The organism is Pseudomonas sp. SMN11, assembly GCF_052041945.1.
GTDB lineage: Bacteria > Pseudomonadota > Gammaproteobacteria > Pseudomonadales > Pseudomonadaceae > Aquipseudomonas.
This window is the reverse complement of sequence record NZ_JBKGGW010000038.1, coordinates 1-55,558: the sequence shown is the minus strand read 5'-3', so window position 1 is coordinate 55,558 and position 55,558 is coordinate 1. Positions and strand designations below refer to the sequence as shown.

The following is a 55,558-nucleotide window of genomic DNA, read 5'->3' as shown; positions in this document are numbered from 1 at the left end:
GTGGGTACGCTGCTCGGTGCCGCCGGGGCGATCTTCTTCGTGCCGCCGCTGGTGCAGTCACCGTTGCTGCTGAGCATCGCCATCGCCCTGTGGACTGGCACCTTGCTGTTCCTCTCGCTGAACCTGCGCACGGCGAACAACTATGTGCTGATGCTGGCGGGCTACACCTTGCCGATGATTGCCCTGGCGGTGGTCGACAACCCGCTGGCGGTGTTCGACGTGGCGTCCTCCCGGGCCCAGGAAATCTGCCTGGGGATCGTCTGTGCGGCAGTGGTCGGTGCGATCTTTTGGCCACGCCGGCTGGCCCCGGTGGTAGTGGGCGCCACCGGGAACTGGTTCACCGAGGCGATCCGCTACAGCGACACCTACCTCGCCCGTGAAGCCAGCGCCGACCAGGTCGGTGGCATGCGCGGGGCGATGGTCACCACCTTCAACTCACTGGAGCTGATGATCGGCCAGCTCGGCCATGAAGGTGCCGGCCCGCATACCTTGAAGAACGCCCGCGAGCTGCGCGGACGAATGATTCATCTGCTACCGGTGATCGACGCCCTCGACGACGCCCTGGTCGCCCTCGAAGGCCGCGCCCCGGCCCATTACGCGCAGATCCAGCCGGTGCTGGATGCCGCCCGCGAATGGCTCAAAGGTACCGCCGACAGTGCCTCCATCGCCCGCTGGACCGCCCTGCACGAGCAGATCGACCGCCTGCAGCCCGGCGCCGCCGCCCTCGACCAGCGTGCCGAGTTGCTGCTGTCCAATGCCCTTTACCGCCTGACCGAGTGGGCCGATCTGTGGCAGGACTGCTGCTCCTTGCAGCACGCCCTGCGCACCGACGACCCCAAGCCCTGGCGCGCGGTATACCGCCACTGGCGCCTGGGCCGGCTGACAGCGTTTTTCGACCGTGGCCTGATGCTCTACTCGGTGGTCTCCACGGTGCTGGCGATCGTCGTCGCCTGCGGCCTGTGGATCGGCCTGGGCTGGAACGACGGCGCCAGTGCGGTGATCCTTGCCGCCGTATCGTGCAGCTTCTTCGCCGCCATGGACGACCCGGCGCCGCAGATCTACCGGTTCTTCTTCTGGACCCTGATGTCGGTGATCTTCTCCAGCCTGTACCTGTTCCTGGTGCTGCCCAACCTGCACGACTTCCCGATGCTGGTGCTGGCCTTTGCGATCCCGTTCATCTGTGTCGGCACCCTGACCGTGCAGCCGCGCTTCTACCTCGGCACTTTGCTGACCATCGTCAACACCTCGACGTTCATCAGTATCCAGGGTGCCTACGACGCTGACTTCTTTACCTTCCTCAACTCCAACCTGGCCGGCCCCGTGGGCCTGCTGTTCGCCTTCATCTGGACCTTGGTGTTGCGCCCGTTCGGCGTGGAACTGGCGGCCAAGCGCATGACCCGCTTCGTCTGGCGCGACATCGTCGAAATGACCGAGCCGGCGACCCTGGCCGAGCATCGCCAGGTCGGTGTGCAGATGCTCGACCGTCTCATGCAGCACCTGCCGCGGCTGTCGCAGACCGGCCAGGACAGCGGCGTGGCGCTGCGCGACCTGCGCGTGGGGTTGAACCTGCTCGACCTGCTGGCCTACATGCCTCGCGCCGGCCAGCAGGCCCGCGAGCGCCTGGGCACGGTAATCGAGGAAGTCGGCGCGCATTACGCCGCCTGCCTGCGTGCTGGCGAGCGCCTGCATGCCCCGGCCGCGCTGCTGCGCAACATGGAGCGTGCGCGCCTGGCGCTGAACCTGGATGAACTGTACGAGCGCGGCGATGCCCGCACTCATCTGCTGCATGCCCTGGCAGGCCTGCGCCTGGCCTTGCTGCCAGGTGTCGAGGTGATGCTCGAGCCTGCCGAACAACCGCAACTGCCCCCCGGCCTCGACGGAGCGCCCCTGTGATCGGTGAACTGGATATCAGCGGGGTGTTCCTGCCCACGCTGCTGGTGATGATGTTTGGCACCTACCTGCTGTTCCTGGGGGTGCACGCGGTGCTGGTGCGCCTGCATTTCTACCGCCTGGTCTGGCACCGGGCGCTGTTCAACGTTGCCCTGTATGCCCTGCTGCTGGGTGCGGTCGACCACTTTTGCCGAAGCCTGATGCTGCCATGAAAAAACCTTTGCTGACCCTGGGCCGTGTGGTCCTGACCTTGCTGGTAGTGACCTTCGCCGCCGTGCTCGTGTGGCAGATGGTGGTGTACTACATGTTCGCCCCCTGGACCCGCGACGGGCACATCCGCGCCGACGTGATCCAGATTGCCCCCGACGTGTCCGGCCTGATCCAGAAGGTCGAGGTGCGCGACAACCAGACCGTCAAACGCGGCGATGTGCTGTTCACCATCGACCAGGACCGCTTTACCCTGGCCCTGCGCCAAGCCAAGGCGACCCTCGGTGAGCGCCAGGAAACCCTGGCCCAGGCGTCCCGCGAAGCGCAGCGTAACCGCAAGCTCGGCAACCTGGTGGCGGCCGAGCAACTGGAAGAGAGCCAGTCTCGCGAGGCCCGCGCCCGGTCGGCGGTCAGCGAGGCCCAGGTGGCGGTCGACACTGCCCAGCTCAACCTCGACCGCTCGGTGGTACGCAGCCCGGTAGATGGCTACCTCAACGACCGCGCTCCGCGAGACCATGAATTCGTCAGCGCTGGCCGCCCGGTGCTGTCGGTGGTCGACAGTGCCTCGTACCACGTCGATGGCTACTTCGAGGAAACCAAGCTCGGTGGCATCCACATCGGCGACGCCGTGGACATCCGCGTGATGGGCGACAACACCCGCCTGCGCGGCCATGTGCAGAGCTTCGCCGCCGGCATCGAAGACCGTGATCGCGTCAGCGGTGCCAACCTGCTGCCCAACGTCAACCCGGCGTTCAGCTGGGTGCGCCTGGCCCAGCGCATTCCGGTGCGCATCGCCTTCGACGAAGTGCCGGAAGACTTCCGCATGATCGCCGGGCGCACGGCCACCGTGTCGATCCTCGAGGGCCAGCGCCCATGAAACAGCTGATGCTGGCAGGGTTCTGCCTGTCGCTGGGGGCCTGCATGATGGTCGGCCCCGATTACCAAGTGCCAAAGGACGCGGCGGTGCAACGCAGCGACCTCAACGGCCCGCTGCGCCAGGATGCCGACAGCGTGGTGTCGGCGCCGGTGCCCGAGGACTGGTGGCAGCTGTATCAGGATCAACGCCTCAACGAGCTGGTGCGCCAGGCGCTGAGTGCCAACACCGAGCTGCGCGTGGCTGCGGCCAACATCGCCAAGGCCCGTGCCCAGGTCGAAGTGGCCGAGTCTCAAGGCGGCTTCAATGGCGGTATCAAGGCCGGCGTCCAGCGCCTGCAGGAGTCTGGCCAGGCTTTCCTGCTGCCGGAGAAGGTACCGGTGGCCAACATCGGCGAGGCGATCATCAGTGCCTCGTACCAGTTCGACCTGTGGGGCACCTTCAAGCGCGGCACCGAGGCCGCCAGGGCCAACGCCGATGCGGTGCAGGCCGCTGCCGACACCGCACGCATCACCCTGGTGGCCGACGTGGTCAAGGCTTACACCCAGGTGTGCTCGGCCAACGAGGAATTCCACATCGCCCGCGAGTCGCTCGACTTGCAGGAGCAGAGCGTAAAGCTCAACCAGCGCCTGCGCGACGCCGGCCGTGGCGACGAAACCCAGGTCACCCGCTCGCAGACCCAGTTCAAGTCGTTGCGCGCCGAACTGCCGCGCTTCAAGGCCGAGCGCGAAACGGGCATGTACACCCTGGCGGCGCTGCTGGCCGTGCCTGTGGATAAGTTACCCGCCGGTACCGCCGATTGCGCCGAGCTGCCGCACCTCAACCAGTTGGTGCCGGTGGGTGATGGCGCGGCCCTGCTCAAGCGCCGCCCTGATGTGCGCCAGGCCGAGCGCCAGCTGGCGGCGGCCACCGCCGAGATTGGCGTGGCTACGGGGGCGCTGTACCCGGATATCAGCATCGGTGCCCAGGTCGGCACCATCGGTATCCTCGAAGACCTCGGCGATCCGTCGACCAACCGCTGGGGCTTTGGTCCGCAGATCAGCTGGAGCATCCCGACCAACGGGACCCGTGCGCGAATTCGCATGGCAGAAGCCTCGACCCAGGCTGCCTTGGCGCATTTCGACGGCGTGGTGCTGAACGCCATCCGCGAGACCCAGACCCGTCTGGCCCAATACAGCGCCCTGTTGGACCGGCGTGATGCGCTGGCTGAGGCGGAGAAGTCGGCGAAGGAAGCGGCGGACCAGACGCACCGGTATTACCAGGCGGGGCGTGAGTCGTTCCTCGCCGACTTGCAGGCGACGCGGACCTATACCGATGTGCGGGCGCAATTGGCGGCGGCCAACAGCCAGGTGGCGTTGGGGCAGATTGGCGTGTTCCTGGCATTGGGTGGGGGGTGGAAGCAGTGAGGTATTGGCTTGAGATTGGGTGATCGCTGACAGGTGCCCGCCTTGACGCATTCAGCGCCTGTGAGACCGAGCGCCGCCCGCGCGGCGCTCGATCTCATAGGCGCTGCAAACCTGTCGGCGGGCCCCTGTCAGCCCTCACCCTATCTCCCGGCAGGCACCTCCTGAATCCAATGAAGTCCCTTGCTGTCAGACATTTCCGAATCTGAAACCAAATGCTTCAGTTCTGATTTCATGTCGAATTATCCTACGGCACCTGTCGGAAGGTCCTGTCTTGGCTGGGAAGTCTCCAAGAAATACTGTCCTCGGGACCCTTTTCCAGGCGCATTGACCCTCCGAAATTCATCCCCCTGTTCACTTCTGGTGCCGTAATTATTGGCCTGGGTGCAGTTCCCTGGCTTGAGTTTATATCGATATCGATATATTTTTGACCTGCAGCTTCCTGCATGTTCAGCCAAGCCTTTCGAGACAGATGGGATGGAGCAACGTGACTCAGTGCCTTGGTCAGGGCGAGTGATGAATTGCGAGCACATCTAGCGTCTGGATAGACGGCAAAGGGGCATTTGACATGCGGGTTGATGAGAAACCCATCGAGTGGGTGGGCAGCAGTAAGGATGACCTACGCAGCTTTCCGCTGGTAGCCAGGCAGCGAGCTGGGTATCAGCTGGATTTGATTCAAGCGGGCGAGGAGCCTGCGGACTGGAAGCCAGTGGAAGCGGTATGACAAGGCGTGCGGGAAATACGCATCAAGTGCAAAGACGGGGCTTTTCGCGTTTTTTTTGTGATTAGCAGTCCTGAAGCCATCTACGTCCTGCATGCATTTCGCAAGACTACTGAGAAGACTGAGAAACGCGACATCGACCTGGCAAGAGCTCGGTTCAGGTCGCTGGGTTAAAACAGAAGGATTCAACGATGGCACATGAGAGATCTACCTCGGTTTGGGACGCGTTGGTTGACTCGCCTGAAGAAGCCGAGAACCTCCGGCTGCGTTCCAAGTTAATGCGCGAATTGACCAGGGCTGTGCGGGCTTGGGATCTACCGCAAAAGGATGCAGCAAAGCGGTTGCGGGTGACTCAACCGCGCTTGAGCGAGCTGCTCAATGGCAAGATTGATAAATTTTCGCTGGATGCCTTGGTGAACCTGCTAGCCAATGCTGACTTGGAAGTAGATTTCACAGTGAAAGGGAAGGCAGCGTAGTTTGGACAAGTGATTCAGCTCGGGCTGGCCTTGCACTGGCCCGAATTTTTAGCGCTGGGCAAAGGCACGTGCGCTGTCAGACATTTCCGAACCTGAAACCAAATGCTTCAGTTCTGATTTCATGTCGAATTATCCTACGGCGCCTGTCGGAAGGTGCTGTCTTGGCTGGGAAGTGCTCCCGGACTACTGTCCCTGGGTCGCCTCGCAAGGTGATCGGGCGTGAGACACCCGTTTGGTACAGGGCGCATCGCTTATGGCGGTCGTGCGCGGGCAGGCTTTTGCCTGGCCGGGTCTCCTGTACCCCGGGTCTCACCCCGTGCACGGCTGCCACCCAAATCCGTGAGACGAGGAGGAAGGCAGGACATTTCCAAGTACAGGAGTTCAGCCATGAAAAAGCTAGTCCCCGACCCACCTCCTACCTCTATCCCCCAACTCGACATCCCCGGCTTCTCGCTCATCACGCCACCCGGCATCGAGCAATGCGATGCGCTGATGCGCGCCTTGACCCTCACCGTGCAGCAAACCTACGGCGTCTTGCTGGACAGCGAGCCAGGCCCGCAGCGTGACGCCATGGCCATGAACAGCCGTCTGCTGTGCCGAGTGGTATCGGCCCTGGCCGAACACTCGGACCTCCCCATCTAAAGCAAGGAGCGACAGGCTGAGCACTTGTCCACAAGACGCAGTAACCGCAGGCGTGCAGACCTTCGACCTTTTCAGCCTCAAGCCCGACGTGCCCTTTGACCATGCCTTCTCGCAGCTATCAGTGTTGCTCGGCTGCATCCGCCACCTCACCACCGAAGCAGAAATGGAGAATGACCGCATGGCCGGCAGTGCGGCGCGGATTCTCAGTGAAATGGCCAAGGCGCTGATCGACGATATGGAGCTGGGCCTGAACAAGGTTCTTCAATAAACCTCGAGAACATGGGACTGCATGGCAGCCCCATTGCTGTGACGACCCACTTCATCTGATTTGTCTCAAGATTTTTCATGAAATCCACTGACAACGCTTGAGCGAAGCAAAGTGGAAGTGAACAATGTTCTCTTTCGCATTCCCTCCGAGATTGGCCATGAAAACCCGTTCCTGTCTGCTCGCCTGGTTACCGGCCGTAGTGCTCGGCCCGGTGCTGGCGCTGTGCATCACCCTGGCGCAGGCCGAAGCGCCTGCCGAGGCCGCCAAGGCCTTGCATCTGCTGGATTACATTGGTGCCGACTACCCGCCTACCGTGGAAAACGGCAAGGTCATCGATGATGGTGAATACCTTGAACAGCGGGAATTCAGTACGGTGCTTGCCGACCTGATCAAAGGCCTGCCGGCGAACGCCGAGCAAGCCGGGCTTGAGCAAGGTGTGCAGGCGCTGCGCCAAGCCATCGACCAGCGCCAGGACGGTGCCTCAGTGGCCAAGCAGGCCCGCCAGCTGGGTGCCCGCCTGGCGGTGGCCTACGAGGTCAGCCAGGCTCCGGTCATTACTCCGGACCCGGCCCGAGGCGCCTCGCTGTATGCGCAGAACTGCTCGATCTGCCACGGTGATACTGGCGCAGGCGACGGCCCGGCAGGTGTGGGCCTGGAGCCAGCACCGGCCAACCTGCGCGATACCGCACGTCTCGATCAATTGAGCCTGTTCGACCTCTACAACACCTTGGCCCTGGGCATCGACGGCACCGAAATGCCGTCCTTCGCCGACCAGCTCGACGAGCGCCAGCGTTGGGACGTGGCCGCCTACATCGCCAGCTTCACTGCCAAGCCTGAAGCGGCCAAGGGCGAGAAGACCTGGAACATCGCCGACCTGGCCCGCCAGACCCCGGCCGAAGTCGCTGCCACTGAAGGCGCTGCCGCGGTCGAGGCGTTCCGTGCCCAGCGCGCCCAGCCGCCGCAGGTCAAGCGCGGCCCGTCGCAATTGCTCGATTACACCGCAAGCACCCTCGACAAGAGCCTGGCGGCTTACCGTGCAGGCGACCACGACCAAGCCTATGACTTGTCGGTGGCGGCTTATCTGGAAGGCTTCGAACTGGTCGAGAGCTCGCTGGACAACATCGATACAGAGGCGCGCAAAAGCACCGAAAAGGCCCTGATGGCCTATCGTCAGTCGCTGCAGGACGGCCTGCCGGTCGCCCAGGCCGAACAACGTCTGAGCGAAGCGAAAACCAAGCTCGATCAGGCCGCCAAGCTGCTGGGCAGCGATGGCCTGAGCTGGTCGCTGAGTTACATCTCCGGCCTGCTCATCCTGCTGCGTGAAGGCCTCGAGGCTATTCTGGTTCTGGCCGCGATCCTGGCCTTCCTTCGCAACACCGGGCAGCAATCGGCCATGCGCAGCGTCAACATCGGCTGGGGCCTGGCGCTGGTTGCAGGCTTTGCCACCTGGGCCGTGGCGGCCTATGTGATCGATGTTGGTGGTGCCCAGCGTGAGCTGCTGGAAGGCAGCACAGCCTTGTTCGCCAGCGTCATGGTGCTGTGGCTGGGCGTATGGATGCACGACCGCCGTCACGCCGCCGCCTGGCAGGATTACATCAAGAGCAGCCTGGTCAGTGGCGGCGGGCGCTTCGGCTTTGCCGTGCTGGCGTTCTTCTCGGTGTACCGCGAGCTGTTCGAAGTGATCCTGTTCTACGAAACCCTGTGGCTGCAGGCTGGCCCCGCTGGCCACCAGGCAGTGCTGGCCGGCGGTGCCACAGCGCTGGTGCTGCTGGTGGGGCTGGCATGGGTAATCTTGCGCGGTTCGGCGAAGCTGCCGCTGTCGCTGTTCTTCAGCATCAACGCCGGGCTGCTGTGCGCCCTGTCGGTGGTGTTCGCCGGGCACGGCGTGAAGGCGCTGCAGGAGGCAGGCGTGCTGGGCACGCGGCCGGTGGCGTTCTTCGAATTCGACTGGCTGGGGATTCACCCCGATGTGTACTCGCTGAGTGCGCAGGCGGTGGCTTTGCTGGCGATTCTGGTGTTGTATGGGCGTAGCCGCCTGGCCGACAAGCGCCGGGCTACAGCTAACTGATTGGGGCCGCTGCGCGGCCCATCGCGACACAAGGCCGCTCCTACAGACGATCGCGTTCCCTGTAGGAGCGGCCTTGTGTCGCGAAAGGAGGGCAAAGTCCTCCCAGCTTTCTCGAGGAAAATGCAATGCGCATCTGGATCGACGCCGACGCCTGCCCCAAGGCAGCCAAGGACCTGATCGTCAAATTCGCCCTCAAGCGCCAGCTCGAAGTGGTGATGGTGGCCGGCCAGGCCGTGGCCAAGCCGGCCTTCGCGATCGTCCGCCTGATCGTGGTGCCCAGCGGCATGGACGCGGCCGACGATTACCTGGTCGAGCACGCCGTGCCCGGCGAGCTGGTGATCTGCAGCGACGTACCGCTGGCCGACCGCCTGATCAAGAAGGGCGTAGCGGCCCTGGACCCGCGTGGCCGCGAGTTCGACGAACGCAACATGGGCGAGCGCCTGGCGGTGCGCAACCTGTTCACCGAGCTGCGTGAGCAGGGCCAGGTCGGAGGCGGGCAGGCGCCCTATGGCGAGCGTGAGAAGCAGGCGTTCGCCAATGCCCTGGATCGGATCCTGACCCGCCTGAGCAAGGGCTGATCACGCCTCTTCGTGGGTCAGCTCCAGCACCCGGTCTACCAGCTTGTAGATGCCGCTGGCGGCTTCACTGATCGACTTGGCCACCATGTAGGCCGGGGTGGTCACCAGCTTGCGCTGGGTGTCTTCGACGATGTCATGCACATCGCACTCTTCATGCTTGCCACCCATTTTCTCCACGGCCGCCGCAGTATCCGCGTCGTTGCCGATGGTGCAGATCACGCCTGGCCCATAGATCTTCGCCGCCAGAGCGGGTGAGATGCAGATCAGCCCGACTGGCTTGCAGGCATCGGCGAACGCTTCGGCTAGTGCGAGTACATCCGGGTTGACCGTGCAGCCGGTACCTTCCACGGCAAAGTTGGACAGGTTCTTCGCCGCGCCGAAACCGCCTGGCACGATCAGGGCATCGAAGTCTTCAGCCTTGGCCTCACGGATGTCCTTCACTTCGCCACGGGCGATGCGCGCCGATTCGGTCAGCACATTGCGCGACTCGGGCATTTCCTCGCCGGTCAGGTGGTTGATGACATGCATCTGCGCGATGTTCGGCGCAAAGCACTGCACCTGTGCGCCGCGCTGGTCGAGGCGCAGCAGGGTGATCACGCTTTCGTGGATTTCCGCGCCATCGTAGACGCCACAGCCGGAAAGAATCACCGCTACTTTCTTGGTCATGCTCATTACTCCATTTTCGAGGCGCTAAATGTCCTCTAGTTTGGCAGATGTGGCCATAGGGATTACGGCAGGCGCATCCTAATCTCTGTGGATAACCTTACCGAGCGTTGCCCATGGACCTGATTCTGCTGGCCGTGCCGTTTTTCTTCGTGCTGATTGCCGTGGAGCTGATTGCCGACCGCTTGCGCGGCCAGCGCAACTTCACCCTGGCCGATTCGATCAACAGCCTCAGCACCGGCGCGTTGTCCACCAGCACTGGTCTGCTGACCAAAGGGGTAGGGCTGCTGACCTATGCGCTGGCCTGGGAACACCTGGCGCTGCTGCGCCTGCCGCAGAACGCCCTGTGGGTCTGGCTGCTGGCCTTCGTGCTGTACGACCTGTGCTACTACTGGCTGCACCGCCTGGGCCATGAGCGCAACGTGTTGTGGGCGGCGCATTCGGTGCATCACCAGAGCGAGGAGTACAACCTCACCACCGCATTGCGTCAGACCAGCAGCGGTTTCATCTTCTCGTGGATCTTCTACTTGCCGCTGGCGCTGGTAGGCGTGCCCCCCGTGGTGTTCATCACCGTGGCCTCGCTGAACCTGCTGTACCAGTTCTGGGTGCACACCCGGCACATCCCCAAGCTCGGCTGGCTTGAATGGGTGCTGATCACGCCGTCGAACCATCGCGTCCACCATGCGCAAAATCCTGCCTACTTGGATCGCAACTACGGCGGCGTGTTCATTCTCTGGGACCGTCTGTTCGGCACGTTCAAGGAGGAGGACCCGGCCGAGCCGGTGGTGTTCGGCGTGACCACGCCCTTGGCCAGCTGGAACCCGCTGTGGGCCAACCTGCAGTTCTACGCCCAGCTGTACAGCGATGCCCGTCGCACCCGCAGCTGGAAGGACAAGCTGCGCATCTGGTTCATGCCTACCGGCTGGCGCCCGGCTGATGTCGCGGCAGCTTATCCACAGGCGAAACAGAACCTGGCGATGTTCTGCAAGTTCGAGATTGCCCTGGGCCGGGGTTGGCAGGTGTACGTGGCAGCGCAATTCGCCGTCTACATCGCGCTGGGCAGTTATCTGATGGACGTGGCCGAGCGCGTGCCAGCCGCAGCACTGGTGCTGGGCTGGTCGCTGATGGCGTTCGGCTTGTTCGTGCTGGGAGCGGCCCTGGAAAAGCGGCCGTGGGCGGTGCACCTGGAGCTGGCGCGCCTGCTGACGCTGGTGCCGGCGCTGTACCTGGCCGGCACGTTGGGCTTAGCGTTGGTCGTGCCCGTGTTCTGGTTGCTTCTCGGCGGATACCTGCTGCTCAGTGCTGGCGGGCTGCTCATCTGCCGCCGCGCGGCGCTCGGCACGGATGGTACGGAAGCGCCGGCGCAGCCAGAGCAGGCCGCCCAGCAGCAACAGGCCGCCGAGCACCCATAGCTCGTACTTCTTGATGCTGCCCAGCATGCCTTCGAGGATGGCACCGAAATGATAGGCCGCCAGGCCCAGTGCCAGGGCCCATACGGCAGCGCCGATGCCGTTGAGCAGGAGGTATCGGCGTGGCGAGTAGCCGGACAGGCCGATGGCTATCGGCATCACCGTGCGCAGGCCGTAGACGAAGCGAAAACTCAGCACCCAGATGTCCGGGTGGCGGCGGATATGCTCTAGTGCCCGGTCGCCCATTGCCTGCCAGCGCGGCTTGCGTGCGAGGATCTTGCGTCCGTGCCGCCGGCCCATGAAGTACCAAAGCTGGTCGCCGGCGTAGCTGCCGCAGAAGGCCACCAGGACCACCAGCTTGATGTCCATGTATTCGCGGAACGCAAGGAATCCCGCAAGTACCAGAATGGTCTCGCCTTCGAAGAAGGTGCCTAGAAAAAGGGCAAAGTAGCCGAAATCCTGCAGGAATTGTTGGAGCATTTTCTGAGGTGCTGGCGAAATGAACGCGCAGCCTACCCCTTCGCGCGCATTCGTGAAAGTGTCCAAATGTGTCTCGACGTGAACAATTCCTACACGGACAATACCGGCAGCCTTAAGTCGCGGCTTGCGCGAAGCTGTAACGCAGCCGTCATAATGGGGGCTTATCTTGCCGCTCAATTGATCATAGGGCGTTAACGTCCTCAGGAACGTCAGATGAATAATGAAGTGCTAACCCCTGTCGCGATCAAGGATGCCCAGGCCGTCCCCGAAGAGATGGTTCAGACCCCGCCAGACCTGCCCGAGGTCGTGGAACCGATGGTCGAGGCCGCCGCCCCGGCCCCGGCCCCTGCGCCGACGCCGGCCATCGCCGTCCCGAGCCTGGACGACAGCAGCCTGTACATTCATCGCGAACTTTCGCAGCTGCAATTCAACATCCGCGTGCTGGAACAGGCGCTGGACGAATCGTACCCGCTGCTCGAACGCCTTAAATTCCTGCTGATCTTCTCCAGCAACCTCGACGAGTTCTTCGAGATCCGCGTTGCCGGCCTGAAGAAACAGATCAACTTCGCCCGCGAGCTGGCCGGGGCCGACGGCCTGCAGCCGCATCAGGCGCTGGCGCGCATCAGCGAGCTGGTGCACTTCGAGGTGGAGCGCCAGTACGCGATCCTCAACGACGTGCTGCTGCCGGAGCTGGAAAAGCACGCCATCCGTTTCATTCGTCGCCGCTACTGGACGCCGAAGCTCAAGACCTGGGTGCGCCGCTTCTTCCGCGACGAGATCGCACCGATCATCACCCCGATCGGCCTCGACCCGACCCACCCGTTCCCGTTGCTGGTGAACAAGAGCCTGAACTTTATCGTCGAGCTCGAAGGTGTCGACGCCTTCGGCCGCGATTCCGGTTTGGCGATCATCCCGGCACCACGCCTGCTGCCACGCGTGATTCGCGTGCCGGAAGACGTCGGTGGCCCAGGCGACAACTACGTCTTCCTGTCGTCGATGATTCATGCCCACGCCGATGACCTGTTCCAGGGCATGAAGGTCAAGGGTTGCTACCAGTTCCGCCTGACCCGTAACGCCGACCTGGCGCTGGATTCCGAAGAAGTCGACGACCTGGCTCGCGCCCTGCGCGGTGAGCTGTTCTCGCGCCGCTACGGCGATGCCGTGCGCCTGGAAGTGGCCGACACCTGCCCGAAACACCTGTCGGACTACCTGCTCAAGCAGTTCAGCCTGAGCGAGAGCGAGCTCTACCAGGTCAACGGCCCGGTCAACCTGACCCGTCTGTTCAGCATCACCGGCCTCGACAGCCACCCGGAGCTGCAGTACACGCCGTTCACCCCGGCCATCCCCAAGCTGCTGCAGAACGCCGACAACATCTTCAGCGTGATCGGCAAGCAGGACATCCTGCTGATGCACCCGTTCGAGTCCTTCACCCCGGTGATCGACCTGCTGCGCCAGGCCGCCAAGGACCCGCACGTGCTCGCCGTGCGCCAGACCCTGTACCGTTCCGGGGCCAACTCGGAGATCGTCGACGCCCTGGTGGATGCGGCGCGTAACGGCAAGGAGGTCACCGCAGTGATCGAACTGCGCGCGCGCTTCGACGAAGAGTCCAACCTGCAGATGGCCAGCCGCCTGCAGGCGGCCGGTGCGGTGGTGATCTACGGCGTGGTCGGCTTCAAGACCCACGCCAAGATGATGCTGATCCTGCGCCGCGAGCAGGGCGAGATCGTGCGCTATGCGCACCTGGGTACCGGTAACTACCACGCCGGCAACGCCCGCCTGTACACCGACTACAGCCTGCTGACCTCTGACGACGCCCTCACCGAGGACGTCGGCAAGCTGTTCAGCCAGCTGATCGGCATGGGCAAGACCCTGCGCATGAAGAAGCTGCTGCACGCGCCGTTCACCCTGAAGAAGGGCATGCTCGACATGATCGCCCGGGAGACCCAGTTCGCCCTGGAAGGCAAGCCCGCGCACATCATCGCCAAGTTCAACTCGCTGACCGACGCCAAGGTCATCAAGGCGCTGTACAAGGCCAGCCAGTCGGGTGTGAAGATCGACCTGGTGGTACGCGGCATGTGCTGCCTGCGCCCAGGCATTCCGGGGGTTTCGCACAACATCCAGGTGCGCTCGATCATCGGCCGCTTCCTTGAGCACACGCGCGTGTTCTACTTCCTCAACGGCGGCGAAGAGCAGATTTACCTGTCCAGCGCCGACTGGATGGAACGCAATCTCGACAAGCGCGTCGAGACTTGCTTCCCGGTAGAGGGCAAGAAGCTGTTGCTGCGGGTGAAGAAAGAGCTGGAAGGCTACCTGACCGACAACACCCACGCCTGGACTTTGCAGCCCGACGGGCGCTACGTGCGCAGCAGCCCGACCGGCAACCAGAACCCGCGCAGTGCCCAGGCGACCCTGCTGGAGCGCCTGAGCAACCCGCTCCTCAACGTACGCTGAGGACGAAGCCGACCCGGGCCAGCCACTCCGCCTCGTTGGCGAAGTCGGCCTGGGTCAGCTGGTTCTGTTCCAGCCAGCCTTCAGGGAACACTACCTCGAGGCTGTTTTCGCCGGCCTGCAGCTCAACCTTGGGCATCTGCTGGGTGCCACGGATGTGGTGGAACAGGATGGCGAAGCGCAGCAGCACGCACAGGCGAATCAGCTGTACGGCTTCGTCGCCGAACTCGGTGAACTTGTCCTTGGGAATGTTGCGGCGATGGCCGCGCACCAGCAGGGCCATCATCAGCTGCTCGTCGCGGGAGAAGCCGGCCAGGTCGGAGTGCTCGATCAGGTAGGCACCATGCTTGTGGTAGTGATAGTGAGCGATATCCAAGCCGATTTCATGAATTTTCGCTGCCCAGCCCAGCAGATCGCGCCAGTTCCCATCTTCAAGCTTCCATGCATTGGCCACTTGGTCGAAGGCGCTCAGTGCCTTGCGCTCGACGCGAGCCGCCTGGCCTTGGTCGACGTGATACCGCTCCATCAGCGAATTCAAGGTGCGCTCACGCACATCCTCGTGGTGATGGCGGCCGAGCAAGTCGAACAGCACGCCTTCGCGCAGGGCACCGTCGCAGTGGTCCATGCGCTGCAATTCAAGGGCGTCGAAGATGGCCTCGAGAATCGCCAGGCCGGCCGGAAAAATGGTGCGCCGGTCGGGTTTGACGCCGTCGAAGTCGATCTTGTCCACCTCGCCCAGTTTGAAAAGCTTGCGCTTGACCCAGGCCAGGCCCTCGGCATTGACCTCGCCGTTGCCCAGGCCGCCGGCTTTGATCGCGGCGCCGATGGCGCGGATGGTGCCGGACGAGCCGATCGCCTCGTCCCAGGTCAGGCGATGCAGGGCGTTTTCGATGCTCATCAGCTCCAGGCGTGCGGCGGTGTAGGCCTGGGCGTAGCGCGCCGGGGTGATCTTGCCGTCGCGGAAGTAGCGCTGGGTGAAGCTCACGCAGCCCATTTGCAGGCTTTCCCGTAGTAGCGGCTCGAAGCGCTGGCCGATGATGAACTCGGTACTGCCGCCGCCGATGTCGGCGACCAGGCGTTTGCCGGGGGTGTCGGCCAGGGTATGGGAGACGCCGAGGTAGATCAGGCGCGCCTCTTCACGGCCGGAGATGACCTCCACCGGATGCCCGAGAATGGCTTCGGCACGCTGGATGAATTCGTTGCGGTTGCGCGCTTCGCGCAGGGCGTTGGTGCCGACGATGCGTACGGAGCCTGCCGGCATGCCGTTGATCAGTTGGGCAAAACGCTTGAGGCATTCCAGGCCTCGCTCCATGGCTTCTTCGCTGAGCTTGCGCTCTTCGTCGATGCCGGCGGCCAGCTGAACCTTTTCGCCGAGCCGCTCGAGAATGCGGATTTCGGTGTGGTGCGCCTTGGCCACGACCATGTGGAAGCTGTTGGAGCCCAGGTCGATGGCGGCGATCAGGGACAGGTTCTTCGCGGAGGTATGCGGCATTCTGTGTGTTCTCGGTCGGTAACCCGGCAATCGTGCCACGATCCTTGGCTGACGCCAACGCGCACCGCACCGGGCCTTGATGCAAGGCAATGTGCCATTCCATGCTATGACACTTGTGTGACAGTTTCGATTCGCGGCGTCTTGCACAACTATAGTTACACTCAATCGTCCGTGACTTCCTGTAGGGCCTGGGTGCCGCTATCATGGGCCACGTTTTTTTGCTTACGACCCTGGAGATATCCATGAGCAGCGATCTGATCAAACACGTCACCGACGCCACCTTCGAAGCCGAAGTCCTGCAGGCTCAAGGCCCGGTGCTGGTCGACTACTGGGCTGAATGGTGCGGTCCATGCAAGATGATCGCTCCGGTTCTGGACGACATCGCCTCTGAATACGAAGGCAAGGTGACCATCGCCAAGCTGAACATCGACAATAACCAGGAAACCCCGGCCAAGCATGGCGTGCGTGGCATCCCGACCCTGATGCTGTTCAAGAACGGCAACGTCGAAGCCACCAAGGTCGGCGCCTTGTCGAAGTCGCAGTTGAAGGCGTTCCTCGACGCCAGCCTGTGATGTGATGTGAAAAAACCCCGCAAATGCGGGGTTTTTTCTTTTTCAGAGCACTAGACGCAGAAAAAAGCAAGTGTTACATTCGGCCTCGCACTGCTTCTCCAGTGCCCTCTGCACGCCGTCGCCGAAGCATCCCTAATTCGAATCAGTACGCGATCCTGTCGCCATCTAGCGGCGCGGCCTCATTAAGCCACAGCTTAATTCTCCCTTCTTACATGATTACGTCACTCCCCTTATGAACCTGACTGAACTCAAGCAAAAGCCGATTACCGATCTTTTGGAAATGGCCGAACAGATGGGCATCGAAAACATGGCCCGTTCGCGCAAACAGGACGTGATTTTCGCCCTGCTGAAGAAGCACGCGAAAAGCGGCGAAGAGATCTCGGGTGACGGCGTGCTGGAGATTCTCCAGGATGGTTTCGGTTTCCTGCGTTCGGCTGATGCGTCCTATTTGGCCGGCCCCGACGACATCTACGTCTCGCCAAGCCAGATCCGCCGTTTCAACCTGCGTACTGGCGACACCATCGTCGGCAAGATCCGCCCACCGAAGGAAGGGGAGCGTTACTTCGCCCTGCTGAAGGTCGACACCATCAACTTCGACCGTCCAGAAAACGCGAAGAACAAGATCCTGTTCGAAAACCTGACGCCGCTGTTCCCGAACAAGCGCCTGAAGATGGAAGCCGGTAACGGCTCCACCGAAGACCTCACCGGTCGCGTCATCGACCTGTGCGCTCCGATTGGCAAAGGCCAGCGTGGCCTGATCGTCGCTCCGCCGAAAGCCGGTAAGACCATCATGCTGCAGAACATCGCGGCGAACATTACCCGTAACAACCCCGAGTGCCACCTGATCGTCCTGCTGATCGACGAGCGCCCGGAAGAAGTGACCGAAATGCAGCGCACCGTGCGCGGCGAAGTCGTCGCCTCGACCTTCGACGAGCCGCCAACCCGCCACGTGCAGGTTGCCGAAATGGTCATCGAGAAGGCCAAGCGCCTGGTCGAGCACAAGAAGGACGTGGTCATCCTGCTGGATTCCATCACCCGTCTGGCACGTGCCTACAACACCGTTATCCCGAGCTCCGGCAAGGTGCTGACCGGTGGTGTCGATGCCCACGCCCTGGAGAAGCCGAAGCGCTTCTTCGGTGCCGCGCGTAACATCGAGGAAGGCGGTTCGCTGACCATCATCGCCACCGCGCTGGTCGAAACCGGCTCGAAGATGGACGAAGTGATCTACGAAGAGTTCAAGGGTACCGGCAACATGGAACTCCCCCTGGACCGTCGCATTGCTGAAAAGCGTGTGTTCCCGGCCATCAACATCAACCGTTCCGGTACTCGCCGCGAAGAGCTGCTGACCGCCGACGACGAACTGCAGCGCATGTGGATCCTGCGCAAGCTGCTGCACCCGATGGACGAGATCGCCGCCATCGAGTTCCTGGTCGACAAGCTCAAGCAGACCAAGACCAACGACGAGTTCTTCCTGTCGATGAAGCGCAAGTAAGATCGTCGTACCACGCGAAAAGCCGGGGAAACCCGGCTTTTTGCTATCTGTACTTTGGCTATTGCGGCCCTATCGGCGCTACACTCTGCACCCCGACCGATACGGCCAACACGAGGCTCATGCATGCAGTATCGCGATTTGCGCGACTTCATCCGTGGCCTGGAGCAGCGCGGTGAACTCAAGCGCATCCAGGTTCCGATTTCCCCTGTCCTGGAAATGACCGAGGTCTGCGACCGCACCCTGCGCGCCAAAGGCCCGGCTTTGTTGTTCGAAAAGCCCACCGGCTTCGACATCCCTGTACTGGGCAACCTGTTCGGCACGCCAGAGCGCGTGGCCATGGGCATGGGTGCCGAGTCGGTCGACGAACTGCGCGAGATCGGCAAGCTGCTGGCTTTCCTCAAGGAGCCGGAGCCGCCGAAAGGCCTGAAGGACGCCTGGTCCAAGCTTCCGATCTTCAAGAAGGTCGTGTCGATGGCGCCGAAGGTGGTCAAGGACGCGGTGTGCCAGGAAGTGGTTATCGAGGGTGACGATGTCGACCTCGGCCAGCTGCCGATCCAGCACTGCTGGCCAGGCGACGTGGCGCCGCTGATCACCTGGGGCCTGACCGTGACCCGTGGGCCGAACAAGGACCGCCAGAACCTGGGCATCTACCGGCAGCAGGTGATCGGCCGCAACAAGGTGATCATGCGCTGGCTGAGCCATCGTGGCGGCGCCCTGGACTATCGCGAGTGGTGCGAGAAGAACCCGGGCCAGCCGTTCCCGGTCGCCGTGGCCCTGGGCGCTGACCCGGCCACCATCCTTGGCGCCGTGACACCTGTGCCGGACACTCTTTCCGAATACGCCTTCGCCGGCCTGCTGCGCGGCAACCGCACCGAGCTGGTCAAGTGCCGTGGCAGCAACCTGCAGGTACCAGCCACCGCCGAGATCATCCTCGAAGGCGTTATTTACCCGGGCGAAATGGCCCCGGAAGGCCCGTATGGCGACCACACCGGCTATTACAACGAAGTGGACAGCTTCCCGGTGTTCACCGTCGAGCGCATCACCCACCGGCAAAAACCGATCTACCACAGCACCTACACTGGCCGGCCGCCGGATGAGCCGGCGATTCTGGGTGTGGCGCTGAACGAAGTATTCGTGCCGATCCTGCAGAAGCAGTTCCCGGAAATCGTCGACTTCTACCTCCCGCCGGAAGGCTGCTCGTACCGCATGGCGGTGGTGACCATGAAAAAGCAGTACCCTGGCCACGCCAAGCGCGTGATGCTGGGTGTGTGGTCGTTCCTGCGACAGTTCATGTACACCAAATTCGTTATTGTCACCGACGACGATATCAACGCCCGCGACTGGAACGATGTGATCTGGGCCATCACCACGCGCATGGACCCCAAGCGTGATACGGTGATGATCGACAATACGCCGATCGACTACCTGGACTTCGCGTCGCCGGTATCGGGGCTGGGGTCGAAGATGGGCCTGGACGCCACGCACAAGTGGCCGGGCGAGACTACACGCGAATGGGGCCGGGTCATCGTCAAGGACGAGGCCGTCACCCGCCGTATCGATGAGCTGTGGGATCAGTTGGGAATAGATTGATGCAGGTAACGTTGCAGCCGTCCGGGGCGGTGCTGGCGCTCGAACCCGGGGAACGGATCCTGGATGGAGCGCGGCGGCTGGGCTATGACTGCCCGAACAGCTGCCGCAATGGCAATTGCCATGTCTGCGCCGCGTTGTTGGTCGAGGGGAGTGTGCGTCAGGACGGGATTGTCCGTGACCATGGCGAGTTGTTTACCTGCATTGCCGAACCGCTGGAGGACTGTGTGTTGCTCTGGGATGGTGTGCTTGCCTTGGGTGAGCTGCCAGTGCGCAAGCTGGCGTGCAGCGTGAGCGAATGCGTCGAAGTCGGTGGCGACGTCTGGCGCGTGCGCCTGCGCGCGCCGGCCGGCAAGCCGCCGCGTTACCATGCCGGGCAGTACTTGATGATCGAGCGTGAAGGTGGCAAGCCGGCGGCCTTCTCGCTGGCCTCTGCGCCGCATTCCGGGCGGGACCTCGAACTGCATGTGCTGGGCCGTGAAGCCAGCGCGCTGCAGTTGCTGGCGCAGCTGCAGCGTGACCGCGTGGCGCGTATCGAAATGCCGTTCGGCGATACCCACCTGGCCGAGTTGCCCGACGGGCCGCTGGTGCTGATTGCTGCTGGCACCGGCATGGGCCAGATGCACAGCCTGGTCGAACATTGCCGCGCCCAGGGCTTCAAGCACCCGGTGCACCTGTACTGGGGTGTCCGTCGCCCGGAGGACTTCTACAGCATCGAGCACTGGGCTGAATGGCAGCGCTTGCCCAATTTGTTCCTGCACAAGGTGGTCAGTGACCTGTGTGGCTGGGAAGGGCGTTGCGGCATGCTGCATGAAGCGGTGTGCGAGGACGTGGAAGACCTCAATACCGTTCATGTGTATGCCAGCGGCTCGCCGAACATGGTCTACGCCACCCTGGACGCTCTGGTCGAGGCCGGCATGGACGCCCACCGCATGCGTGCCGACGTGTTTGCCTACGCACCACGCGGTTAATAACCGAAGTTTGAACTAGTGGGTATAAGGCGGTCATTGTTACCGCCTTGGCCATTAACTTTCGCGGCCATCGAAACAATACTTCCCAGTCGTCGGAACTGTGCATGAAACTCTGTTCATGGGACTTGAGTATTGGCGCATTTCTATCCTATGGTTACAGCAAGCGCCCGTCGCGGCCGCGCAGGCCGCGTCATCAGCGCCTCCCGCTTTATGCGTAGTAAACAGGGAATAATGGCGGCAGCTTATGTCGGCACTTGAAAGTTTGTCCTGGGAAGTTGCATATCCTCCGACGCTCGACTTCGGTCAGCAACTGACCCGTGAGCAATTGCTCAATTCCATGCAAATGACCATGTCTCGCCATGAAGGTGGCCCTGTCTGGTTGTTTGCCTATGGCTCGTTAATCTGGCGCCCGGAATGTAATTCGGTGGAGCGCCAACGGGCGCGAGTTCATGGTTATCACCGCGGGTTGTACCTGTGGTCCCACGAGCACCGGGGTACCCCGGAAACGCCGGGCCTGGTGTTCGGCCTTGATCGCGGCGGCTCCTGCAGTGGTTTTGCCTATCGCCTCGATGAAAGCAACCTCGACGCCTCGCTGATGGCCCTGTGGCAGCGGGAGATGCCTTATCCGGCCTATAGGCCGCACTGGCTCAGCTGCCGGTTGGGTGATGGCAGCAAGGTGCAGGCCTTGGGGTTCGTGCTGGAGCGGCACCTGCCGTGTTATGCAGGCAACCTGTCGGATACGTTGCTGAGCCAGATTCTGGCCAGTGCCAAGGGGCGCTACGGCACCACGCGGGATTATGTCGAGCAGACTTTGAATGCGCTGCGTACCCATCAGATGCCCGATCGTAACCTCGAAGCCCGTTTCAGGCGCTGCCATAACCTGCGCGAGGTTTAATAAAGCTACCGGCCCCTTCGCGGGCACGCCCGCTCCCACAGGGATACCTTGTTCTTCGAACCTGTGGTGAACCTTTGGGAGCGGGCACGCCCGCGAAGAGGCCAGGCATGCTTTACCTGGCCAGCACCACCAACTTACCCACAGCCCGCCGCTGCCCCAGCGCTTCAATGGCAGCCCCAGTTTCAGCCAGTGGATAAGTCTTCGACACCAACGGCTTCAGCTTGCCCTCGGCATGCCAGGCAAACAATTGCCGGAAGTTCGCCGCATTGTCCTCAGGTTGGCGCTGGGCAAATGCCCCCCAGAACACCCCAAGTACCGCCGCACCCTTGAGCAGCACCAGGTTCGCCGCCATCTGCGGAATCGTCCCGCTGGCAAACCCCACCACCAGCAGCCGGCCCCGCCACGCCAACCCGCGCACTGCCTGGTCGAACAGCTCCCCGCCCACCGGGTCGTAGATCACATCCACGCCCTGGCCACCGGTCAGGCGCTTGATCTCTTCCTTGAGGCTCGCCTGGCTGTAGTCGATCAGTTCGTCAGCCCCGGCAGCCTTGGCAACGGCGAGCTTCTCGGAGCTGCTGGCTGCGGCGATCACTCTTGCGCCCATGGCCTTGCCAATTTCCACAGCTGCCAGGCCCACCCCACCGGATGCACCGAGTACCAAAAGGGTTTCGCCAGGTTGCAGTTGGCCGCGCTGCTTGAGTGCATGCATCGAGGTGCCATAGGTCATGCCGAACGCGGCTGCGGTGGCAAAATCCATGTGCTCTGGTATTGGCATCACGTTGTAGAAGGGCACCGCCACCTGCTCGGCGAACGCTCCCCAGCCGGTCAGGGCCATCACCCGGTCGCCCACCTTGAAGGTGCCGGCCCGTTCGCCGACCGCAGCGACCACGCCGGCGGCCTCGCCACCTGGCGAGAATGGTAGCGGGGGCTGGAACTGGTATTTGCCTTCGATGATGAGCGTGTCGGGGAAATTGACCCCGGCAGCCTGCACATCGAGCAGGACCTCGTTCTTCTTCGGCACCGGGCTGGCCACGTCTTCCAGCGCCAGGTCTCGAGCCGGACCCAGGGTTTTGCACAACACAGCTTTCATCGGGACTATTCCTTTGCGTGTAGTGGCCGATAAGTGTAGGAGGGACGCCTGCCGGGTCAACGAGCATGCCCCACCCTGATGTGCTGACATAAGTGCTGGCACAAGCCCGTGCTTGGGTTTGCGAGGCATGCTGGGTAAAGCTGGCGCCAACTGTTTTGAGGAGCGAATTCGTGAAAGCGTGGATCTTGATGGTACTGGCGCTGATGCTGCCAGCGGCGGCCATGGCCGAAGAAGCCAAGGAAGGGGAGCCGAAAGTTTCCTACATCACCCTGAGCCCACCCTTCGTTGGCAACTACGCCCTCGATGGCAGCCCCAAGCTGCGCGTGTACAAGGCCGATGTAGCCCTGCGCGTGACCGGTGATGCCGCGGCGGCTGCGGTCAAGCACCAGGAGCCGCTGATCCGCAACCAACTGGTGGCCCTGTTCACCCAGCAGACGGTGGATAGCATGAGCAACGTCGACGCCAAGGAGAAGCTGCGCCAGGAAGCGTTGAAGCAGGTGCAGCAGGTGATGGAATCGGAAGAGGGCAAGCCGATTGTCGAGGATCTCCTGTTCAATAACCTGATTGTGCAATAACTCAACCTGCCTGAGTTGAACCCTGAGCGGCCTTGTGTCGCGAAAGAGCTGTGCAGCAGCCCTAGGATCTCAGCTTCGCCGCTTAGCATGCCGGGGCTGCTTCGCAGCCCTTTCGCGACACAAGGCCGCTCCTACAGTTGACTGCGATTGCCCGCACTCAGTGCGCCAGTGCGATGATCGCCGCCCACTGCTCTTCAGTCACCGGCATCACCGACAACCGCGTGCCTTTCTGCACCAGCGGCAACTCTGCCAGCGCACTCTGCTGCTTCAGCAGGCCCAGCCCCAGCACTTGGCGGAAGGTCTTCACGTGGGCCACATCTACCGCGCTCCAAGGGTTCTTTTCGGCATTGGCCTTGGCGTCGAAGTAGTGGCTTTCCGGGTCCAGTGCCGTCGGGTCCGGGTACGCCGCAGCAGTGATGCGGGCGATGCCGGCAATGCCCGGTTGCGGGCAGCTGGAGTGGTAGAAGAAGAACTCGTCGCCTACGCTCATGGCCCGCATGAAATTGCGCGCCTGGTAGTTGCGTACGCCATCCCAGCGTGCCTCGCCCAGACGGCCCAAGCCTTCGATCGAGAGCTCATCGGGCTCGGATTTCATCAGCCAATAGGCCATGGATACTGCTCCTGAAAAGGTTTGAAATAACCTGTTGCACGAAACCGACAGCCGGTTGGCGTCAACGTTTGCGTGAAGACTCAGGTTGTCGGAAAATGCGCCGATTTTAAAGCTAGACGCTCCGGCGGCACCTAGAAGGTCGCCGAGCCTGAACGTATGCCTAGGGGGGCATTCTTCGATGAACCAACGCAAACCGGATCTACTGTGGATCCTGGTCTTCATCTTTGGTCTTGGTGTGGTCACTACCGGTTATGCCCAGGGCATCTGGGAGCGCAAGCTGGATACCGCCTACCAGACGCCGGTCGACGCCAACCCGCAGCAACGCTGATATCCCCTCGCTGACGCCGCTTACTTCGGCGCCAGGTACCAGCCACGGTCGCTGACCGTGCCCTGCAGTGGTACATCCCAACTGGCCTGCGCCAGTCGCTCGACCTTCTGGCATTCATGCGCCAGCCCCAGCAGCAGCGGTTTCTTCCAGGTCTTGCGGCGTGCCTGGTAGGCCAGGCTGCGGTCGTAGAAACCCCCGCCCATGCCCAATCGGCCACCGACTTCATCGAAGCCGACCAGCGGCAGCAGAATCAGGTCCAGCGACCAGATCGGGCGCTGGCGCCGACGATCGGTCAATGGCTCGGGAATACGGAAGCGGTTGCGCTTGAGCTTTTCGCCCTGTTCGAAACGCTGGAACACCATACGCGTGCGTGGCCAGGCATGCAGTACCGGCAGGTAGGTGTGCTTGCCCCTGCGCTGAGCTTCGCGCAGCAGCAGGCGCGGGTCGATTTCACCGTCATTGGGCAGGTACAGAGCGATATGCCGGGCACGGCGGAACAAGGGGTGCTGCGCCAATTGCCGGTACAGCCCGCGTGAAGCCTGGTTTTGCTGGGCGGGGGTAAGGGCGCGGCGGGCATTGCGAAGCAGGCGACGAAGCTGGGGGCGGGTGAGCGGCGCAGTTTCAGTCATGGCACTGGCGATCCCAGGTGTCGGATTGCCCAGCTGAGCGCTGGGCAGGAAGAATCAGGCTCCCCGATAAGACCGCTATCGGTGTAGCCCTTGAACCCGAAAGTTCAAGGTGGAGATTGCAGGGGGCGTTAAGGCTTTCCGTCGGGCGGACATGCACACCGGCCCCAGCGTGCAACCCCCGTGGTTGTGCGTATCGGCTCAGGGACATAACCGACTGGCGCATCCCCCAGGGAGTGGCGCCAGTATACCAATCTCAGCCGTTTTTGGTACCCGCATCGTCGGACAAAGCCTGATCGACCCGTTCCAGCAGGTCACGCACCTGTTCACGGCTGGTGCCACTCACTGGCGCGTCACTGCGTTCCTCCTGGCGGTGCAGCATCTCGTGAGTGATGTTCAACGCCGCCATGACCGCAATGCGGTCGGCACCGATCACCTTGCCGCTGCTGCGGATCTCGCGCATCTTGCCATCCAGGTAGCGCGCGGCGCTGACCAGGTTGTTGCGCTCTTCCGGCGGGCAGATGATCGAATACTCCTTGTCGAGGATCTGCACGGTGACGCTATTGCTTGAACTCATGAGTCTTGCTCCAGGGCCTTCAGGCGTAAAATCATCGACTCGACCTTGCGCTTGGCGATCTCGTTCTTTTCGATGAGGTGGGCGCGCTCCTCGCGCCAGGATTTTTCCTGAGTAACTAGGAGTGCATTTTGCCGTTTTAGTTGCTCGACGCGTTCAATCAGCAACTCGAATCGGCTCATCAGCGCTTGCAGGTCGTTCTCTTGCGTGGGTTGCACTCGATTCGCTCCGTCGTTGAATCACCCTGCGATGATGCCTCTCCCTGCGCAGCGGCGGCCAGTGCCGATGGTCTTGGCGCGCCTGCCGGTGCTAGGATACAAGGTCTTCATTCTAGTCAAATGCGCCGTCTGGCGCCTAGCCGACCATGCCTAATACTCAATCGCCTTACGTTGCTTTTGCCATGCTCCTCTCGAGCAATGGCCATCCTGTCACCCCTGCCGAGCTGCACGGCCTGCTGATCGGGCGCAGCTGCGCCGGTGCAGGCTTCGATGCCGAGGCCTGGCTGGCCGACGCCGCCCAACTGCTGGAAACCGAACCCGGCGACACCGTGCGCAATGCCCTGATCGGCCTGCAAGAGATGGTCAAGGGCGAGCTGAACAGCGAAGACATGGCCATTGTTCTGCTGCTGCCGAGCGACGACGCCGCGCTCGCCGACCGCGCCGAGGCGCTCGGCCAGTGGTGCCAGGGGTTCATCACCGGCTTTGGCCTGAACGCCGGTGGCAAGGACCTGTCTACCGAAGCCAAGGAGGTGCTGCAGGACCTCGTGGCCATTTCCCAGGTCCAGGAAGCACTCGAAGAATCCGAAGACGGCGAGAGCGACTACATGGAAGTCATGGAATACCTGCGCGTCGCACCGCTGCTGCTGTACACGGAGCTGGCGGCGCCTGCCGCACCTGCACCAAAACCTTCGCTGCACTGATAAACCGGGGGTAGTTCTGCCCATGAGCCATATACCCAAGGCCGAGTATGCCCGTCGGCGCAAGGCGCTGATGGCGCAGATGGTCCCCAACAGCATTGCCATCCTGCCGGCTGCCGCGGTTGCCATCCGCAACCGCGACGTCGAGCACGTGTACCGCCAGGACAGCGATTTCCAGTACCTCAGCGGCTTTCCCGAACCAGAGGCGGTGATCGCACTGATCCCTGGCCGCGAGCACGGCGAGTACGTACTGTTCTGCCGCGAGCGCAATCCGGAGCGTGAGCAATGGGACGGGCTGCGTGCCGGCCAGGAAGGCGCGGTCCGTGACTTTGGCGCGGACGATGCCTTCCCGATCACTGACATCGACGAGATCCTGCCGGGCCTGATCGAAGGCCGCGAACGGGTCTACAGCGCCATGGGCAGCAATGCTGAGTTCGACCGCCGCTTGATGGACTGGATCAACGTGATCCGCTCCAAGGCACGCCTCGGCGCCCAGCCGCCGAACGAATTCGTTGCGCTGGATCATCTGCTGCACGACATGCGCCTGTATAAATCGGCCGCGGAAGTGAAAGTGATGCGTGCCGCCGCAGAGATCTCTGCACGCGCCCATGTACGGGCCATGCAGGCCTGCCGCGCCGGGCTGCACGAGTACAGCCTGGAAGCCGAGCTGGACTACGAGTTCCGCAAGGGCGGGGCGAAGATGCCGGCCTACGGCTCGATCGTCGCCGCCGGGCGCAATGGCTGCATCCTGCACTACCAGCAGAACGATGCCCCGCTCAAGGACGGTGACCTGGTATTGATCGATGCCGGGTGCGAGATCGACTGCTACGCCAGCGATATCACCCGCACCTTCCCGGTCAGCGGACGTTTTTCGCCCGAGCAGAAGGCCATCTACGAGCTGGTGCTCAAGGCCCAGGCTGCCGCCTTTGCCGAGATCGCCCCGGGCAAGCACTGGAACCACGCCCACGAGGCGACCGTGCGAGTCATCACCGAAGGCTTGGTGCAGCTCGGCTTGCTCAAGGGTGAGGTGCAGGCGCTGATCGACAGCGAGGCCTACCGGGCCTTCTACATGCACCGTGCCGGGCACTGGCTGGGCATGGATGTGCACGATGTTGGCGAATACAAGGTGGGCGGCGAGTGGCGGGTGCTGGAGCCTGGCATGGCGTTGACAGTAGAGCCGGGTATCTACATCGCCGCCGACAACGAGTCGGTCGCGAAGAAATGGCGCGGCATCGGCATCAGGATCGAGGACGACGTGGTAGTGACCAGGCAAGGTTGTGACATTCTGACCTCGGGCGTGCCCCGCACGGTCGCCGAGATCGAGGCGCTGATGCAGGCTGCACGTAAGGACGCGGCATGAATCGGGTCAACCTGGCGATTATCGGTGGCGGTCTGGTCGGCGCAAGCCTGGCCCTGGCCCTGCAGGCCGGCGCCAAGGCACGCGGCTGGAAGATCCTGCTGATCGAGCCGTTCGCCCCCGGCGACAGCTTCCAGCCCAGCTACGACGCACGCTCCTCGGCGCTGTCTTTCGGCACCCGGCAGATCTATCAGCACCTTGGCCTGTGGCAAACCATCAGCCCGCGCGCCGAGCCGATCCGGCAGATCCAGGTCTCTGATCGGGGCCGTTTCGGTGCTACCCGCCTGGATGCCATGGAGGAGGGCGTGCCGGCGCTGGGTTACGTGGTGGAGAATGCCTGGCTCGGCCAGTGCCTGTGGCAAGGGCTGGACAGCGAGGTGGTGAGCTGGCGCTGCCCGGCCGAAGTGAAGGCGATGCAGGCCGTCGAAGGTGGCTACCGCCTGCAGCTGGACGACGACACCAGCCTGGAATGCGACCTGGCGGTGCTGGCTGACGGTGGCCGCTCCGGCCTGCGTGAGCAGCTGGGTATCCATGTGCGCCGTACGCCCTACGAACAGAGCGCGCTGATCGCCAATATCACCCCGGGCGAGGCCCACTGCGGCCAAGCCTTCGAACGCTTCACCGAGCAAGGCCCGATGGCCTTGCTGCCTTTGCCGGAAAACCGCTGCGCTCTGGTCTGGACGCGGCAGGGGATGGATGCGCGGCGCCTGGCCGAAATCGACGAGCGCAGCTTCCTGCGTGAGTTGCAGGATGCCTTTGGCTATCGCCTCGGTGCCATGCGCCAGGTCGGTGCCCGGCATCTCTACCCGCTGGCGCTGATCGAAGCCCAGGAGCAGGTACGGCCACATCTGGTGGTGCTGGGCAACGCCGCGCACAGCTTGCATCCGATTGCCGGGCAGGGCTTCAACCTGTCGCTGCGTGACGTGCAGTCGCTGGCCGATGCGCTGCTGGCCGGCCCGCAGCATCCGGGTGATCTTGCCAGCCTGTTGGCCTATCACCAGCGCCAGCGTCTCGACCAGGCCCTGACCATCGGCTTCTCCGACCAGGTCACCCGCCTGTTCGGCAGCAACCAGCCGCTGCTGGCGGCCGGGCGCAATATTGGCTTGCTCGGGCTCGACCTGCTGCCCCCGGCAAAAAGCTGGTTCGCCCGCCAGGCCATGGGCCTCGGCACTCGCCCCGATCCGCGGGGCCAGGCATGAGCAACCCGCGCAGGCTGGCGCGCCGGGCGCGCATGTTGCGCTGGCTGCTGAACCTCTACCCGCCCTACATCGGTGCCGGTATCCGCATCCAGCACATCAGCCCTGACATGCGCAGCGTCAAGGTACGCATGAAGCTGACCCGTTGGAACCGCAACTATGTCGGCACCCAGTTTGGCGGCAGCCTGTACTCGATGGTCGACCCGTTCTACATGCTGCTGCTGATCGAGCAGCTGGGCCGCGAGTACATCGTCTGGGACAAGGCCGCCAGCATCGATTTCATCGCCCCGGGCAAGGGCACGGTGTACGCCGAATTCCACGTCGATGACGCGCTGCTGGACGAGATCCGCCAGCAGACCGCTACCGGCAAGAAGTACCTGCCGCGTGTGCAGGTCGATATCCGTGACGAAGCCGGCGAGCTGGTGGCACGGGTCGATAAAACCCTATACGTGCGGCTCAAGCCGCAAGCGAGGCAGGCGTAAGGCATGGAAATGCGCGCAGATCTGTTGATTGTCGGTGCCGGTATGGTCGGCAGCGCCCTGGCCCTGGCGCTTCGCCACAGCGGCCTGGAAATTCTCCTGCTCGATGGCGGCCCGCTGTCGGTGAAACCGTTCGATGGCGCCGCTCCGTTCGAGTCACGGGTCAGTGCCCTGTCGGCAGCCAGCCAGCGCATCCTCGAACGCCTGGGTGCTTGGGAAGGTATCGCCGGGCGGCGCGTGTCGCCGTATTCCGATATGCATGTTTGGGACGGCAGCGGTACCGGGCAGATTCATTTCTCGGCAGCCAGCGTGCATGCCCAGGTGCTCGGCCATATCGTCGAGAACCGGGTGGTACAGGACGGTCTGCTGGAGCGCCTGCACGACAGTGACATTGGCCTGCTGCCCAATGCCCGCCTGGAGCAGTTACGCCGTTCCGGTGACGAATGGCTGCTGACCCTGGCCGATGGCCGCCAGCTGCGGACACCGCTGGTGGTGGCCGCCGATGGCGCCAACTCGGCGGTGCGCCGGCTGGCCGGCTGCGAGACCCGCGAATGGGATTACCTGCATCACGCAATCGTCACCAGCGTGCGCTGCAGTGCTGCGCACCAGGCCACCGCCTGGCAGCGTTTCACCGATGAGGGGCCGCTGGCGTTCCTGCCGCTGTCGCGTGACGGCAAGCAGGACTGGTGCTCGATCGTCTGGTCGACCACGCCCGAGCAGGCCGAGCAGATCATGGCACTGGATGAGCAGGCCTTCCTCAAGGCCCTGGAACGTGCCTTCGAGGGGCGTTTGGGGGACGTGCTGGAGGCCGACCCGCGCGTCTGCGTGCCGTTGCGCCAGCGCCACGCCAAGCGTTACGTGGACGAAGGGCTGGTGTTGATCGGCGATGCCGCGCACACCATTCACCCGCTGGCCGGGCAGGGCGTCAACCTGGGCTTCCTTGACGCCGCGGTGCTGGCCGAAGTGCTGGAGAGCGCCTGCGAGCGTGGTGAGCGGTTGGCGGATGTGAAAGTGCTCAGCCGTTATGAGCGCCGGCGCATGCCGCACAACCTGGCGTTGATGGCGGCGATGGAAGGCTTCGAACGGTTGTTCCAGGCCAATCCGTTGCCGTTGCGCTGGTTGCGTAACAGCGGGTTGAAGCTGGTGGAGCAGATGCCGGAGGCCAAGGCGATGTTCGTGCGCCAGGCGCTAGGGTTGACCGGGGATCTGCCGGAACTGGCCAAGGCGTGAGATCGCGGGGGCCGCTTTGCGGCCCATCGCAGGCAAGCCAGCCCACAGGTACAGCGCTGGCCTGAGACCTTGTGATATCCCTCTGCAACATCCGGTAACTGCTCGGATTATGAGCTGGAAAATGGGATTCACTACCATTTGCACCTCTCATACGATCCGAGGAGTGCTTTCCATGTTGCCACGCAAGCCCCTACTGGCCGCCCTGGCCCTGACCCTGTTCGGCGGCACTGCCCAGGCGGCGGACGAAGTGGTGGTGTACTCCTCGCGCATCGACGAACTGATCAAGCCTGTGTTCGATACCTACACCGCCAAGACCGGGGTCAAGGTCAAGTTCATCACCGACAAGGAAGCCCCGTTGATGCAGCGCATCAAGGCCGAGGGCGAAAACGGTGTGGCCGACCTGCTGCTCACCGTAGATGCCGGCAACCTCTGGCAAGCCGAGCAGATGGGCATCCTGCAGCCGATCAAGTCGGACATCATCGACCAGAACATCCCCCCGCAGTACCGCGCTTCGTCCCATGACTGGACCGGCCTGAGCCTGCGTGCGCGGACCATCGTCTACTCCACCGAGCGGGTCAAGCCGGCCGAGCTGACCACCTATGAGGCCCTCGCCGACAAGCACTGGGAAGGCCGCCTGTGCCTGCGCACCGCGAAGAAGGTGTACAACCAGTCGCTGACCGCCACGCTGATCGAGAACCATGGCGAGGCCAAGACCGAGCAGATCGTCAAAGGCTGGGTCGGCAACCTGGCCACCGATGTGTTCTCCGACGATAATTCGGTGATCCAGGCCATCGAGGCCGGCCAGTGCGACGTGGGCGTGGTCAACACCTACTACTACGGCCGCCTGCATGCCCAGAACCCGAAACTGCCGGTTAAGATTTTCTGGCCCAACCAGGGTGACCGTGGCGTGCACGTCAACCTGTCGGGCATCGGCCTGACCAAACATGCACCGCACCCGGAAGCCGCCAAGAAGCTGGTCGAGTGGATGACTGGCGAGGAAGCGCAGAAGCTGTTCGCCGACATCAACCAGGAATTTCCGGCCAACCCGAAGGTAAAGCCGTCGGATGAAGTGGCAGCCTGGGGTAGCTTCAAGGCCGATAGCCTGCCGGTGGAAGTGGCTGGCAAGCGCCAGGCCGAGTCCATTCGCCTGATGGATCGGGCTGGCTGGAATTAAGCAGCAGGCTTTGCTCTTCCGGGGCCTGTCAGGGCCCTTTCGCGGGTAAACCCGCTCCCACAGGAACACCATCGCCCTTCAGGATGGCGCAGAACCTGTGGGAGCGGGTTTACCCGCGAACGTCCGCGCAGCGGCCGCCATCGCAATCGAGAATTCAACCTTGCCGCACACCCCACAACGCCGCTGGTACCTCCCGGTCACCCTGACCGCCGCCCTGGTCCTCTTGCCCCTGAGTGTGCTGCTGCTGTCCTGGCAGTCCATCGACCTGCAGATCTGGTCGCACCTGCTCGATACCCAGATGGGCCGCCTGCTGGGCAATACCGCGACCTTGGTGGTCGGCGTCGGGATCGGCGTCACCCTGCTCGGCGTCAGCCTGGCCTGGCTGACCAGCCTCTGCGAGTTCCCCGGCCGGCGCTGGCTCGACTGGGCGTTGATGCTGCCGTTCGCCATCCCGGCCTACGTTCTGGCCTTCGTCTTCGTCGGCCTGCTCGACTTTTCCGGCCCCGTGCAGAGCGCCCTGCGCGAAGTGTTCGGGCCCATGCGCCTGCCACGGGTACGCTCTACGGGTGGGGTGATCATCGTGCTGGTGCTGGTGTTCTACCCCTATGTCTACCTGTTGGCGCGTACGGCGTTCCTGGCCCAGGGCAGGGGGTTGATGGAGGCCGCGCGGGTGCTGGGCCTGTCACCCCTGCAGGCCTTCTGGCGGGTGGCGCTGCCGATGGCGCGGCCTGCGATTGGCGCGGGTATCGCCTTGGCGCTGATGGAGACCCTGGCCGATTTCGGCGCAGTGGCCGTGTTCAACTTCGATACCTTCACCACGGCCATCTACAAGACCTGGTACGGGTTCTTCAGCCTGTCCAGCGCGGCCCAGCTGGCCAGCCTGCTGCTATTGGCGGTGATGCTGGTGCTGTATGGCGAACGTCGTGCCCGTGGCGCGACCCGCAGCGGTAACGAGCGACCGCGCGGGCAGGCGCTCTACCACTTGCGCGGGTTCAAGGCGCTGCTGGCCAGCGGCTGGTGCCTGCTGGTATTCGCCTGCGCATTCGTCATTCCGCTGCTGCAGTTGCTGGCGTGGTTCTGGCAGCGCGGCCGGCATGATCTGGACGAGCGGTATGTCGGCCTGGTGCTGCATACCTTGTACCTGGGCGGTATGGCCGCTCTGATCACCGTTTGCGTGGCCCTGCTGCTGGCCTTCGCCCGCCGTCAGGCGCCGACGGGCGGCATTCGTGCTGGCGTTGGCCTGGCCAACCTGGGTTATGCCTTGCCCGGTTCGGTGCTGGCGGTGTCGATCATGCTGGCTTTCAGTTATCTGGATAATCAGCTGGTCATTCCGCTGTCGACCTGGTTGGGCGGCGCGGGCAAGCCAATGCTGTTGGGCAGTTTGGCTGCCTTGCTGTTGGCTTACCTGGTGCGTTTCATCGCCGTGGCCTATGGCCCATTAGAGAGCAGCCTGGAACGTATTCGCCCCTCATTGCCAGAGGCTTCGCGCAGTCTCGGCGTCGGTGGCGTGGGTTTGTTTTTCAAGGTGTATCTGCCGTTGCTGGTGCCCGGGGCTTTGAGCGCTGCGTTGCTGGTGTTCGTCGACGTGCTCAAGGAGATGCCCGCCACCTTGCTGATGCGCCCGTTTGGCTGGGACACACTGGCGGTCAGGGTATTCGAGATGACCAGTGAAGGCGAATGGGCGCGCGCCTCGTTGCCGGCGCTGACCTTGGTGCTGGTAGGGCTGCTGCCGGTCATCGGGCTGATTCGCCGTTCCGCTCGGCGTCCGGGTCACAGTGACTGAGGATGCCAGCTTGCGCCCTTGCGGCTACAATGCGCGGCATTCGCGCGGCGGGTCCTACAAGAAGAGCTGACGATTAAACGTCATCGACCGCCGCCGCTTCGCCACGCCCGGAAGGAGAAACCCATGGGACAGCGCACGCTTTTGTACGACTTGCACCTGGCGCTCGGCGCCAAGACGGTCGATTTCGGCGGCTGGGACATGCCGCTGCATTATGGCTCGCAGGTCGAGGAGCACCATCAAGTGCGCAGCGACTGCGGTGTCTTTGATGTTTCCCACATGACGGTCATCGACATCACCGGCGATGACGCCACGCCCTGGCTGCAACGTCTGCTGGCCAACGACGTGGCCCGTCTCGACGGCACCGGCAAGGCGTTGTACAGCCCGTTGCTCAACGAAGACGGCGGGGTCATTGACGACCTGATCGTCTACCGCACACAAGGCGGCTACCGCCTGGTCACCAACGCGGCCACGCGGGCCAAGGTCATCGACTGGCTGCAGCGGCAGAGCGCCGGTTTCAGCGCCTCGTTCGACGTTCGCCCAGACCTGGCGATTCTCGCCATCCAGGGCCCTCATGCCCGTGAAAAGGTCGCCGCGCTGCTGAGCCCGGCCCGCGCCGCGCTGATCCGTGAACTGCGCCCGTTCGAAGGTGTTGCCGAAGGGGACTGGTTCATCGCCCGCACCGGCTACACCGGTGAAGACGGGCTGGAAATCATCTTGCCGGGTAATGAGGCTGTAGCATTCTTCAATGACCTGGTCGGCGCCGGCATCGCGCCGAGCGGCCTGGGTGCGCGCGACACTCTCCGCCTGGAAGCCGGCATGAACCTGTACGGCCAGGACATCGATGAAAACCATACCCCGCTGACCTCCAACCTGGGTTGGTGCATTGCCTGGGAGCCCGCCGAACGCAACTTCGTTGGCCGTACCGGCCTGTTGGCGGAAATCGAGCGCGGCGTGCAGGAAAAACTGGTTGGCCTGGTGCTGGAAGAGCGCGGCGTTCTGCGTGCCCACCAGGTGGTGCGTGTAGCCGGGATTGGCGAAGGGGAGATCACCAGTGGTAGTTTCTCACCTACGCTGAGCAAGTCCATTGCCTTGGCGCGCGTACCCATGGCGACCGGTGACCGTGCCGAGGTCGAGATCCGCGGCAAATGGTACCCGGTGCGGGTGGTCAGACCGACCTTCGTGCGCCACGGCAAGATCCTGATCTGAACATCAAACGGCGGGCCGAACCGCTGACCCAAACGAGGAATTCAAGACATGAGCAATATCCCCGCCGATCTGCGTTTCGCCGAAAGCCACGAGTGGGCGCGCCTGGAAGCTGATGGCACTGTCACCGTCGGCATCAGCGACCACGCCCAGCAAGCGCTGGGTGACGTGGTATTCGTCGAGCTGGCCGAAGTTGGCAAGGTGTTCGGCGCTGGCGACGCCGCTGGCGTGGTCGAGTCCGTCAAGGCCGCCTCCGACATCTATGCCCCGGTTTCCGGTGAGGTGATCGCGGTCAACGAAGAGCTGGCCGACAGCCCTGAGTCGCTGAACGAAGAACCCTACGAGTCGTGGATCTTCAAACTGAAGCCAAGCGACAAGTCGGAGCTGGACAAGCTGCTGGATGCTGCCGGTTACAAAGCCGCCATCGGCGAGTAATCGAAGATCCCGGGGCTGCTATGCAGCCCTTTCGCGACGCAAGGCCGCTCCTACAGGAGACTGCGATCGCTTGCAGGAGCGGCCTTGTGTCGCGAAAGGGGCGCAAAGCGCCGCCAGCAATAGCCCTGCAAAAGCGGCAATCCTTCCTAGACTTATAAGTCTCCATGAGACCTGGTCTAGGAAGAGAGCGTCGACATGTCCCAGTCGCCATCCCTGCATCAACTGCAAGAGCTCAACCCGTTCCTGCGCCGCCACCTGGGGCCCGATGCCTCGGAGCAGCAGGCGATGCTCAGCACCCTCGGCCTCAACAGCCGCAGCGAGCTGATCGAGCAGACCGTGCCGCCAGGCATCCGCCTCAACCGCCCCCTCGACCTGCCGCCGGCCCTGGATGAACAGGCTGCGTTGGCCAAGCTCGCCAGCTACGCCGAACAGAACCAGGTGTGGACCAGCCTCATCGGCATGGGTTACCACGGCACCGTCACGCCCACGGTCATCTTGCGAAACGTGCTGGAGAACCCCGGCTGGTACACCGCCTACACACCCTATCAGCCGGAAATCGCCCAAGGCCGTCTGGAGGCGCTGCTCAACTTCCAGCAGATGGTCATCGACCTCACCGGGCTGGCCCTGGCCAATGCGTCGTTGCTCGATGAAGCCACGGCCGCTGCCGAAGCCATGGCCCTGGCCAAGCGAGTGGCGCGCAACCAGAGCAACGCCTTCTTTGCCGACGAGCACTGCCACCCACAGACCTTGTCGGTACTGAAAACCCGCGCTGAAGGCTTCGGCTTCCAGCTGATCGTCGACACTGTGGATAAGCTTGCCAAACACCAGGTGTTCGGTGCCTTGCTGCAGTACCCGGATACCCACGGCGAAGTGCGTGACCTGCGGCCATTGATCGACCAGTTGCATAGCCAGCAGGCCGTGGCCTGTGTGGCCGCCGACCTGCTCAGCCTGGTGATGCTGACACCGCCCGGTGAGCTCGGAGCCGATGTGGTGCTGGGTTCGACCCAGCGTTTTGGCGTACCGATGGGCTACGGTGGCCCGCACGCGGCCTATTTCGCCTGCCGTGACGACTACAAGCGGGCGATGCCCGGGCGCATCATCGGCGTGTCGCGCGATGCCCGTGGCAACACGGCTCTGCGCATGGCCCTGCAAACGCGTGAGCAGCACATCCGCCGCGAAAAGGCCAACTCCAACATCTGCACCGCCCAGGTGCTGCTGGCCAACATCGCCAGTTTCTATGCGGTGTATCACGGCCCGGAAGGCCTGCAACGCATCGCCCAGCGGGTGCACCGGCTGACCTTCGTGCTGGCCGCAGGCCTTGAGGCCAAAGGCATCAAGCGCCTCAACGAGCACTTTTTCGACACCTTGACCCTGGACGTCGGCGGCGCGCAGGCGGCGATCATCGAAAGTGCCGAGGCCGCCCGCATCAACCTGCGCATCCTGGGGCGCGGCCATCTGGGCGTGAGCCTGGACGAAACCTGTAATGAAGCCACCGTGCTGCGGCTGTTCGACATTTTCCTGGGCGTCGATCATGGCCTGGATATCGCCACGCTCGACCAGCACGCGATGCCCGAAGGCATCCCCGCTGCGCTGGTGCGCCGCACGCCGTTCCTCAGCCACCCGGTATTCAACCTGCACCACAGCGAAACCGAGATGCTGCGCTACCTCAAGCAGCTGGAAAACAAGGACCTGGCGCTGAACCAGTCGATGATCCCGCTCGGCTCCTGCACCATGAAGCTCAATGCCACCAGTGAGATGATCCCTATCACCTGGCCTGCTTTCGCCCAGCTTCACCCCTTTGCGCCCGCCGCACAGGCCGTGGGCTACAAGGCAATGATCGACGAGCTGGAAAGCTGGTTGTGCGCCATTACCGGCTTCGACGCCATCTGCATGCAACCCAACTCCGGCGCCCAGGGCGAATACGCCGGGCTCATGGCCATTACCCGCTATCACCGCAGCCGCCATGAGCCTCAGCGCACGCTATGCCTGATTCCGTCTTCGGCACATGGCACCAACCCGGCCTCGGCGCAGATGGCGGGCATGGAGGTAGTGATTGTCGATTGCGACGATGCTGGCAACGTCGACCTCGAAGACCTCAAGGCCAAGGCCCATGCCGCCGGGGCCAGGCTGTCGTGCCTGATGGTCACCTATCCCTCGACCCATGGTGTGTACGAAGAGGGCATCCGCGAAATTTGCGAGGTCGTCCACCAGCACGGCGGCCAGGTGTACATGGATGGCGCCAACCTCAACGCCCAGGTCGGCTTGGCGCGACCTGCGGATATCGGTGCCGATGTTTCGCACATGAACCTGCACAAGACGTTCTGCATCCCCCATGGCGGTGGTGGCCCAGGCATGGGGCCTATCGGCATCCGTGCTCATCTGAAACCATTTGTCGCCAGCCATCCGGTGGTACCGGTGCCGGGGCTGGACCCGAACAACAGCGCGGTCAGCGCCGCGCCCTGGGGCAGTGCGAGCATCCTGCCGATCAGCTGGATGTACATCGCCATGATGGGCCCACAGCTCGCTGATGCCAGCGAAGTGGCGATCCTCTCGGCCAATTACCTGGCCAGCCAGCTCGGCGGCGCTTTCCCGGTGCTGTACCGCGGGCGCAACCAGCGCGTGGCCCATGAGTGCATCATCGACCTGCGGCCACTGAAGGCGCAGACCGGCATAACCGAGGAGGACGTCGCCAAGCGCCTGATGGACTATGGCTTCCACGCCCCGACCATGTCATTCCCGGTACCCGGGACCCTGATGGTAGAGCCGACCGAAAGCGAGTCGAAGGCTGAGCTGGACCGCTTCGTCGAGGCGATGCTGGCGATTCGGGCAGAGATTGCCGAGGTGCAGGAGGGTAACTGGCCGGCGGAAGACAACCCGCTCAAGCACGCGCCGCATACCCTGGCCGATGTGCTGGCACCCTGGAACCGGCCTTACAGCCTGGAGCAGGCGGTAGCGCCCAGCACCCACGTGCGCCTGCACAAGTACTGGCCAGCGGTGAACCGGGTCGACAACGTGTATGGGGACAGGAATCTGTTCTGTGCTTGCGTGCCGGTGGAGGCTTACCGCTGAAAAACTGGGGCCGCAATGCGGCCCCAGGCCTTACTCGGCTACCGCGTTTTTGGCCAGGATGGCGTTGGCCAGTTCCATGTCCGAGGCCTGCATCCCTGGGTTCTCGGCACGCACCTGTTGCAGTGCCTGCTCCAGGAACGGACCGCGAATCGCACCATCGCTGGCGACGAAGCTGCCGGCGTCATCCTGCGCTGCCAGCACCAGCTTGTGGTCGTGCGAAGTGATGTAGCTCGACGCCGTGGTCGCGCCGGAAGTCATTACGTTACGCCAGAAGGTATCGGCCATGGCAGAGCCAACAGGCAGCGAAAGCAGGGCAGCAGCTGCGATGGCGGTTTTGAGACGCATGATGAAACACCTCGAAGGGTGAGGGTTGGGAATGGTCGTTTTGATCCCGTAAAATGGGCGCAAGTTCCTTGAATACAAGGGTTTTTTGCTCAGGAACAGACCCGCAGCACCTCCTCGGAACGGGTCAGTCCCCGGGCCACTTTCGCCTCCCCACAGCTGCGCAAATCCTGCAACCCTTCAGCTAGAGCCTGCCGTTGCAGTTCGGCCAGATCGGTGCTGGCGCCTATCCGTGCACGCAGGCTGTCGCTCGGGATGAGCAGTTCGAACAACCCCGTACGGCCACGGTAGCCGGTGCCCCGACAGACCTGGCAAGGATCGCTCGATGGGCGGCCTTGGCATGCGTGGCAGAGCAGGCGCACCAGGCGCTGGGCCATGACCCCGCCCAGGGTCGCGCGGATCAGGTAATCGGCCACACCCAGCTCAAGCAGGCGGGTAATGGCGCTACAGGTGTCATTGGTGTGCAAGGTTGAAAGCACCAGATGCCCGGTGAGCGCAGCCTGAACCGCTACCAGTGCGGTCTCGCGGTCGCGGATTTCGCCGATCATGATGATGTCCGGGTCCTGGCGCAGCAGGGTGCGCACGCCATCGGCAAAACCCAGGCCCAGGGCCGGTTGCACCTGCAACTGGTTGAACGCCGGCTCCAGCCGCTCGATCGGGTCTTCGATGGTGCACAGGTTGACCTGCGGCGTGGCCAGCTGCTTGAGGCTGGCGTAGAGCGTGCTGGTCTTGCCGGAACCGGTAGGCCCGGTGACCAGCAGGATGCCCTGGCGGCGCTGCAGCAGCGTTTGCCATTGGGCCAGTGGCTCGCCCTCCAGGCCCAATTGGTCGAAGTCCTCCTGCAGCTGGCGTGGGTCGAACAAGCGCAGCACCAGCTTTTCACCAAAGGGCGTCGGCAGCGTCGAAAGGCGCAGTTCAACTTCGCTGCCGCCTGGCAGGCTGCTTTTCACCCGACCGTCCTGCGGGCGGCGCTTTTCCGCTACATCCATGCGGCCCAGGTGTTTCAGGCGGCTGACCACGGCCAGGGTGACGCTGGCCGGGAAGGCGTAGACCGTATGCAGCAGACCATCGATGCGGTAGCGCAGGTGGCCTTGATCGCGGCGTGGCTCCAGATGGATATCGCTGGCGCGTTGCTCGATGGCGTATTGCAGCAGCCAGTCGACGATATGCACGATGTGCGCGTCATCGGCCGTTGCCTCCGCTTGTCGCTTGCCGAGTTCAAGCAAGTGTTCGAGCTCGCCCAGGCTGGTCGCTTGCTGGTGCTGCGCACCTTGTACCGAGTGGGCCAGGCGAAACAGCGACTGGCCCAGTTGGCGAATCTGCAGCGGGCTGGCCAGCACGCGGCGGATCGGTTTGCCCAGGCTGCGCGCCAGGTCGGCCTGCCACAGCTGCTGATAGGGTTCGGCGCTGGCCACGGTGATGGCGTTGGCGTCGTTGGCCACGATCAGGATGCCGTGGCGTTGCGCGAAGGCGGGGGAGATCAGGCCATTGACCTGGGCCAGGTCGAGTTGCATGGGGTCTATGCGCAGATAAGGCTGGCCGACCTTTTGCGCCAGCCACTGGCACAGGGCGTCCAGATTCAGCAGCTGGCCAGGCTGGCAGCGATCTTCCAGGCCCAGGGCCGCGATGGCTTCAAGCGGGTGGTGGGCACTGTAGCGGGACGCTTGTTCGCGGACCTGGCATGAGTCGTTGGCGGTCAGGTGCTGGTCGGCCTGCAAGGCGTCCAGCAGGCTCTTGAGATCGAGGGATTGCTCGTTGGGAGTGAACATCGGCGGCGTCCGTGCCTTGGGGGAGTCCTGAGTCAAGGCTAGCCGCGCCTGGCGCAGCGAGGTACGGGAAAGGATTTCGGGATTTTGCGCCGCCGGGCTTCAGATCACCGCCAACTCCAACCGCGCCAGGTTTTCCAGGCTCACCTCCCCGACACACACCAAGTTGCGCAGTTTTTGCGCAATCACTTCCGCCCGGTGCCAGCTCAACCCGCCGATGCCGACCTCGATGTCGAGCCAGTCTTCCTGCTGGCTGACCTGCACGCTGTGCGGCGTGAGGAACTGCAGGGCAAACAGGTTGAGCACCCGGCACAGGGTATCCGGCTCGGCTTCGGCCTGCAGGCGATAGCGCACGGTGCTGTGGCTGGCGTTGGCGGCCCAGGCATCGCTGCGGGGCAGGGGGCGTTCGAGTGCGTTCATGCTGGGTCTCCGCGAATGTGGGAGAAATTCTTGCACGTCGAAGCCGGTATTTTTTCGCTATGATTCCATCGAATTGCAGGTGCTGCAGATTAATCAATTCGAAGAAGCGTATTTGGGAGAATCATTCATGCAAGGTGAATTGGATGCCTACGACCGGCGCATTCTCGAGCTCCTGCAAGAGGACGCATCGCTGTCCAGTGCGCAGATCGCCGAGCGTGTGGGGCTGTCGCAATCACCCTGCTGGCGCAGGATTCAGCGTTTGAAAGAGGAGGGGGTGATCCGCGGACAGGTGACCCTGCTGGACCGCAAGAAGGTCGGCTTGAATACGCAGATCTTCGCCGAGGTGAAACTCAACGCTCACGGCCGTTCCAACTTTACCGAATTCACCGAGGCGATTCGCGGCTTTCCGGAAGTGCTGGAGTGCTATGTGCTGATGGGGGCGGTGGACTTTCTGCTGCGCATCGTTACCTCGGATATTGAGGCGTATGAGCGTTTCTTCTTCGAAAAGCTATCGAACGTGCCCGGGATCCAGGAAGTGAATTCGATTGTGGCACTGTCAGAGATAAAGTCCACCACCAGCCTGCCATTGGCGAGGTGAGGCTATTCGCGGGTGAACCCGCTGCCACAGGGACTGCGCAGGCCTCAGGCTTTGCGCGATCCCTGTGGGGGCGGGGTTACCCGCGAAGAAAGCGACTCGGTATCAGGCCTTGAGCAGGTGCTTCCAGCCCCGGCTCTGATCAACCGCCCGAGCCTGCTCGATCCGCGCTTCCAGCACTTCATCGCTGATCGGCAGTTCCGCCAGCTCATGCAGCTTCTTCAGGTCGCCGTACAGGCGGTCCATCTGTGGCGCTTCGAGCACCTGGCGAGCATGGTGCAGCCAGGCCAGCAGCTGTTCGACACGTGGCAGCTGTTCGGCCAGGTCTTCCGGGCGCTGGGTGTACAGCGGCAGCTTCAGCGAGCGGCCTTCTTCGCCCAGCAGGTGCGCCAGCCAGCTGGCCAGCTGCGCCTTGCCCTGGCGTTCGCCACGGCCCTTGCGCTCCACGGTCCAGGCACGTGCCAGCAGCCAGCGCGAGGTTTCCAGGGAGAACTGGCCCCAGCGTACGTCTTCGAGCTCTTCGATGAACTGCTCGGGTGCGGCACGGCGGATGTCTTCGTCGTCGTTGCCGGCCTGCACCAGCGGGCGCCAGTCTTCCAGCAGCGCGTCGAGGCTGGCGCGCAGCTCGCGGGTGGTCGCGCGTGGTGCGGCCTGGCCCAGGCTGGCAACCAGTGCACGCAGTTCGGCCAGGCACTGTACCCAGTCCTGCAGCAGTCGCCAGTGGCCATTGTGGCGGTACTGCTCGGCCAGGCGCTGGCTGCTGCCCAGCAGCTGCCAGGCGAGCGCGGTGAACGCGTCGTCCACGGCCATTTCGGCGTCCAGTTCAGTGGATGGCAGGCCCAGCTCGTAGCTGTCCGGCTCCAGCAGGCGGTAGCCGCGCTCGGCCTTGCTGATATCGCACGGCATCAGTGGCAGGCTCGCGGCCAGCTCGGCGGCCAGTTCCAGCAGTGCTTCTGGGGCGCCTTCGCGCAGTTCCAGCTCCAGCTCGCTAATTTCTTCCTTGCGCTTGCCGGCCATCACGAAGCCCTGGTCCAGCGCGGCCTCGATCACGACCTTGCTCTTGCCGCGGCCCCAGCTGATCTCGGCGTATTCGCGGGTGAAATCGGTGGTGAACAGCGGCTTGATGGTTTTCTTGTCCAGCCCGGCCAGTTGCTCGGGCCAGCAGGTGGCGTCGAGTTTTTTCAGGTCGAGCTTGACCTTGTCCAGGTGCCATTCGTACTCATTGCGCTCGGACAGCCCGGCAACGCTCTGGCCGCGGCACTTCAGGGTCTGGATGACTTCTTCGCCATCACGGCGCAGGCGCAGGGCGACACGGGCGGCGGAGAGGTCGCGCTCGGGGGTGTCGAAGTACTGGTTAAGCAGCTCGCGAGTCTGCCAGCCGGACTTGTTGCGCTTTTTCAGCAGGGGGTGCTCGCGCAGGGCGGCCAGGGTCTCGCGGCTGGCGCGGAGCTTGAGTTCGGTTTCTTTGTGCATCACAGGCTCGAAAGAGGGGCGTCGTTGCAGGGCAGTCTACAGGAGTCGGCCGGCAACGGTTTATTCCAGACGGCGGATAGTCCTATGATGGGCAACGCTTCCGAGGAGTATGCGCATGCCGTTGCCGACGCTGAAAGACCAGTTTGCCGCTTTGATCGCCGCGCCCTCGGTCAGCTGCACCCAACCCGCACTGGACCAGTCCAACCGCCAGGTTATCGACCTGCTGGCTGGCTGGCTGGGCGATCTGGGCTTCAGCTGTGACATCCAGCAGGTCAGCCCCGGCAAGTTCAACCTGCTGGCCAGCCGCGGTAGCGGCCCTGGCGGCCTGGTTCTGGCGGGGCATAGCGACACCGTGCCGTACGACGAACAGTTGTGGTCCAGCGACCCGCTCAAGCTCACCGAGGCCGATGGCCGCTGGGTCGGCTTGGGCAGCTGCGACATGAAAGGCTTTTTCGCCTTGATCATCGAAGCGGTGATCCCGCTGTTGGAGCACGATTTCAAGCAACCGCTGCTGATCCTCGCCACCTGCGATGAAGAAAGTTCCATGTCCGGCGCCCGCGCCCTGGCCGCTGCCGGCCAGCCGCTGGGCCGCGCGGCGGTGATCGGCGAGCCCACTGGCTTGCGCCCGATCCGCATGCACAAGGGCATCCTCATGGACCGCATCGATATCCTCGGGCGCAGTGGCCATTCGTCCGACCCGAGCCTGGGCCACAGCGCGATGGAGGCCATGCACGAGGTAATGGGCGAGCTGATGGGCCTGCGCCGGCAGTGGCAGGCAACCTTCAGCAACCCGCAGTTCACCGTGCCTACGCCCACCATGAACTTCGGCTGCATCCATGGCGGTGACAACCCCAACCGCATCTGCGGCCAGTGCGCCCTGGAGTTCGACCTGCGGCCGCTGCCAGGCATGGACGTCGAACAGCTTCGCGCCGCCATTCGCGGCAAGCTGCAGCCAGTGGCCGAGCGCCATGAGGTGCGTATCGACTACGCACCGCTGTTCCCTGAGGTGCCACCGTTCGAGCAGGCCGCCGATGCCGAGCTGGTGCAAGTGGCCGAGCGCCTCACCGGCCATCGGGCCGAAGCGGTGGCGTTCGGTACCGAAGCGCCTTATCTTCAGCAGCTGGGTTGCCAGACTATCGTGCTGGGCCCCGGCGACATCGCCTGCGCCCACCAGCCCGGCGAATACCTTGAAATGTCACGAATCGAGCCTACCGTGCGTCTATTACGTGATCTGATCCGGCACTACTGCCTGGATTAAACGTCCACCCTGTTGATTCGTTCTTGCCTAGAGGAGACCGCGCGTGACCGCAAGCCTGTTCCGACGATGATCCTGAACGCCGTGTGACTCACCGTTCTCCGTCCACTTTATCCACAGGCCCTGTCATGCCCGAATACGTCAACTGGCTGCGTCATGCCTCCCCGTACATCAATGCCCATCGCGACTGCACCTTCGTAGTCATGCTTCCCGGCGATGGTGTTGAACACCCGAATTTCGGCAACATCGTCCACGACCTGGTGCTGCTGCACAGCCTGGGTGTGCGCCTGGTGCTGGTGCATGGTTCGCGCCCGCAGATCGAGAGCCGCCTGGCAGACCGCGGCCTGACCCCGCACTACCACCGGGGCATGCGCATTACTGATGCCGCCACCCTGGACTGCGTGATCGATGCCGTCGGCGCCCTGCGCCTGGCCATCGAGGCGCGCCTGTCGATGGACATCGCCGCCTCGCCGATGCAGGGCTCGCGCCTGCGCGTGGCCTCCGGCAACCTGGTTACCGCACGGCCGATCGGCGTGCTTGAAGGGGTGGACTACCACCACACCGGCGAAGTGCGTCGGGTCGACCGCAAGGGCATCAGCCGCCTGCTCGACGAGCGCTCCATCGTGCTGCTGTCGCCGCTGGGCTACTCGCCCACTGGCGAGATCTTCAACCTGGCCTGCGAAGACGTCGCCACGCGCGCAGCCATCGAGCTGGGCGCCGACAAGTTGCTGCTGTTCGGTGCTGAGCCGGGCCTGCTGGACGAGAACGGCAAGCTGGTGCGCGAACTGCGCCCGCAGCAGATCGCCCCGCACCTGGCGCGCCTGGGCAGTGATTACCAGGGCGAGCTGCTGGATGCCGCTGCCGAGGCCTGCAAAGGTGGTGTGGCGCGTAGCCATATCGTCAGTTATGCCGAGGACGGTGCGCTGCTGACCGAGCTGTTCACCCGCGAAGGTGGCGGTACGCTGGTGTCGCAGGAACAGTTCGAAGTGGTGCGCGAGGCGACCATCGACGATGTCGGTGGCTTGCTGGAGCTAATCAGCCCGCTGGAAGAGCAGGGCATCCTGGTGCGTCGTTCGCGCGAGGTGCTGGAGCGTGAGATCGAGCAGTTCAGCGTGGTCGAGCGTGAGGGCATGATCATCGCCTGTGCGGCGCTGTATCCGATTGCCGATTCGCAGGCGGGTGAACTGGCGTGCCTGGCGGTGAACCCGGAGTACCGCCATGGCGGGCGCGGGGATGAGCTGCTTGAGCGCATCGAAGGGCGGGCGCGGCAGATGGGGTTGAATACCTTGTTCGTGCTTACCACGCGCACGGCGCACTGGTTCCGTGAGCGCGGTTTTGCGCCTAGCGGCGTGGAGCGCCTGCCGGCGGCGAGGGCTTCGCTGTACAACTACCAGCGCAATTCGAAGATTTTCGAGAAGTCCCTGTAAACCTGTACCGGCCCCTTGGCGGGCGCGCCCGCTCCCACAGGATACTCACAATGCTTGAGCCTGTGATGTACCTCTGGGAGCGGGCAAGCCCGCGAAGCAGGCGACGCGGTCCCGAATGAAAAACGCCGCCCATTTGGGCGGCGTTTTCGCTTACACGGTATGCAGATACCAGTTGTACTCGAGGTCGGAGATCGAGTGCTCGAACTCCTCCAGCTCGCTCTCCTTGCACGCGACGAAGATGTCGATGTACTTCGGATCGATGTACTTGTTCAGGATCTCGCTGTCGTCCAGCTCGCGCAGGGCGTCGCGCAGGTTGTTCGGCAGGCTCTGCTCCAGCTGCTCGTACGAGTTGCCTTCAATTGGCGTGCCTGGCTCGATCTTGTTGGTCAGGCCGTGGTGCACGCCTGCCAGCACGGCAGCCATCATCAGGTATGGGTTAGCGTCAGCGCCGGCTACGCGGTGCTCGATGCGCACGGCATCTGCAGAACCGGTTGGCACGCGCAGGGCCACGGTACGGTTGTCCAGGCCCCAGCTCGGCGCATTCGGCACGTAGAACTGTGCGCCAAAGCGGCGGTACGAGTTGACGTTCGGGCAGAGGAACGCCATGGACGCAGGCAGGGTCTCGAGCACACCGCCGACAGCGTGACGTAGCGCGGCGTTCTGCTCGGGATCCTCGCTGGTGAAGATGTTGTTGCCATCTTTGTCCAGCACGGAGATGTGTACATGCAGGCCGTTGCCTGCCTGGCCCGGGTAGGGCTTGGCCATGAAGGTGGTGTCCATTTCATGGTCGTAGGCGATGTTCTTGATCAACCGCTTGAGCAGTACCGCGTAGTCGCAGGCCTTGAGCGGGTCGGCAACGTGGTGGAGGTTGACTTCGAACTGCGCCGGAGCGCTTTCCTTGACGATGGCGTCAGCAGGGATGCCTTGCTCTTTCGCGCCTTCCAGGATGTCCTGCAGGCAGTCGGCATATTCGTCGAGGTCGTCGATCAGGTACACCTGGGTCGACTGTGGGCGCTTGCCCGAGATTGGCGAGCGTGGTGGCTGCGGACGGCCGTTCACGTTCTCCTGGTCGATCAGGTAGAACTCCAGCTCGAACGCGGCGCAGATGGTCAGGCCCATATCGGTGAACTTGCTCACCACCTGACGCAGCACTTCGCGCGGGTCGGCGAAGAACGGCTCGCCTTCCAGTTCGTGCATGGTCATCAGCAGCTGCGCGGTCGGGCGCTTTTGCCATGGCTCATTACAGAGCGTGTCGGGGATTGGATAGCAGATGCGGTCAGCATCGCCGATGTCCAGGCCCAGCCCGGTGCTTTCAACGGTGGAGCCGTTGATGTCCAGGGCGAAGAGGGAGGCAGGCAGGTTGATGCCTTTCTCGTAAACCTTGTGGAGGCTGGTGCGCTCAATGCGCTTACCACGCACCACACCATTCATATCTGCAATCAGAAGGTCAACGTAGAGAACCTCAGGATGTTCCTTAAGGAACGCGTTCGCTTCGTTAAGCTGAACGGCACGCGGGGGTACCGACATGATGCAACACCTTTGTTGTTAAAAATATCAATCAAGGGGGGCTTGCAGGACCAGTCAATCGAAAAGACAAACTGATGTCAAGCCAACCCCATGATGCCTCGAAATGGCACATCGACGGCAGATTTGCTGCATATCGGGGCGTGCCATTATCCGCTATTTCCCTCACAAAGGGCTATCTCCGACATGCCGTGTTTTATTTTTTACGGAGGTGTTGTGTAAAAAATTTAACAAGGCTAAGCTCGGACTCAACCCAAAACACAATAATACGAGGGTCACATGGTCCGCTTGTCGCGACCTGAGCGCGCTGCCTGTGCAGTGCAGTCGGGTATCCCTGCCGTTCCCGCACGCATCAGTCGAGTTGTCGCCTGCATGGCCGCAATAATTGACGCTTTGCGCATCTGGACCACACCTCGTAACGCTTTTTCGTTGCTCTTCTCGTATTCCTGCCCTTTGATCCCACTACGGACACGCTTGTTTTCAGTGTATCCACAGTGCGCCTGCGCGTGGGTTTTTGCTTTAGCAATCTACTCCCTCCAGAATCAGAGCGCGGACCACCTTACCTCCTGAGGTATTTATGAGTAACAACCTCGACCAGCTCACCGATTGGTTGAAAGAGCACAAGATCACCGAAGTCGAATGCCTGATCAGCGACCTGACCGGCATCACCCGCGGCAAGATCTCGCCGACCAACAAATTCATCGCCGAAAAAGGCATGCGCCTGCCCGAGAGCGTGCTGCTGCAGACCGTGACCGGCGACTATGTCGACGATGACATCTATTACGACCTGCTCGACCCGGCCGACATCGACATGATCTGCCGCCCAGACCAGGACGCGGTGTTCCTGGTGCCGTGGGCCATCGAACCGACCGCCCAGGTGATCCACGACACCTACGACAAGAAGGGCAACCCGGTCGAACTGTCGCCGCGCAACGTGCTGAAGAAAGTCCTCAAGCTCTACGCCGACAAGGGCTGGCAGCCGATCGTCGCGCCGGAGATGGAGTTCTACCTGACCAAGCGCAGCGAGGACCCTGACTTCCCGCTGCAGCCGCCGGTCGGTCGCTCTGGCCGCCCGGAAACCGGCCGTCAGTCGTTCTCGATCGAAGCCGCCAACGAATTCGACCCTTTGTTCGAAGACGTCTACGACTGGTGCGAACTGCAGCGCCTGGACCTCGACACGCTGATCCACGAAGACGGCACGGCGCAGATGGAAATCAACTTCCGTCACGGCGACGCCCTGCACCTGGCCGACCAGATCCTGGTGTTCAAGCGCACCATGCGTGAGGCTGCGCTCAAGCACAATGTGGCTGCCACCTTCATGGCCAAGCCGATGACCGGCGAGCCGGGCAGCGCCATGCACTTGCACCAGAGCGTGGTCGACGTGGCCACCGGCAAGAACATCTTCAGCAATGAAGACGGCAGCATGAGCGAGCTGTTCCTGCACCACATCGGTGGCCTGCAGAAGTTCATCCCCGAAGCGCTGCCGCTGTTCGCCCCCAACGTCAACTCGTTCCGCCGCTTCCTGCCCGACACCTCGGCGCCGGTGAACGTCGAATGGGGCGAGGAGAACCGCACCGTCGGCCTGCGCGTACCGGATGCCGGACCGCAGAACCGTCGCGTCGAGAACCGCCTGCCGGGTGCCGATGCCAACCCTTACCTGGCCATCGCCGCCAGCCTGCTGTGCGGTTATATCGGCATGGTCGAGGGCATCGATGCCAGCGCGCCGGTCCAGGGGCGTGGCTACGAGCGCCGCAACCTGCGCCTGCCGCTGACCATCGAGGACGCCCTCGAGCGCATGGAAAACAGCCGTGCGCTGGTGCAATACCTGGGCAAGAAGTTCATCACCGGCTACGTCGCGACCAAACGGGCCGAGCACGAGAACTTCAAGCGCGTCATCAGCTCCTGGGAGCGTGAATTCCTGCTATTCGCTGTCTGATCAACCCTGAGGCCGCCGGTGCGGCCGCCGGAAACTGGAGAGGCACATGAGCGTCAACAACCCGCAAACCCGTGAATGGCAAAACCTGAGCGGCGAGCACCACCTTGCACCCTTCTCTGACTACAAGCAGTTGAAGGAGAAGGGGCCGCGCATCATCACCAAGGCGCAGGGTGTTCATTTGTGGGACAGCGAGGGGAACAAGATCCTCGACGGCATGGCCGGCCTGTGGTGCGTGGCGGTCGGTTATGGCCGTGAAGAACTGGTGCAGGCGGCAGAAAAGCAGATGCGCGAGCTGCCGTACTACAACCTGTTCTTCCAGACCGCTCACCCGCCAGCCCTGGAGCTGGCCAAGGCGATCACCGACGTGGCGCCGGAAGGCATGACCCATGTGTTCTTCACCGGCTCCGGTTCCGAAGGCAATGACACCGTACTGCGCATGGTCCGCCATTACTGGGCGCTGAAGGGCAAGCCGCACAAACAGACCATGATCGGCCGCATCAACGGCTACCACGGTTCTACCTTCGCTGGTGCTTGCCTGGGCGGCATGAGCGGCATGCACGAGCAGGGCGGCCTGCCGATCCCGGGCATCGTGCATATTCCGCAGCCGTACTGGTTCGGCGAAGGCGGTGACATGAACCCGGACGAGTTCGGCGTCTGGGCTGCCGAGCAGCTGGAGAAGAAGATCCTCGAAGTCGGCGAAGACAACGTCGCCGCCTTCATCGCCGAGCCGATCCAGGGCGCCGGTGGGGTGATCATTCCGCCAGAGACCTACTGGCCGAAGGTCAAGGAGATCCTGGCCAAGTACGACATCCTGTTCGTCGCCGACGAGGTGATCTGTGGCTTCGGGCGCACTGGCGAGTGGTTCGGCTCCGACTACTACGACCTCAAGCCCGACCTGATGACCATCGCCAAGGGCCTCACTTCCGGTTACATCCCCATGGGCGGTGTGATCGTGCGTGACAAGGTGGCCAAGGTGCTCAGCGAGGGTGGTGATTTCAACCACGGCTTTACCTATTCCGGCCACCCGGTGGCGGCCGCGGTGGGCCTGGAAAACCTGCGCATCCTCCGTGACGAAAAGATCGTCGAGAAGGCGCGCACGGAAGTGGCACCTTACTTGCAAAAACGTCTGCGTGAGTTGCAGGACCACCCGCTGGTGGGCGAGGTACGCGGCCTGGGCATGCTCGGTGCGATCGAGCTGGTCAAGGACAAGGCGACCCGCAGCCGTTACGAGGGCAAAGGTGTCGGCATGGTCTGCCGCAACTTCTGCTTCGAGAACGGCCTGATCATGCGCGCGGTGGGCGACACAATGATCATCGCCCCGCCGCTGGTGATCAGCCATGCCGAGGTGGATGAGCTGGTGGAAAAGGCGCGCAAATGCCTGGATCTGACCCTCGAAGCGATCAAGTGAGCACCTGCTAGGCTAGCGATGTGACATTAAGTCGTTACAAGGCCCTGCTTTCCTTGAAACAGAGCCTTGTAACTTGCCAGACTAGCGGTTGTTTCAGTCGCCGCGCGCTCTGCACCGTGGGTTCTGGCTGCTGGACAGTTGCTAACATAAAAATTCTGGAGCATTACGCATGAATAAAATGGGCAAAACGTTGCTGGCCGCCGCCCTGATGGGTGGCATGGCTACCGCTGTTCACGCTGACGATACCGTGTTGAACGTCTACAACTGGTCGGACTACATCGCTCCGGACACCATCGCCAAGTTCGAGAAACAGACCGGTATCAAGGTCAAGTACGACGTCTTCGACAGCAACGAAACCCTGGAAGCCAAGCTGCTGGCCGGCAAGTCGGGCTACGACATCGTCGTACCGTCGAACAACTTCCTGGCCAAGCAGATCAAGGCCGGCGTCTACGAGGAGCTCGACCGCTCCAAGCTGCCTAGCTGGAAAAACCTCGACAAGGACCTGCTCAAGGCCGTTGGCGACGCCAGCGACAAGGACAACAAGCACGCCTTCCCGTACATGTGGGGTTCGATCGGCATCGGCTATAACCCGGAGAAGGTCAAGGCCGCACTGGGCGTGGACAAGATCGACTCGTGGGACGTGGTGTTCAAGCCTGAGAACATTGCCAAGCTCAAGAGCTGCGGCGTGAGCTTCCTGGATGCCCCGACCGAAATGCTTCCGGCCGCGCTGCACTACCTGGGCAAGCCGACCAACAGCACCAGCAAGGAAGACCTGAAGGCCGCCGAAGACCTGTTCCTCAAGGTCCGTCCTTCGATCACCTACTTCCACTCGTCCAAGTACATCGGCGACCTGGCCAACGGCAACATCTGCGTGGCCGTCGGTTACTCGGGAGACGTCGAGCAGGCCAAGGCCCGCGCCCACGAAGCTGGCGACAAGGTCAAAGTGGACTACATCATTCCGAAAGAAGGTGCTGGTACCTTCTACGACATGGTCGCCATCCCTAAAGATGCCGAGCATAAAGAGGCCGCCTACAAGTTCATGGACTTCCTGATGCAGCCGGAAGTCATGGCCGAGATCACCAACGCCGTGCGCTTCCCGAACGGCAACGAGGCCGCTACTCCGTTGGTCGACAAGGCCATCACCAGCGACCCGAGCATCTATCCGCCAGCTGACGTGAAGAAACAGCTGTATGCCATCGCCGCACCGGATGCCAAGGTTCAGCGTGACATCACCCGTAGCTGGACCAAGATCAAATCGGGCAAATAACCCCGATGCGTGACCTCTGGGCCGGGGTTTTCCGGCCCAGAGCCAGTGAATGGCAATTGTTGATTGCGGCATCGAAGCTGCGCAGGTAAGTTGCGCGCCGGTTTTGTGTGCGCGGCAACGCTTGTACCCAATAAGTACGCCGTCACCCAGGCACTGATTGTGAGGACCACCCACTTGTCTATTTCTGTTTTACGCAAGGCCTTGATGGCTGGAGCGGGCCTGACGCTGGCATGCAGCGTCCAAGCGGCGCCTACGGTGCACTTCTACAACTGGTCGGACTATATCGGCCCGAATACCCTCGCGGACTTCGAGAAAGAAACGGGCATCAAGCCCGTGCAGGACGTTTTCGACTCCAACGAAACCTTGGAAGGCAAACTGCTGGCCGGCAATACCGGCTATGACGTGGTGGTGCCGTCCAACCATTTCCTCGGCAAGCAGATCAAGGCGGGCGCGTTCCAGAAGCTCGACAAGAACCTGCTGCCCAACTACTCCAATCTTGACCCGGCGCTGATGAAACGCCTGGAAAAGAACGACCCGGGCAACCAGTACGCCGTGCCTTACCTGTGGGGCACAAACGGCATCGGTTACAACGTCGACAAGGTCAAGGCCGCGCTGGGCGTGGACAAGATCGACTCCTGGGCCGTCTTGTTCGAACCCGAGAACATGAAGAAGCTCTCCAAGTGCGGTGTGGCCTTCCTCGACTCGGCGGACGAAATGCTCCCGGCGGTGCTCAACTACATGGGGCTCAACCCCAACAGCACCGATCCCAAGGATTACGCCAAGGCCGAGCAGAAGCTGCTGGCCGTACGCCCGTACGTGACCTACTTCCACTCGTCCAAGTACATCACCGACCTGGCCAACGGCGACATCTGCGTCGCGGCAGGTTTCTCGGGTGATGTGTTCCAGGCCAAGGCCCGCGCTATCGAGGCGAAGAAGGGCGTGAACCTGGCCTACGCCATTCCCAAGGAAGGCGGCAACCTCTGGTTCGACGTGCTGGCGATCCCCAAGGACGCCAAGAACGTCAAGGAGGCCCACGCCTTCATCAACTATTTGCTGAAACCTGAGGTTATCGCCCAGGTCAGTGATTACGTCGGTTACGCCAACCCGAACCCCAAGGCTGGCGACCTGATGGACCAGGCCGTGAGGACTGACGCTGCGGTTTACCCACCGCAGGAAGTGCTGGACAAGATGTTCGTGAACTCAGAGTTGCCGCCCAAGGTGCAGCGTCTGATGACCCGTAGCTGGACCAAGGTCAAGTCGGGCAAGTAATTATCCAGACCCGCTGCGGTACCTGGAACACAGGCCGCGCGGGCACAAAAATCTTGTTGGGAGTTTCACTCATGGCAGTTGCCTCCGGTGCCTATAAAAAAGCCCTCGAGGGTGGCCAGCAACCCAAGCAGGTGCTGGTCAAGATCGACCGGGTTACAAAAAAATTCGACGAAACGGTCGCCGTGGACGATGTGTCCCTGGAGATCCGCAAAGGCGAGATCTTCGCCCTGCTGGGTGGCTCCGGTTCCGGCAAATCGACCTTGCTGCGCATGCTGGCCGGCTTCGAGCGCCCGACTGAAGGGCGGATCTTCCTCGACGGCGTCGACATCACCGACATGCCGCCGTACGAGCGGCCGATCAACATGATGTTCCAGTCCTATGCGCTGTTCCCGCACATGACCGTGGCGCAGAATATCGCCTTCGGCCTGCAGCAGGACAAGATGCCCAAGGCCGAGATCGACGCCCGCGTGGCCGAGATGCTCAAGCTGGTACACATGACCCAGTACGCCAAGCGCAAGCCGCACCAGCTCTCCGGTGGCCAGCGCCAGCGGGTGGCCCTGGCCCGTTCCCTGGCCAAGCGCCCCAAGCTGCTGCTGCTCGACGAGCCGATGGGCGCGCTGGACAAGAAACTGCGTTCGCAGATGCAGCTGGAACTGGTGGAAATCATCGAGCGCGTGGGCGTGACCTGCGTGATGGTGACTCATGACCAGGAAGAGGCCATGACCATGGCCCAGCGCATCGCCATCATGCACCTGGGCTGGATCGCCCAGATCGGCTCGCCGGTGGATATCTACGAGACCCCGACCAGCCGCCTGGTGTGCGAATTCATCGGTAACGTCAACCTGTTCGAGGGTGAAGTGGTCGATGACGCCGAAGGCTACGCGATCATTGCCAGCCCGGAACTGGAGCGCAAGATCTACGTTGGCCACGGCATCACCACGTCGGTGGAAGACAAGCACATCACCTACGCCCTGCGCCCGGAAAAAATGCTGGTCACCTCCCAGCAACCGACCTGCGAGCACAACTGGTCGCGCGGCAAGGTCCACGACATCGCCTACCTGGGCGGCCACTCGGTGTTCTACGTCGAGCTGCCGAGCGGCAAGATCGTCCAATCGTTCGTCGCCAACGCCGAACGCCAGGGCACACGCCCGACCTGGGGCGATGAAGTGTACGTGTGGTGGGAAGACGACAGCGGTGTGGTACTGCGGTCATGAAAGTGCGCAAGCTCAAGCGAGCCTTCCAGCGCCTTATCCCGGAGGGGCGGCACCTGGTGATCGGCGTGCCGTTCATCTGGCTGTTCCTGTTCTTCATGCTGCCGTTCTTCATCGTGTTGAAGATCAGCTTCGCCGAAGCCGACGTGGCGATCCCGCCGTATACCGAGATCTACACCTACGTCGAAGACAAGATCCAGTTGGTGCTCAACTTGGCCAACTACGGCCTGTTGACCGAGGATGAGCTGTACATCTCGGCCTACCTGGGCTCGCTGAAGATGGCCTTCTTCAGCACCCTGTTGTGCCTGCTGATCGGCTACCCGATGGCCTATGCCATCGCCAACGCCAAGAAGGAGACCCAGACGGTCCTGCTGCTGCTGATCATGATGCCGACCTGGACCGCGATCCTGATTCGCGTCTATGCCTGGATGGGCATCCTCAGCAACAACGGGCTGCTCAACGGCTTCCTGCTGTGGACCGGGTTGATCGATCAGCCGTTGCAGATCCTGAACACCAACCTGGCGGTGTATATCGGCGTGGTCTATTCGTACCTGCCGTTCATGATCCTGCCGCTGTTCGCCAACCTGGTGAAGCACGATCAGAGCCTGCTGGAGGCCGCCTCTGACCTGGGTTCGAGCACCTTCAACAGCTTCTGGAAGATCACCGTGCCGCTGTCGAAAAACGGCATCATTGCCGGCTGCATGCTGGTGTTCATCCCGGTGGTGGGCGAGTTCGTGATTCCTGAACTGCTCGGCGGCCCGGAAACCCTGATGATCGGTAAAGTGCTGTGGCAGGAATTCTTCAACAACCGTGACTGGCCGGTGGCATCCGCCCTGGCGGTGGTGATGCTGGCGATCCTGATCGTGCCGATCCTGCTGTTCAACCGTAGCCAGGCCAAAGAGATGGAGGGCCGCGCATGAAACGCTTCAGTTTCTCCAAGCTGATGCTGGTGCTCGGCTTGCTGTTCATCTACCTGCCGATGCTGATCCTGGTGATCTACTCGTTCAACGCCTCCAAGCTGGTGACGGTCTGGGGCGGCTGGTCGGTGAAGTGGTACGTCGGCCTGCTCGACAACACCCAGCTGATGGGTTCGGTGATGCGCTCGCTGGAAATTGCCTGCTACACGGCGGTGGCGGCAGTGGCGCTGGGTACCCTGGCGGCCTTCGTGCTGACGCGGGTCACCCGCTTCAAGGGCCGCACACTGTTCGGCGGCCTGGTCACCGCACCGCTGGTGATGCCCGAGGTGATTACCGGTCTGTCGCTGTTGCTGCTGTTCGTGGCCATGGCGCAGATGATCGGCTGGCCGCAGGAGCGTGGCATCGTCACCATCTGGATCGCCCACACCACGTTCTGCGCGGCGTATGTGGCGGTGGTGGTGTCGGCGCGCCTGCGTGAGCTGGACCTGTCGATCGAGGAAGCGGCGATGGACCTGGGTGCCAAGCCGTGGAAGGTGTTCTTCCTGATTACCATCCCGATGATCGCGCCGTCGCTGGCGGCGGGCGGCATGATGTCGTTTGCGCTGTCGCTGGATGACCTGGTACTGGCCAGCTTCGTCTCCGGCCCGGGCTCGACCACCTTGCCGATGGAAGTGTTCTCGGCGGTGCGTCTGGGCGTGAAGCCAGAGATCAACGCCGTGGCCAGCCTGATCCTGCTATCGGTGTCGCTGGTGACCTTCTTCGTCTGGTTCTTCAGCCGCCGGGCCGAAGAAAACCGCCGCAAGGCGGTCCAGCAGGCGATCGAAGAGGGTGCGGCGGCCAATGCTTCGCAGCCGCAGGTCAAACGCCCGACGCAGATGGCGGCCTCTGCCTGATAGCGGGCCTGGGGGGGGGGGGGGGGGGGGGGGGGGGGGGAAAGGGAAGAGGCCAAAGGAAACAAAAAAAAGAA

At 62.8% G+C, this 55,558-nt stretch carries 50 protein-coding genes, 1 other RNA gene and 2 pseudogenes (1 of these 53 cut by a window edge); 39 read left to right on the top strand and 14 right to left on the bottom strand.

What is annotated here, in order from left to right:
* The 10 genes and pseudogenes from ACLEJU_RS24170 to ACLEJU_RS24125 form a co-directional block, all read left to right on the top strand.
* A protein-coding gene (locus ACLEJU_RS24170) for an FUSC family protein (protein ID WP_435423560.1) crosses the window boundary here: on the top strand, positions 1-1,893 show its 3' portion. The gene continues 195 nt to the left of window position 1, outside the view; only the last 1,893 of its 2,088 coding nucleotides appear in the window; the start codon falls outside the window, past its left edge; the stop codon is at positions 1,891-1,893.
* A complete protein-coding gene (locus ACLEJU_RS24165; protein ID WP_435423561.1) occupies positions 1,890-2,102 on the top strand; it encodes a DUF1656 domain-containing protein in 213 nt (70 codons plus the stop codon). The genes ACLEJU_RS24170 and ACLEJU_RS24165 overlap by 4 nt, the downstream gene beginning before the upstream one ends.
* The gene (locus ACLEJU_RS24160) at positions 2,099-2,974 is read left to right on the top strand and encodes an efflux RND transporter periplasmic adaptor subunit (RefSeq protein WP_159412583.1); all 876 of its coding nucleotides are present in this window, start codon (positions 2,099-2,101) and stop codon (positions 2,972-2,974) included. Before ACLEJU_RS24165 ends, ACLEJU_RS24160 begins: the two co-directional genes overlap by 4 nt.
* Complete coding sequence (locus ACLEJU_RS24155; protein ID WP_435423562.1) at positions 2,971-4,377, top strand: efflux transporter outer membrane subunit; 1,407 nt, start codon at positions 2,971-2,973, stop codon at positions 4,375-4,377. The genes ACLEJU_RS24160 and ACLEJU_RS24155 overlap by 4 nt, the downstream gene beginning before the upstream one ends.
* A 565-nt stretch (positions 4,378-4,942) precedes the next feature.
* Positions 4,943-5,269 (top strand): annotated as a pseudogene (locus ACLEJU_RS24150) (type II toxin-antitoxin system RelE/ParE family toxin).
* A 17-nt stretch (positions 5,270-5,286) separates the two neighbouring features.
* Complete coding sequence (locus tag ACLEJU_RS24145) at positions 5,287-5,571, top strand: helix-turn-helix domain-containing protein (RefSeq protein WP_435423563.1); 285 nt, start codon at positions 5,287-5,289, stop codon at positions 5,569-5,571.
* A gap of 387 nt (positions 5,572-5,958) precedes the next feature.
* Entirely contained in the window at positions 5,959-6,213 is a 255-nt protein-coding gene (locus ACLEJU_RS24140; RefSeq protein ID WP_435423564.1) for a hypothetical protein, read from the top strand.
* Between the two features lie 52 nt (positions 6,214-6,265).
* A complete protein-coding gene (locus ACLEJU_RS24135) occupies positions 6,266-6,481 on the top strand; it encodes a DUF3077 domain-containing protein (RefSeq protein ID WP_435423565.1) in 216 nt (71 codons plus the stop codon).
* Positions 6,482-6,605: 124 nt separating this feature from the next.
* Entirely contained in the window at positions 6,606-8,549 is a 1,944-nt protein-coding gene (locus tag ACLEJU_RS24130; RefSeq protein ID WP_435423566.1) for an FTR1 family protein, read from the top strand.
* Positions 8,550-8,674: 125 nt separating this feature from the next.
* Entirely contained in the window at positions 8,675-9,127 is a 453-nt protein-coding gene (locus ACLEJU_RS24125) for a YaiI/YqxD family protein (protein WP_103446197.1), read from the top strand.
* Here ACLEJU_RS24125 and elbB read toward each other — a convergent pair whose 3' ends face one another.
* On the bottom strand, positions 9,128-9,793 hold the full coding sequence (gene elbB, locus ACLEJU_RS24120) for an isoprenoid biosynthesis glyoxalase ElbB (protein WP_435423567.1): 666 nt from the start codon (positions 9,791-9,793) through the stop codon (positions 9,128-9,130).
* A gap of 113 nt (positions 9,794-9,906) precedes the next feature.
* Here elbB and ACLEJU_RS24115 point away from each other — a divergent pair.
* A pseudogene (locus tag ACLEJU_RS24115) lies at positions 9,907-10,533 on the top strand (sterol desaturase family protein); the annotation flags it as partial.
* A 501-nt stretch (positions 10,534-11,034) separates the two neighbouring features.
* Here ACLEJU_RS24115 and ACLEJU_RS24110 read toward each other — a convergent pair.
* Positions 11,035-11,679, bottom strand: coding sequence for a DedA family protein (locus ACLEJU_RS24110; RefSeq protein WP_435423568.1), 645 nt, complete (start codon positions 11,677-11,679; stop codon positions 11,035-11,037).
* Between the two features lie 213 nt (positions 11,680-11,892).
* Here ACLEJU_RS24110 and ppk1 point away from each other — a divergent pair, with 213 nt between their 5' ends.
* Entirely contained in the window at positions 11,893-14,130 is a 2,238-nt protein-coding gene (gene ppk1 / locus ACLEJU_RS24105) for a polyphosphate kinase 1 (protein WP_435423569.1), read from the top strand.
* Here ppk1 and ppx read toward each other — a convergent pair.
* Positions 14,117-15,619, bottom strand: coding sequence for an exopolyphosphatase (ppx, locus tag ACLEJU_RS24100; protein ID WP_435423570.1), 1,503 nt, complete (start codon positions 15,617-15,619; stop codon positions 14,117-14,119). The two genes, ppk1 and ppx, sit on opposite strands and share 14 nt — an antisense overlap.
* 242 nt (positions 15,620-15,861) lie before the next feature.
* Between ppx and trxA the strand changes: the two genes are divergently transcribed.
* The 5 genes from trxA to ACLEJU_RS24075 all read left to right on the top strand — a co-directional run bounded on the left by trxA (position 15,862) and on the right by ACLEJU_RS24075 (position 21,136).
* A complete protein-coding gene (gene trxA / locus ACLEJU_RS24095; RefSeq protein WP_435423571.1) occupies positions 15,862-16,191 on the top strand; it encodes a thioredoxin TrxA in 330 nt (109 codons plus the stop codon).
* 232 nt (positions 16,192-16,423) lie between these two features.
* The gene (gene rho, locus ACLEJU_RS24090; protein ID WP_003253661.1) at positions 16,424-17,683 is read left to right on the top strand and encodes a transcription termination factor Rho; all 1,260 of its coding nucleotides are present in this window, start codon (positions 16,424-16,426) and stop codon (positions 17,681-17,683) included.
* 123 nt (positions 17,684-17,806) lie between these two features.
* The gene (gene ubiD, locus ACLEJU_RS24085; RefSeq protein ID WP_435423572.1) at positions 17,807-19,273 is read left to right on the top strand and encodes a 4-hydroxy-3-polyprenylbenzoate decarboxylase; all 1,467 of its coding nucleotides are present in this window, start codon (positions 17,807-17,809) and stop codon (positions 19,271-19,273) included.
* Entirely contained in the window at positions 19,273-20,241 is a 969-nt protein-coding gene (locus ACLEJU_RS24080; protein ID WP_435423573.1) for a CDP-6-deoxy-delta-3,4-glucoseen reductase, read from the top strand. Before ubiD ends, ACLEJU_RS24080 begins: the two co-directional genes overlap by 1 nt.
* Before the next feature lie 244 nt (positions 20,242-20,485).
* Complete coding sequence (locus ACLEJU_RS24075) at positions 20,486-21,136, top strand: gamma-glutamylcyclotransferase (RefSeq protein WP_435423574.1); 651 nt, start codon at positions 20,486-20,488, stop codon at positions 21,134-21,136.
* A gap of 112 nt (positions 21,137-21,248) precedes the next feature.
* Here ACLEJU_RS24075 and ACLEJU_RS24070 read toward each other — a convergent pair whose 3' ends face one another.
* On the bottom strand, positions 21,249-22,226 hold the full coding sequence (locus ACLEJU_RS24070) for an NADPH:quinone oxidoreductase family protein (RefSeq protein ID WP_435423575.1): 978 nt from the start codon (positions 22,224-22,226) through the stop codon (positions 21,249-21,251).
* 170 nt (positions 22,227-22,396) lie between these two features.
* Here ACLEJU_RS24070 and ACLEJU_RS24065 point away from each other — a divergent pair, with 170 nt between their 5' ends.
* A complete protein-coding gene (locus ACLEJU_RS24065) occupies positions 22,397-22,801 on the top strand; it encodes a flagellar basal body-associated protein FliL (RefSeq protein ID WP_027920870.1) in 405 nt (134 codons plus the stop codon).
* A gap of 157 nt (positions 22,802-22,958) precedes the next feature.
* On the opposite strand, the gene ACLEJU_RS24060 is transcribed toward ACLEJU_RS24065, so the two are convergent.
* A complete protein-coding gene (locus tag ACLEJU_RS24060; RefSeq protein ID WP_435423576.1) occupies positions 22,959-23,411 on the bottom strand; it encodes an EVE domain-containing protein in 453 nt (150 codons plus the stop codon).
* A 178-nt stretch (positions 23,412-23,589) separates the two neighbouring features.
* On the opposite strand from ACLEJU_RS24060, the gene ACLEJU_RS24055 reads away from it, so the two are divergent.
* The gene (locus ACLEJU_RS24055) at positions 23,590-23,739 is read left to right on the top strand and encodes a hypothetical protein (RefSeq protein ID WP_165837333.1); all 150 of its coding nucleotides are present in this window, start codon (positions 23,590-23,592) and stop codon (positions 23,737-23,739) included.
* 20 nt (positions 23,740-23,759) lie between these two features.
* Here the strand turns inward: ACLEJU_RS24055 and ACLEJU_RS24050 are convergent, their stop codons facing one another.
* The 4 genes from ACLEJU_RS24050 to ACLEJU_RS24035 all read right to left on the bottom strand — a co-directional run bounded on the left by ACLEJU_RS24050 (position 23,760) and on the right by ACLEJU_RS24035 (position 25,121).
* The gene (locus ACLEJU_RS24050) at positions 23,760-24,368 is read right to left on the bottom strand and encodes a 5-formyltetrahydrofolate cyclo-ligase (RefSeq protein WP_435423577.1); all 609 of its coding nucleotides are present in this window, start codon (positions 24,366-24,368) and stop codon (positions 23,760-23,762) included.
* Between the two features lie 56 nt (positions 24,369-24,424).
* A non-coding RNA gene (gene ssrS / locus ACLEJU_RS24045) (6S RNA) lies at positions 24,425-24,604 on the bottom strand.
* A 17-nt stretch (positions 24,605-24,621) separates the two neighbouring features.
* The gene (locus ACLEJU_RS24040) at positions 24,622-24,942 is read right to left on the bottom strand and encodes a cell division protein ZapA (RefSeq protein WP_103446188.1); all 321 of its coding nucleotides are present in this window, start codon (positions 24,940-24,942) and stop codon (positions 24,622-24,624) included.
* A complete protein-coding gene (locus ACLEJU_RS24035) occupies positions 24,939-25,121 on the bottom strand; it encodes a TIGR02449 family protein (protein ID WP_435423595.1) in 183 nt (60 codons plus the stop codon). Before ACLEJU_RS24035 ends, ACLEJU_RS24040 begins: the two co-directional genes overlap by 4 nt.
* 182 nt (positions 25,122-25,303) lie before the next feature.
* Between ACLEJU_RS24035 and ACLEJU_RS24030 the strand changes: the two genes are divergently transcribed.
* From ACLEJU_RS24030 to gcvP, 10 genes are all read left to right on the top strand, one after another.
* The gene (locus ACLEJU_RS24030; protein ID WP_027920874.1) at positions 25,304-25,858 is read left to right on the top strand and encodes a YecA/YgfB family protein; all 555 of its coding nucleotides are present in this window, start codon (positions 25,304-25,306) and stop codon (positions 25,856-25,858) included.
* Positions 25,859-25,880: 22 nt separating this feature from the next.
* Complete coding sequence (gene pepP, locus ACLEJU_RS24025) at positions 25,881-27,215, top strand: Xaa-Pro aminopeptidase (RefSeq protein WP_435423578.1); 1,335 nt, start codon at positions 25,881-25,883, stop codon at positions 27,213-27,215.
* Positions 27,212-28,411 (top strand): 2-octaprenyl-6-methoxyphenyl hydroxylase, encoded by a 1,200-nt coding sequence (gene ubiH / locus ACLEJU_RS24020; RefSeq protein WP_435423579.1) that lies wholly within the window; start codon positions 27,212-27,214, stop codon positions 28,409-28,411. The genes pepP and ubiH overlap by 4 nt, the downstream gene beginning before the upstream one ends.
* The gene (locus ACLEJU_RS24015) at positions 28,408-28,890 is read left to right on the top strand and encodes a DUF4442 domain-containing protein (RefSeq protein WP_159412567.1); all 483 of its coding nucleotides are present in this window, start codon (positions 28,408-28,410) and stop codon (positions 28,888-28,890) included. The genes ubiH and ACLEJU_RS24015 overlap by 4 nt, the downstream gene beginning before the upstream one ends.
* A 9-nt stretch (positions 28,891-28,899) precedes the next feature.
* The gene (locus tag ACLEJU_RS24010; protein ID WP_435423596.1) at positions 28,900-30,117 is read left to right on the top strand and encodes a 2-octaprenyl-3-methyl-6-methoxy-1,4-benzoquinol hydroxylase; all 1,218 of its coding nucleotides are present in this window, start codon (positions 28,900-28,902) and stop codon (positions 30,115-30,117) included.
* Positions 30,118-30,289: 172 nt separating this feature from the next.
* Entirely contained in the window at positions 30,290-31,291 is a 1,002-nt protein-coding gene (locus ACLEJU_RS24005; RefSeq protein WP_435423580.1) for an extracellular solute-binding protein, read from the top strand.
* A 160-nt stretch (positions 31,292-31,451) separates the two neighbouring features.
* Complete coding sequence (locus tag ACLEJU_RS24000; protein ID WP_435423581.1) at positions 31,452-33,074, top strand: ABC transporter permease; 1,623 nt, start codon at positions 31,452-31,454, stop codon at positions 33,072-33,074.
* A 123-nt stretch (positions 33,075-33,197) separates the two neighbouring features.
* The gene (gcvT, locus tag ACLEJU_RS23995) at positions 33,198-34,280 is read left to right on the top strand and encodes a glycine cleavage system aminomethyltransferase GcvT (protein ID WP_435423582.1); all 1,083 of its coding nucleotides are present in this window, start codon (positions 33,198-33,200) and stop codon (positions 34,278-34,280) included.
* 48 nt (positions 34,281-34,328) lie between these two features.
* Entirely contained in the window at positions 34,329-34,712 is a 384-nt protein-coding gene (gcvH, locus tag ACLEJU_RS23990) for a glycine cleavage system protein GcvH (protein ID WP_435423583.1), read from the top strand.
* A gap of 195 nt (positions 34,713-34,907) precedes the next feature.
* Positions 34,908-37,781 carry an aminomethyl-transferring glycine dehydrogenase gene (gcvP, locus tag ACLEJU_RS23985; protein ID WP_435423584.1) on the top strand — a complete coding sequence of 958 codons (2,874 nt, stop codon included), beginning with the start codon at positions 34,908-34,910 and terminating at the stop codon, positions 37,779-37,781.
* Positions 37,782-37,811: 30 nt separating this feature from the next.
* Here the strand turns inward: gcvP and ACLEJU_RS23980 are convergent, their stop codons facing one another.
* The 3 genes from ACLEJU_RS23980 to ACLEJU_RS23970 all read right to left on the bottom strand — a co-directional run bounded on the left by ACLEJU_RS23980 (position 37,812) and on the right by ACLEJU_RS23970 (position 40,309).
* Positions 37,812-38,126, bottom strand: coding sequence for a DUF2388 domain-containing protein (locus ACLEJU_RS23980; protein ID WP_435423585.1), 315 nt, complete (start codon positions 38,124-38,126; stop codon positions 37,812-37,814).
* Between the two features lie 89 nt (positions 38,127-38,215).
* Positions 38,216-39,892 (bottom strand): GspE/PulE family protein, encoded by a 1,677-nt coding sequence (locus ACLEJU_RS23975; protein ID WP_435423586.1) that lies wholly within the window; start codon positions 39,890-39,892, stop codon positions 38,216-38,218.
* A gap of 99 nt (positions 39,893-39,991) precedes the next feature.
* The gene (locus ACLEJU_RS23970) at positions 39,992-40,309 is read right to left on the bottom strand and encodes a hypothetical protein (RefSeq protein ID WP_435423587.1); all 318 of its coding nucleotides are present in this window, start codon (positions 40,307-40,309) and stop codon (positions 39,992-39,994) included.
* A gap of 127 nt (positions 40,310-40,436) precedes the next feature.
* Here ACLEJU_RS23970 and ACLEJU_RS23965 point away from each other — a divergent pair, with 127 nt between their 5' ends.
* Complete coding sequence (locus tag ACLEJU_RS23965; protein ID WP_294335649.1) at positions 40,437-40,907, top strand: Lrp/AsnC family transcriptional regulator; 471 nt, start codon at positions 40,437-40,439, stop codon at positions 40,905-40,907.
* Positions 40,908-41,009: 102 nt separating this feature from the next.
* Here ACLEJU_RS23965 and ACLEJU_RS23960 read toward each other — a convergent pair whose 3' ends face one another.
* The gene (locus ACLEJU_RS23960) at positions 41,010-42,377 is read right to left on the bottom strand and encodes a CYTH domain-containing protein (protein ID WP_435423588.1); all 1,368 of its coding nucleotides are present in this window, start codon (positions 42,375-42,377) and stop codon (positions 41,010-41,012) included.
* Positions 42,378-42,492: 115 nt separating this feature from the next.
* Between ACLEJU_RS23960 and argE the strand changes: the two genes are divergently transcribed.
* Both argE and argA read left to right on the top strand, forming a co-directional pair.
* Positions 42,493-43,635: an acetylornithine deacetylase gene (gene argE / locus ACLEJU_RS23955; RefSeq protein WP_435423589.1), complete on the top strand. Its 1,143-nt coding sequence runs from the start codon at positions 42,493-42,495 to the stop codon at positions 43,633-43,635.
* A gap of 125 nt (positions 43,636-43,760) precedes the next feature.
* Positions 43,761-45,059, top strand: a complete 1,299-nt coding sequence (gene argA, locus ACLEJU_RS23950; RefSeq protein WP_110632713.1) for an amino-acid N-acetyltransferase — start codon at positions 43,761-43,763, stop codon at positions 45,057-45,059.
* Between the two features lie 150 nt (positions 45,060-45,209).
* Here argA and ACLEJU_RS23945 read toward each other — a convergent pair whose 3' ends face one another.
* Positions 45,210-46,586, bottom strand: coding sequence for a glutamine synthetase family protein (locus ACLEJU_RS23945; protein WP_027920891.1), 1,377 nt, complete (start codon positions 46,584-46,586; stop codon positions 45,210-45,212).
* A 574-nt stretch (positions 46,587-47,160) separates the two neighbouring features.
* On the opposite strand from ACLEJU_RS23945, the gene ACLEJU_RS23940 reads away from it, so the two are divergent.
* From ACLEJU_RS23940 to ACLEJU_RS23910, 7 genes are all read left to right on the top strand, one after another.
* The gene (locus tag ACLEJU_RS23940) at positions 47,161-48,519 is read left to right on the top strand and encodes a glutamine synthetase family protein (protein WP_159412555.1); all 1,359 of its coding nucleotides are present in this window, start codon (positions 47,161-47,163) and stop codon (positions 48,517-48,519) included.
* A gap of 46 nt (positions 48,520-48,565) precedes the next feature.
* Positions 48,566-49,927: an aspartate aminotransferase family protein gene (locus ACLEJU_RS23935; RefSeq protein ID WP_435423590.1), complete on the top strand. Its 1,362-nt coding sequence runs from the start codon at positions 48,566-48,568 to the stop codon at positions 49,925-49,927.
* Positions 49,928-50,096: 169 nt separating this feature from the next.
* Positions 50,097-51,194 carry a polyamine ABC transporter substrate-binding protein gene (locus ACLEJU_RS23930; protein WP_435423591.1) on the top strand — a complete coding sequence of 366 codons (1,098 nt, stop codon included), beginning with the start codon at positions 50,097-50,099 and terminating at the stop codon, positions 51,192-51,194.
* A 174-nt stretch (positions 51,195-51,368) separates the two neighbouring features.
* Positions 51,369-52,463 (top strand): polyamine ABC transporter substrate-binding protein, encoded by a 1,095-nt coding sequence (locus ACLEJU_RS23925; protein WP_435423592.1) that lies wholly within the window; start codon positions 51,369-51,371, stop codon positions 52,461-52,463.
* Positions 52,464-52,534: 71 nt separating this feature from the next.
* Entirely contained in the window at positions 52,535-53,677 is a 1,143-nt protein-coding gene (potA, locus tag ACLEJU_RS23920) for a polyamine ABC transporter ATP-binding protein (RefSeq protein ID WP_435423593.1), read from the top strand.
* A gap of 35 nt (positions 53,678-53,712) precedes the next feature.
* Positions 53,713-54,594 carry an ABC transporter permease subunit gene (locus ACLEJU_RS23915; protein ID WP_178083369.1) on the top strand — a complete coding sequence of 294 codons (882 nt, stop codon included), beginning with the start codon at positions 53,713-53,715 and terminating at the stop codon, positions 54,592-54,594.
* On the top strand, positions 54,591-55,484 hold the full coding sequence (locus ACLEJU_RS23910) for an ABC transporter permease subunit (protein WP_435423594.1): 894 nt from the start codon (positions 54,591-54,593) through the stop codon (positions 55,482-55,484). The genes ACLEJU_RS23915 and ACLEJU_RS23910 overlap by 4 nt, the downstream gene beginning before the upstream one ends.
* The last annotated feature ends 74 nt before the right edge of the window (positions 55,485-55,558 follow it).

What these genes read in the sequence shown, in the direction of transcription:
- ACLEJU_RS24160 (WP_159412583.1), top strand. Translation starts at nt 2,099, where the DNA reads ATGAAAAAACCTTTGCTGACCCTGGGCCGTGTGGTCCTGACCTTGCTG.
- ACLEJU_RS24155 (WP_435423562.1), top strand. Translation starts at nt 2,971, where the DNA reads ATGAAACAGCTGATGCTGGCAGGGTTCTGCCTGTCGCTGGGGGCCTGC.
- ACLEJU_RS24145 (WP_435423563.1), top strand. Translation starts at nt 5,287, where the DNA reads ATGGCACATGAGAGATCTACCTCGGTTTGGGACGCGTTGGTTGACTCG.
- ACLEJU_RS24140 (WP_435423564.1), top strand. Translation starts at nt 5,959, where the DNA reads ATGAAAAAGCTAGTCCCCGACCCACCTCCTACCTCTATCCCCCAACTC.
- ACLEJU_RS24130 (WP_435423566.1), top strand. Translation starts at nt 6,606, where the DNA reads ATGTTCTCTTTCGCATTCCCTCCGAGATTGGCCATGAAAACCCGTTCC.
- ACLEJU_RS24125 (WP_103446197.1), top strand. Translation starts at nt 8,675, where the DNA reads ATGCGCATCTGGATCGACGCCGACGCCTGCCCCAAGGCAGCCAAGGAC.
- elbB (WP_435423567.1), bottom strand. Translation starts at nt 9,793, where the DNA reads ATGACCAAGAAAGTAGCGGTGATTCTTTCCGGCTGTGGCGTCTACGAT.
- ACLEJU_RS24110 (WP_435423568.1), bottom strand. Translation starts at nt 11,679, where the DNA reads ATGCTCCAACAATTCCTGCAGGATTTCGGCTACTTTGCCCTTTTTCTA.
- ppk1 (WP_435423569.1), top strand. Translation starts at nt 11,893, where the DNA reads ATGAATAATGAAGTGCTAACCCCTGTCGCGATCAAGGATGCCCAGGCC.
- ppx (WP_435423570.1), bottom strand. Translation starts at nt 15,619, where the DNA reads ATGCCGCATACCTCCGCGAAGAACCTGTCCCTGATCGCCGCCATCGAC.
- trxA (WP_435423571.1), top strand. Translation starts at nt 15,862, where the DNA reads ATGAGCAGCGATCTGATCAAACACGTCACCGACGCCACCTTCGAAGCC.
- rho (WP_003253661.1), top strand. Translation starts at nt 16,424, where the DNA reads ATGAACCTGACTGAACTCAAGCAAAAGCCGATTACCGATCTTTTGGAA.
- ubiD (WP_435423572.1), top strand. Translation starts at nt 17,807, where the DNA reads ATGCAGTATCGCGATTTGCGCGACTTCATCCGTGGCCTGGAGCAGCGC.
- ACLEJU_RS24080 (WP_435423573.1), top strand. Translation starts at nt 19,273, where the DNA reads ATGCAGGTAACGTTGCAGCCGTCCGGGGCGGTGCTGGCGCTCGAACCC.
- ACLEJU_RS24075 (WP_435423574.1), top strand. Translation starts at nt 20,486, where the DNA reads ATGTCGGCACTTGAAAGTTTGTCCTGGGAAGTTGCATATCCTCCGACG.
- ACLEJU_RS24070 (WP_435423575.1), bottom strand. Translation starts at nt 22,226, where the DNA reads ATGAAAGCTGTGTTGTGCAAAACCCTGGGTCCGGCTCGAGACCTGGCG.
- ACLEJU_RS24060 (WP_435423576.1), bottom strand. Translation starts at nt 23,411, where the DNA reads ATGGCCTATTGGCTGATGAAATCCGAGCCCGATGAGCTCTCGATCGAA.
- ACLEJU_RS24055 (WP_165837333.1), top strand. Translation starts at nt 23,590, where the DNA reads ATGAACCAACGCAAACCGGATCTACTGTGGATCCTGGTCTTCATCTTT.
- ACLEJU_RS24050 (WP_435423577.1), bottom strand. Translation starts at nt 24,368, where the DNA reads ATGACTGAAACTGCGCCGCTCACCCGCCCCCAGCTTCGTCGCCTGCTT.
- ACLEJU_RS24040 (WP_103446188.1), bottom strand. Translation starts at nt 24,942, where the DNA reads ATGAGTTCAAGCAATAGCGTCACCGTGCAGATCCTCGACAAGGAGTAT.
- ACLEJU_RS24035 (WP_435423595.1), bottom strand. Translation starts at nt 25,121, where the DNA reads ATGAGCCGATTCGAGTTGCTGATTGAACGCGTCGAGCAACTAAAACGG.
- ACLEJU_RS24030 (WP_027920874.1), top strand. Translation starts at nt 25,304, where the DNA reads ATGCCTAATACTCAATCGCCTTACGTTGCTTTTGCCATGCTCCTCTCG.
- pepP (WP_435423578.1), top strand. Translation starts at nt 25,881, where the DNA reads ATGAGCCATATACCCAAGGCCGAGTATGCCCGTCGGCGCAAGGCGCTG.
- ubiH (WP_435423579.1), top strand. Translation starts at nt 27,212, where the DNA reads ATGAATCGGGTCAACCTGGCGATTATCGGTGGCGGTCTGGTCGGCGCA.
- ACLEJU_RS24015 (WP_159412567.1), top strand. Translation starts at nt 28,408, where the DNA reads ATGAGCAACCCGCGCAGGCTGGCGCGCCGGGCGCGCATGTTGCGCTGG.
- ACLEJU_RS24010 (WP_435423596.1), top strand. Translation starts at nt 28,900, where the DNA reads ATGCGCGCAGATCTGTTGATTGTCGGTGCCGGTATGGTCGGCAGCGCC.
- ACLEJU_RS24005 (WP_435423580.1), top strand. Translation starts at nt 30,290, where the DNA reads ATGTTGCCACGCAAGCCCCTACTGGCCGCCCTGGCCCTGACCCTGTTC.
- gcvT (WP_435423582.1), top strand. Translation starts at nt 33,198, where the DNA reads ATGGGACAGCGCACGCTTTTGTACGACTTGCACCTGGCGCTCGGCGCC.
- gcvH (WP_435423583.1), top strand. Translation starts at nt 34,329, where the DNA reads ATGAGCAATATCCCCGCCGATCTGCGTTTCGCCGAAAGCCACGAGTGG.
- gcvP (WP_435423584.1), top strand. Translation starts at nt 34,908, where the DNA reads ATGTCCCAGTCGCCATCCCTGCATCAACTGCAAGAGCTCAACCCGTTC.
- ACLEJU_RS23980 (WP_435423585.1), bottom strand. Translation starts at nt 38,126, where the DNA reads ATGCGTCTCAAAACCGCCATCGCAGCTGCTGCCCTGCTTTCGCTGCCT.
- ACLEJU_RS23975 (WP_435423586.1), bottom strand. Translation starts at nt 39,892, where the DNA reads ATGTTCACTCCCAACGAGCAATCCCTCGATCTCAAGAGCCTGCTGGAC.
- ACLEJU_RS23970 (WP_435423587.1), bottom strand. Translation starts at nt 40,309, where the DNA reads ATGAACGCACTCGAACGCCCCCTGCCCCGCAGCGATGCCTGGGCCGCC.
- ACLEJU_RS23965 (WP_294335649.1), top strand. Translation starts at nt 40,437, where the DNA reads ATGCAAGGTGAATTGGATGCCTACGACCGGCGCATTCTCGAGCTCCTG.
- ACLEJU_RS23960 (WP_435423588.1), bottom strand. Translation starts at nt 42,377, where the DNA reads ATGCACAAAGAAACCGAACTCAAGCTCCGCGCCAGCCGCGAGACCCTG.
- argE (WP_435423589.1), top strand. Translation starts at nt 42,493, where the DNA reads ATGCCGTTGCCGACGCTGAAAGACCAGTTTGCCGCTTTGATCGCCGCG.
- argA (WP_110632713.1), top strand. Translation starts at nt 43,761, where the DNA reads ATGCCCGAATACGTCAACTGGCTGCGTCATGCCTCCCCGTACATCAAT.
- ACLEJU_RS23945 (WP_027920891.1), bottom strand. Translation starts at nt 46,586, where the DNA reads ATGTCGGTACCCCCGCGTGCCGTTCAGCTTAACGAAGCGAACGCGTTC.
- ACLEJU_RS23940 (WP_159412555.1), top strand. Translation starts at nt 47,161, where the DNA reads ATGAGTAACAACCTCGACCAGCTCACCGATTGGTTGAAAGAGCACAAG.
- ACLEJU_RS23935 (WP_435423590.1), top strand. Translation starts at nt 48,566, where the DNA reads ATGAGCGTCAACAACCCGCAAACCCGTGAATGGCAAAACCTGAGCGGC.
- ACLEJU_RS23930 (WP_435423591.1), top strand. Translation starts at nt 50,097, where the DNA reads ATGAATAAAATGGGCAAAACGTTGCTGGCCGCCGCCCTGATGGGTGGC.
- potA (WP_435423593.1), top strand. Translation starts at nt 52,535, where the DNA reads ATGGCAGTTGCCTCCGGTGCCTATAAAAAAGCCCTCGAGGGTGGCCAG.
- ACLEJU_RS23910 (WP_435423594.1), top strand. Translation starts at nt 54,591, where the DNA reads ATGAAACGCTTCAGTTTCTCCAAGCTGATGCTGGTGCTCGGCTTGCTG.